58 protein-coding genes, 1 pseudogene, 1 riboswitch and 2 other annotated features (1 of these 62 cut by a window edge) are annotated in these 53,029 nt (G+C 47.0%); of the genes and pseudogenes, 36 read left to right on the forward strand and 23 right to left on the reverse strand.

The features are described from left to right. Positions 1 to 119 precede the first annotated feature (119 nt). From BBR47_RS05390 to BBR47_RS05415, 6 genes are all read left to right on the forward strand, one after another. Positions 120 to 1,487 carry an MFS transporter gene (locus tag BBR47_RS05390; protein WP_012684745.1) on the forward strand — a complete coding sequence of 456 codons (1,368 nt, stop codon included), beginning with the start codon at positions 120 to 122 and terminating at the stop codon, positions 1,485 to 1,487. A gap of 81 nt (positions 1,488 to 1,568) precedes the next feature. After that, positions 1,569 to 1,837: a binding site (T-box leader), on the forward strand. Between the two features lie 42 nt (positions 1,838 to 1,879). Next, positions 1,880 to 2,113, forward strand: a binding site (T-box leader). Positions 2,114 to 2,175: 62 nt separating this feature from the next. After that, positions 2,176 to 3,720, forward strand: coding sequence for a 2-isopropylmalate synthase (locus tag BBR47_RS05395; RefSeq protein ID WP_012684746.1), 1,545 nt, complete (start codon positions 2,176 to 2,178; stop codon positions 3,718 to 3,720). Between the two features lie 234 nt (positions 3,721 to 3,954). Continuing rightward, complete coding sequence (locus tag BBR47_RS05400; RefSeq protein ID WP_012684747.1) at positions 3,955 to 5,484, forward strand: YcdB/YcdC domain-containing protein; 1,530 nt, start codon at positions 3,955 to 3,957, stop codon at positions 5,482 to 5,484. 67 nt (positions 5,485 to 5,551) lie between these two features. Beyond that, entirely contained in the window at positions 5,552 to 6,109 is a 558-nt protein-coding gene (locus BBR47_RS05405; protein ID WP_012684748.1) for an RNA polymerase sigma factor, read from the forward strand. Beyond that, the gene (locus BBR47_RS05410) at positions 6,078 to 7,637 is read left to right on the forward strand and encodes a hypothetical protein (RefSeq protein WP_041749270.1); all 1,560 of its coding nucleotides are present in this window, start codon (positions 6,078 to 6,080) and stop codon (positions 7,635 to 7,637) included. The genes BBR47_RS05405 and BBR47_RS05410 overlap by 32 nt, the downstream gene beginning before the upstream one ends. Continuing rightward, entirely contained in the window at positions 7,630 to 7,932 is a 303-nt protein-coding gene (locus BBR47_RS05415) for a hypothetical protein (RefSeq protein WP_041749271.1), read from the forward strand. The genes BBR47_RS05410 and BBR47_RS05415 overlap by 8 nt, the downstream gene beginning before the upstream one ends. Before the next feature lie 1,062 nt (positions 7,933 to 8,994). Here BBR47_RS05415 and BBR47_RS05425 read toward each other — a convergent pair. Beyond that, positions 8,995 to 9,765 carry a sulfite exporter TauE/SafE family protein gene (locus tag BBR47_RS05425; protein WP_012684749.1) on the reverse strand — a complete coding sequence of 257 codons (771 nt, stop codon included), beginning with the start codon at positions 9,763 to 9,765 and terminating at the stop codon, positions 8,995 to 8,997. Positions 9,766 to 9,956: 191 nt separating this feature from the next. Here BBR47_RS05425 and BBR47_RS05430 point away from each other — a divergent pair, with 191 nt between their 5' ends. The 4 genes from BBR47_RS05430 to BBR47_RS05445 all read left to right on the forward strand — a co-directional run bounded on the left by BBR47_RS05430 (position 9,957) and on the right by BBR47_RS05445 (position 12,938). Further along, positions 9,957 to 10,565, forward strand: a complete 609-nt coding sequence (locus BBR47_RS05430; RefSeq protein WP_012684750.1) for a superoxide dismutase — start codon at positions 9,957 to 9,959, stop codon at positions 10,563 to 10,565. 172 nt (positions 10,566 to 10,737) lie between these two features. Next, on the forward strand, positions 10,738 to 11,532 hold the full coding sequence (locus tag BBR47_RS05435; RefSeq protein WP_012684751.1) for a dioxygenase family protein: 795 nt from the start codon (positions 10,738 to 10,740) through the stop codon (positions 11,530 to 11,532). Continuing rightward, entirely contained in the window at positions 11,532 to 12,419 is an 888-nt protein-coding gene (sigJ, locus tag BBR47_RS05440; RefSeq protein ID WP_012684752.1) for an RNA polymerase sigma factor SigJ, read from the forward strand. Before BBR47_RS05435 ends, sigJ begins: the two co-directional genes overlap by 1 nt. A 72-nt stretch (positions 12,420 to 12,491) precedes the next feature. Next, on the forward strand, positions 12,492 to 12,938 hold the full coding sequence (locus tag BBR47_RS05445; protein ID WP_012684753.1) for a carboxymuconolactone decarboxylase family protein: 447 nt from the start codon (positions 12,492 to 12,494) through the stop codon (positions 12,936 to 12,938). Between the two features lie 57 nt (positions 12,939 to 12,995). Here the strand turns inward: BBR47_RS05445 and BBR47_RS05450 are convergent, their stop codons facing one another. Next, positions 12,996 to 13,541 carry a pyridoxamine 5'-phosphate oxidase family protein gene (locus BBR47_RS05450; protein WP_012684754.1) on the reverse strand — a complete coding sequence of 182 codons (546 nt, stop codon included), beginning with the start codon at positions 13,539 to 13,541 and terminating at the stop codon, positions 12,996 to 12,998. 141 nt (positions 13,542 to 13,682) lie between these two features. After that, positions 13,683 to 14,672: a metal-dependent hydrolase gene (locus tag BBR47_RS05455; protein ID WP_012684755.1), complete on the reverse strand. Its 990-nt coding sequence runs from the start codon at positions 14,670 to 14,672 to the stop codon at positions 13,683 to 13,685. Positions 14,673 to 14,831: 159 nt separating this feature from the next. On the opposite strand from BBR47_RS05455, the gene BBR47_RS05460 reads away from it, so the two are divergent. Both BBR47_RS05460 and mutY read left to right on the forward strand, forming a co-directional pair. Continuing rightward, positions 14,832 to 15,113: an MFS transporter gene (locus BBR47_RS05460; protein WP_012684756.1), complete on the forward strand. Its 282-nt coding sequence runs from the start codon at positions 14,832 to 14,834 to the stop codon at positions 15,111 to 15,113. A gap of 31 nt (positions 15,114 to 15,144) precedes the next feature. Further along, complete coding sequence (gene mutY, locus BBR47_RS05465) at positions 15,145 to 16,251, forward strand: A/G-specific adenine glycosylase (protein WP_012684757.1); 1,107 nt, start codon at positions 15,145 to 15,147, stop codon at positions 16,249 to 16,251. Positions 16,252 to 16,292: 41 nt separating this feature from the next. On the opposite strand, the gene BBR47_RS05470 is transcribed toward mutY, so the two are convergent. From BBR47_RS05470 to BBR47_RS31160, 3 genes are all read right to left on the reverse strand, one after another. Beyond that, positions 16,293 to 17,069: a Cof-type HAD-IIB family hydrolase gene (locus BBR47_RS05470; protein WP_012684758.1), complete on the reverse strand. Its 777-nt coding sequence runs from the start codon at positions 17,067 to 17,069 to the stop codon at positions 16,293 to 16,295. A 119-nt stretch (positions 17,070 to 17,188) separates the two neighbouring features. After that, positions 17,189 to 17,347, reverse strand: a complete 159-nt coding sequence (locus tag BBR47_RS30790; RefSeq protein WP_012684759.1) for a hypothetical protein — start codon at positions 17,345 to 17,347, stop codon at positions 17,189 to 17,191. 137 nt (positions 17,348 to 17,484) lie between these two features. Continuing rightward, complete coding sequence (locus BBR47_RS31160; RefSeq protein WP_012684760.1) at positions 17,485 to 17,637, reverse strand: hypothetical protein; 153 nt, start codon at positions 17,635 to 17,637, stop codon at positions 17,485 to 17,487. 38 nt (positions 17,638 to 17,675) lie between these two features. Between BBR47_RS31160 and BBR47_RS31075 the strand changes: the two genes are divergently transcribed. Together BBR47_RS31075 and BBR47_RS05475 are read left to right on the forward strand one after the other, a co-directional pair. Beyond that, on the forward strand, positions 17,676 to 17,969 hold the full coding sequence (locus BBR47_RS31075) for a hypothetical protein (RefSeq protein ID WP_162023093.1): 294 nt from the start codon (positions 17,676 to 17,678) through the stop codon (positions 17,967 to 17,969). Between the two features lie 184 nt (positions 17,970 to 18,153). Then, positions 18,154 to 20,121: a methyl-accepting chemotaxis protein gene (locus BBR47_RS05475; RefSeq protein WP_012684761.1), complete on the forward strand. Its 1,968-nt coding sequence runs from the start codon at positions 18,154 to 18,156 to the stop codon at positions 20,119 to 20,121. A 49-nt stretch (positions 20,122 to 20,170) separates the two neighbouring features. Here the strand turns inward: BBR47_RS05475 and BBR47_RS05480 are convergent, their stop codons facing one another. Then, entirely contained in the window at positions 20,171 to 20,395 is a 225-nt protein-coding gene (locus BBR47_RS05480; protein ID WP_012684762.1) for a hypothetical protein, read from the reverse strand. 195 nt (positions 20,396 to 20,590) lie between these two features. Between BBR47_RS05480 and fabL the strand changes: the two genes are divergently transcribed. From fabL to BBR47_RS05510, 6 genes are all read left to right on the forward strand, one after another. Further along, positions 20,591 to 21,349: an enoyl-[acyl-carrier-protein] reductase FabL gene (gene fabL / locus BBR47_RS05485; RefSeq protein WP_012684763.1), complete on the forward strand. Its 759-nt coding sequence runs from the start codon at positions 20,591 to 20,593 to the stop codon at positions 21,347 to 21,349. A 111-nt stretch (positions 21,350 to 21,460) separates the two neighbouring features. Beyond that, positions 21,461 to 21,874, forward strand: a complete 414-nt coding sequence (locus BBR47_RS05490; protein WP_007729804.1) for a GNAT family N-acetyltransferase — start codon at positions 21,461 to 21,463, stop codon at positions 21,872 to 21,874. Positions 21,875 to 21,922: 48 nt separating this feature from the next. Next, entirely contained in the window at positions 21,923 to 22,459 is a 537-nt protein-coding gene (locus BBR47_RS05495; protein WP_012684764.1) for a DUF402 domain-containing protein, read from the forward strand. A gap of 57 nt (positions 22,460 to 22,516) precedes the next feature. Continuing rightward, positions 22,517 to 24,298: an ABC transporter ATP-binding protein gene (locus BBR47_RS05500; protein WP_012684765.1), complete on the forward strand. Its 1,782-nt coding sequence runs from the start codon at positions 22,517 to 22,519 to the stop codon at positions 24,296 to 24,298. 24 nt (positions 24,299 to 24,322) lie between these two features. Further along, the gene (locus BBR47_RS05505) at positions 24,323 to 25,543 is read left to right on the forward strand and encodes an MFS transporter (protein ID WP_012684766.1); all 1,221 of its coding nucleotides are present in this window, start codon (positions 24,323 to 24,325) and stop codon (positions 25,541 to 25,543) included. A 116-nt stretch (positions 25,544 to 25,659) separates the two neighbouring features. Further along, on the forward strand, positions 25,660 to 26,889 hold the full coding sequence (locus BBR47_RS05510) for an MFS transporter (RefSeq protein ID WP_012684767.1): 1,230 nt from the start codon (positions 25,660 to 25,662) through the stop codon (positions 26,887 to 26,889). Positions 26,890 to 27,161: 272 nt separating this feature from the next. On the opposite strand, the gene BBR47_RS05515 is transcribed toward BBR47_RS05510, so the two are convergent. From BBR47_RS05515 to BBR47_RS05530, 4 genes are read right to left on the reverse strand one after another with little or no spacing between them, the layout of a single operon-like run. Further along, the gene (locus tag BBR47_RS05515; RefSeq protein WP_012684769.1) at positions 27,162 to 27,785 is read right to left on the reverse strand and encodes a TlpA family protein disulfide reductase; all 624 of its coding nucleotides are present in this window, start codon (positions 27,783 to 27,785) and stop codon (positions 27,162 to 27,164) included. Positions 27,786 to 27,819: 34 nt separating this feature from the next. Next, a complete protein-coding gene (locus BBR47_RS05520; RefSeq protein WP_231850560.1) occupies positions 27,820 to 28,440 on the reverse strand; it encodes a MauE/DoxX family redox-associated membrane protein in 621 nt (206 codons plus the stop codon). Then, positions 28,397 to 30,199, reverse strand: coding sequence for an ABC transporter ATP-binding protein (locus BBR47_RS05525; protein ID WP_041749272.1), 1,803 nt, complete (start codon positions 30,197 to 30,199; stop codon positions 28,397 to 28,399). Before BBR47_RS05525 ends, BBR47_RS05520 begins: the two co-directional genes overlap by 44 nt. 20 nt (positions 30,200 to 30,219) lie before the next feature. Further along, positions 30,220 to 30,747, reverse strand: coding sequence for a TlpA family protein disulfide reductase (locus BBR47_RS05530; protein ID WP_012684772.1), 528 nt, complete (start codon positions 30,745 to 30,747; stop codon positions 30,220 to 30,222). A 122-nt stretch (positions 30,748 to 30,869) separates the two neighbouring features. Here BBR47_RS05530 and BBR47_RS31165 point away from each other — a divergent pair, with 122 nt between their 5' ends. Next, positions 30,870 to 31,025: a hypothetical protein gene (locus tag BBR47_RS31165; RefSeq protein ID WP_173362193.1), complete on the forward strand. Its 156-nt coding sequence runs from the start codon at positions 30,870 to 30,872 to the stop codon at positions 31,023 to 31,025. Positions 31,026 to 31,308: 283 nt separating this feature from the next. Here BBR47_RS31165 and BBR47_RS05535 read toward each other — a convergent pair whose 3' ends face one another. The 3 genes from BBR47_RS05535 to BBR47_RS05545 all read right to left on the reverse strand — a co-directional run bounded on the left by BBR47_RS05535 (position 31,309) and on the right by BBR47_RS05545 (position 32,417). Then, positions 31,309 to 31,662, reverse strand: a complete 354-nt coding sequence (locus BBR47_RS05535) for a MoaF-related domain-containing protein (protein WP_012684773.1) — start codon at positions 31,660 to 31,662, stop codon at positions 31,309 to 31,311. Between the two features lie 148 nt (positions 31,663 to 31,810). Further along, a complete protein-coding gene (locus BBR47_RS05540; protein WP_012684774.1) occupies positions 31,811 to 32,029 on the reverse strand; it encodes an NAD-binding protein in 219 nt (72 codons plus the stop codon). Between the two features lie 40 nt (positions 32,030 to 32,069). Further along, positions 32,070 to 32,417 (reverse strand): cupin domain-containing protein, encoded by a 348-nt coding sequence (locus BBR47_RS05545; protein WP_012684775.1) that lies wholly within the window; start codon positions 32,415 to 32,417, stop codon positions 32,070 to 32,072. Between the two features lie 251 nt (positions 32,418 to 32,668). Between BBR47_RS05545 and BBR47_RS05550 the strand changes: the two are divergent. Then, positions 32,669 to 33,115: pseudogene (locus BBR47_RS05550) on the forward strand (recombinase family protein); the annotation flags it as partial. Between the two features lie 18 nt (positions 33,116 to 33,133). Here BBR47_RS05550 and BBR47_RS05555 read toward each other — a convergent pair. The 4 genes from BBR47_RS05555 to BBR47_RS05565 all read right to left on the reverse strand — a co-directional run bounded on the left by BBR47_RS05555 (position 33,134) and on the right by BBR47_RS05565 (position 36,483). Further along, positions 33,134 to 33,976, reverse strand: a complete 843-nt coding sequence (locus BBR47_RS05555; RefSeq protein WP_012684778.1) for a pyrroline-5-carboxylate reductase family protein — start codon at positions 33,974 to 33,976, stop codon at positions 33,134 to 33,136. A 96-nt stretch (positions 33,977 to 34,072) separates the two neighbouring features. Next, positions 34,073 to 34,753 carry a zinc metallopeptidase gene (locus BBR47_RS05560; protein WP_012684779.1) on the reverse strand — a complete coding sequence of 227 codons (681 nt, stop codon included), beginning with the start codon at positions 34,751 to 34,753 and terminating at the stop codon, positions 34,073 to 34,075. Positions 34,754 to 34,976: 223 nt separating this feature from the next. Beyond that, positions 34,977 to 35,117 (reverse strand): hypothetical protein, encoded by a 141-nt coding sequence (locus BBR47_RS31170; protein WP_012684780.1) that lies wholly within the window; start codon positions 35,115 to 35,117, stop codon positions 34,977 to 34,979. Positions 35,118 to 35,196: 79 nt separating this feature from the next. After that, a complete protein-coding gene (locus BBR47_RS05565) occupies positions 35,197 to 36,483 on the reverse strand; it encodes a glutamate-1-semialdehyde 2,1-aminomutase (protein WP_012684781.1) in 1,287 nt (428 codons plus the stop codon). 150 nt (positions 36,484 to 36,633) lie between these two features. Between BBR47_RS05565 and BBR47_RS05570 the strand changes: the two genes are divergently transcribed. The 4 genes from BBR47_RS05570 to BBR47_RS05585 all read left to right on the forward strand — a co-directional run bounded on the left by BBR47_RS05570 (position 36,634) and on the right by BBR47_RS05585 (position 40,164). Beyond that, entirely contained in the window at positions 36,634 to 37,476 is an 843-nt protein-coding gene (locus BBR47_RS05570; protein WP_041749786.1) for a protein phosphatase 2C domain-containing protein, read from the forward strand. Positions 37,477 to 37,565: 89 nt separating this feature from the next. Next, positions 37,566 to 38,576 carry an ABC transporter ATP-binding protein gene (locus BBR47_RS05575; RefSeq protein WP_012684783.1) on the forward strand — a complete coding sequence of 337 codons (1,011 nt, stop codon included), beginning with the start codon at positions 37,566 to 37,568 and terminating at the stop codon, positions 38,574 to 38,576. After that, a complete protein-coding gene (locus BBR47_RS05580; RefSeq protein ID WP_012684784.1) occupies positions 38,569 to 39,363 on the forward strand; it encodes an ABC transporter permease in 795 nt (264 codons plus the stop codon). Before BBR47_RS05575 ends, BBR47_RS05580 begins: the two co-directional genes overlap by 8 nt. A gap of 3 nt (positions 39,364 to 39,366) precedes the next feature. Next, positions 39,367 to 40,164: an ABC transporter permease gene (locus BBR47_RS05585; RefSeq protein ID WP_041749273.1), complete on the forward strand. Its 798-nt coding sequence runs from the start codon at positions 39,367 to 39,369 to the stop codon at positions 40,162 to 40,164. Between the two features lie 180 nt (positions 40,165 to 40,344). On the opposite strand, the gene BBR47_RS31480 is transcribed toward BBR47_RS05585, so the two are convergent. Continuing rightward, a complete protein-coding gene (locus tag BBR47_RS31480; RefSeq protein ID WP_012684786.1) occupies positions 40,345 to 40,440 on the reverse strand; it encodes a putative holin-like toxin in 96 nt (31 codons plus the stop codon). A gap of 138 nt (positions 40,441 to 40,578) precedes the next feature. Next, positions 40,579 to 40,734: riboswitch (FMN riboswitch) on the forward strand. 233 nt (positions 40,735 to 40,967) lie between these two features. Here BBR47_RS31480 and BBR47_RS05590 point away from each other — a divergent pair. Together BBR47_RS05590 and proS are read left to right on the forward strand one after the other, a co-directional pair. Beyond that, a complete protein-coding gene (locus BBR47_RS05590; RefSeq protein WP_012684787.1) occupies positions 40,968 to 41,579 on the forward strand; it encodes an ECF transporter S component in 612 nt (203 codons plus the stop codon). Between the two features lie 313 nt (positions 41,580 to 41,892). Next, positions 41,893 to 43,359 carry a proline--tRNA ligase gene (gene proS, locus BBR47_RS05595; protein ID WP_012684788.1) on the forward strand — a complete coding sequence of 489 codons (1,467 nt, stop codon included), beginning with the start codon at positions 41,893 to 41,895 and terminating at the stop codon, positions 43,357 to 43,359. 52 nt (positions 43,360 to 43,411) lie between these two features. On the opposite strand, the gene BBR47_RS05600 is transcribed toward proS, so the two are convergent. After that, positions 43,412 to 44,050, reverse strand: coding sequence for an HAD family hydrolase (locus tag BBR47_RS05600; protein WP_012684789.1), 639 nt, complete (start codon positions 44,048 to 44,050; stop codon positions 43,412 to 43,414). A 63-nt stretch (positions 44,051 to 44,113) separates the two neighbouring features. Next, on the reverse strand, positions 44,114 to 44,731 hold the full coding sequence (locus tag BBR47_RS05605) for a winged helix-turn-helix domain-containing protein (protein WP_012684790.1): 618 nt from the start codon (positions 44,729 to 44,731) through the stop codon (positions 44,114 to 44,116). A 156-nt stretch (positions 44,732 to 44,887) separates the two neighbouring features. On the opposite strand from BBR47_RS05605, the gene bcp reads away from it, so the two are divergent. The 4 genes from bcp to BBR47_RS05625 are packed head-to-tail and all read left to right on the forward strand — an operon-like array spanning position 44,888 to position 47,791. Further along, positions 44,888 to 45,358, forward strand: coding sequence for a thioredoxin-dependent thiol peroxidase (bcp, locus tag BBR47_RS05610; RefSeq protein ID WP_012684791.1), 471 nt, complete (start codon positions 44,888 to 44,890; stop codon positions 45,356 to 45,358). Positions 45,359 to 45,393: 35 nt separating this feature from the next. Continuing rightward, on the forward strand, positions 45,394 to 46,446 hold the full coding sequence (locus tag BBR47_RS05615) for a M42 family metallopeptidase (protein WP_012684792.1): 1,053 nt from the start codon (positions 45,394 to 45,396) through the stop codon (positions 46,444 to 46,446). 9 nt (positions 46,447 to 46,455) lie between these two features. After that, positions 46,456 to 47,217 (forward strand): class I SAM-dependent methyltransferase, encoded by a 762-nt coding sequence (locus BBR47_RS05620; RefSeq protein WP_012684793.1) that lies wholly within the window; start codon positions 46,456 to 46,458, stop codon positions 47,215 to 47,217. 25 nt (positions 47,218 to 47,242) lie between these two features. Then, positions 47,243 to 47,791 carry a cob(I)yrinic acid a,c-diamide adenosyltransferase gene (locus BBR47_RS05625; protein WP_007728750.1) on the forward strand — a complete coding sequence of 183 codons (549 nt, stop codon included), beginning with the start codon at positions 47,243 to 47,245 and terminating at the stop codon, positions 47,789 to 47,791. 39 nt (positions 47,792 to 47,830) lie between these two features. On the opposite strand, the gene BBR47_RS05630 is transcribed toward BBR47_RS05625, so the two are convergent. Beyond that, positions 47,831 to 48,742, reverse strand: a complete 912-nt coding sequence (locus BBR47_RS05630; RefSeq protein ID WP_012684794.1) for a complex I NDUFA9 subunit family protein — start codon at positions 48,740 to 48,742, stop codon at positions 47,831 to 47,833. 118 nt (positions 48,743 to 48,860) lie between these two features. Between BBR47_RS05630 and nth the strand changes: the two genes are divergently transcribed. The 3 genes from nth to BBR47_RS05645 all read left to right on the forward strand — a co-directional run bounded on the left by nth (position 48,861) and on the right by BBR47_RS05645 (position 52,139). After that, positions 48,861 to 49,544 carry an endonuclease III gene (gene nth, locus BBR47_RS05635; protein WP_012684795.1) on the forward strand — a complete coding sequence of 228 codons (684 nt, stop codon included), beginning with the start codon at positions 48,861 to 48,863 and terminating at the stop codon, positions 49,542 to 49,544. Positions 49,545 to 49,698: 154 nt separating this feature from the next. Beyond that, on the forward strand, positions 49,699 to 50,133 hold the full coding sequence (perR, locus tag BBR47_RS05640; RefSeq protein ID WP_012684796.1) for a peroxide-responsive transcriptional repressor PerR: 435 nt from the start codon (positions 49,699 to 49,701) through the stop codon (positions 50,131 to 50,133). 272 nt (positions 50,134 to 50,405) lie between these two features. After that, positions 50,406 to 52,139, forward strand: a complete 1,734-nt coding sequence (locus BBR47_RS05645) for a glycosyl hydrolase family 18 protein (protein ID WP_012684797.1) — start codon at positions 50,406 to 50,408, stop codon at positions 52,137 to 52,139. 93 nt (positions 52,140 to 52,232) lie between these two features. On the opposite strand, the gene BBR47_RS05650 is transcribed toward BBR47_RS05645, so the two are convergent. Further along, on the reverse strand, positions 52,233 to 52,607 hold the full coding sequence (locus BBR47_RS05650) for a YgzB family protein (RefSeq protein WP_012684798.1): 375 nt from the start codon (positions 52,605 to 52,607) through the stop codon (positions 52,233 to 52,235). A gap of 117 nt (positions 52,608 to 52,724) precedes the next feature. Here BBR47_RS05650 and BBR47_RS05655 point away from each other — a divergent pair, with 117 nt between their 5' ends. Beyond that, positions 52,725 to 53,029, forward strand: partial view of a hypothetical protein gene (locus tag BBR47_RS05655; RefSeq protein ID WP_012684799.1) — the start only. The gene runs 556 nt beyond the window's last position; 305 of the gene's 861 nt are visible here — the first part of the coding sequence; its start codon is at positions 52,725 to 52,727; its stop codon lies off the right edge, out of view.

A 53,029-nucleotide genomic window follows, 5' to 3' on the forward strand; every position in this document is an offset into this window, starting at 1 on the left:
AACTACATGTCAAAAGATATATTTTTGTTTATTTTAAAATCATTATAAACTACATCTAGCAAGGCCAACAATCACCTTCCCGGGAAGAAATCGGTGATAACGAGAGGTGTCTTTCCAATATGCAAACCGAACCACAACAACAATCTGCTGAAAAAGTTCTTCGCGTACTCGTGTTTACGCTCATGATTACGGTGATGAGTGCTACGATGTTCAATATCGTTTTACCGCAAATCAGGACGGAGTTTCATTTATCCTTTAGCCAAGTAAGCTGGGTGACGTCTGCCTTTTTGTTAATCTATGCGGTTGGAACCGTGATGTACGGAAAGCTAGCTGATTCCTACAAGCTCAAGCATTTGCTTACATTCGGATTGATTCTATTTGCCATCGGCTCCGTTATCGGTTTTTTCGCCGATAATTATGGCATGGTGCTTTTTGGGAGAATTGTGCAGGCAGCAGGAGCTGCTGTTGTTCCGGCGACGTCTTCCATTATTCCGGTGCGTTATTTTCCCCCAGAGAGTAGGGGCCGAGCTCTAGGAATCTCCATGACCGGGATGGCAATCGGTAGCGCATTAGGTCCCGTTCTTTCCTCTTTGCTGGTCAGTCTGCTCGATTGGAGATGGCTGTTCTGCATGCCGTTGTTCACGCTTTTTGCCGTTCCTTTTTTCCGCAAGTATTTGGAGGAGGAGGAGCGAGAGGCTGTCAAAATGGACTGGATCGGCGGTGGGCTTCTCGCCATAACGATTGCATTGCTTCTGCTAGCTATTACAAATCAGAGCTTGTTGCTCGCACTGGGGTGCATCCTCTCATTCCTTCTGTTCCTGGTAAGGATTCGGACGGCTGCAGAACCATTTATTCGCCCTGGTTTATTCCGGAGTAAACGCTATTCGCTCGGGCTGATCATTGCCTTTTTGATGATCGGGAGCGGCTATTCGTTCGCTTTTCTTAGTCCACAGTTGTTGGCCGATGTGAATCATCTCGCACCAGGGCTCATTGGCTTTGTCATGGTACCAGGAGCAATTGTGACCGCGTTCTTGGGGAAAAAGGCTGGGATTCTTGCAGATAAGAAAGGGAATTCGTATTTATTTTACACAGCGTCTGCGCTACTTTTGAGCAGCTTTGTCCTTTTCTCTTCCTTTGCGGGGGTTTCCCCGTTCTTCATTGCCGTTTTTCTGATTTTTGGCAATGTCGGACTATCGTTTATGATGATTTCGATGTCAAACGCAATCTCACAGTCGTTACCAAAGGAACAGATCGGCGTCGGGATGGGACTGTTGGCAATGCTGAATTTTATTGCAGGTGCACTTGCAGCTACCTTGTACGGCAAGTCGATTGACGGAGGAGCTGCTGTAAGCTGGAATCTGCTCAATAGCTATCCAGGAGCGTCGGTCTATAGCAATATTTACTCCGCTTTAGTGCTCGTGATACTGGGTCTCGCTTGCCTTTATTACAGACAATTCAGCCGCAGCTCGGTGAGAGAGGTCAATTAATTTGCTTATTAAAATTATTTTTATTGCTAGCCTCCATTGACAATCAGATATAAACCGAATAAAATTTCAAACAATAACAACAATAACGCGAAGAACGGGAACAGTAAGTGGTCTGATCTGTTTAGAGAGCTGCGGGATGGTGCAACGCAGTCAGAGAAGCCAGTGAAGCTCGCCCGGGAGCGGCAGGACTGAACAAGATGTAGCGCTGCATCGAGCAGTAAGTTCTGACGGTTAACCTCCGTGATCGGGTTGTGCTGATCGACTAGGATCAGTACATGAGGTGGACTTCTGGCGAGTAGCTGGGGTCAACGAGAGTGGTACCGCGATAGACAAGGTCTGTCGTCTCTTCGATAGAGACGGCAGGCCTTTTTTGATTTTCACAACGACATAGAACAAACGCGAAGAACGGGAGCTAGTAAAGCGAATTTCTTGTCCAGAGAGCTGCGGGTAGGTGCGACGCAGTCAGGAAATGCTCGAATCTCACCCGGGAGCGGCAAGGTTGAAAACGTTCAGTAGACCTTGACGGATCGTCCCACGTCATCGGGACAGCGAGGTGGATTCTCTTTTAAAAAAGAGGGGATCAACGAGAGTGGTACCGCGGCAGCGAAAAGCCTGTCGTCTCTTGTATATGGAGACGGTGGGCTTTTTTTATTACGAAAAAACGACTAAAAATTGAGGAGGCAATACCATGACAAAACGAATCCATATTTTTGATACGACACTGCGTGACGGAGAGCAAGCGCCAGGAGCGTCTCTTTCGCCCGAGCAAAAAATCGTGATAGCAAAGCATTTGGCAGACCTCGGTGTGGATGTAATTGAACCGGGCTTTCCCATCTCCAGCCCTGGTGACTTCATGGCGGTGCAACGTATTTCGCAAGAGGTGCACGGCGTGGAAATTTGTGGCTTTGCTCGTGCGGTGAAAGAGGACATCGACGCTGCCGTTCGGGCTACACAAGCGGCAGAGCGTCGCAGACTCCACATGTTCCTGTCATCCTCCAGCATTCATCTGGACTTCCAACTCCGCAAGTCCAGAGAGCAGGTGATTAAGATCGCCCGCGAGATGATTGCGTACGGCAAACAGTTTGTAGACCGGTTCGAATTTTCGCCGATGGATGCGACTCGTACAGGTGATGAGTTCCTGTTTGAGATGATTGAGGCAGCGATTGAAGAAGGGGCTACCATTATCAACATCCCCGATACGGTAGGGTACGCACTGCCAGAAGAGTATGGGGCAATGTTCACTCGTGTCATGAAAAACGTTCGTGGCAGCGACAAGGTAGAGTTCAGTGCACACTGCCACAATGACCTGGGACTCGCGGTTGCAAACAGTTTGGCTGCGATTCGTGCTGGGGTCACTCAAGTCGAAGTAACGGTCAACGGGGTCGGTGAGCGAGCAGGGAACTGCTCCTTGGAAGAGCTGGTGATGGCCATTGAGACGCGCAAAGAAGCACTGGATGCCGAGACTCGCATCAGACCGGAGCACATTTACACCACTTCACAAAAGGTGAGCCGTGCCATGAGCTTCCCGATTGCTTTCAACAAACCAATTGTCGGTCGTAATGCCTTTCAACACGAAGCGGGAATTCATCAGGATGGTCTCTTAAAAGAGCGCAGCACCTACGAAATCATGGACCCGGAGAGCTTGGGCGTGCCTCGCAACATGATCATTCTCGGAAAACATTCTGGTCGCCATGCCATTAAGCACCGTGTAAACGAATTCGGGATACAGTTGACCGATGAACAGATGGAGGCTCTGTACGTCCAATTTAAAGAGCTGGCTGACAAGCAAAAAGTTGTTCAGGATCATCAATTGCTTGAACTCGTGGGACATACCGTTAACGCAGTACTGGAGCCATTCACACTCGTAAATGCGCAAGTACTCACCGGAACATCCGGACATCGCATGGCTTCTTGCACCATTATGAACAATGTAACAGGAGAAGAACAAGCATACTCTGGCACGGGAGAAGGACCTGTTGAGGCATTGGTGGCAGGCATCAAGCAGGCACTGCCGTTCGACGTGGAGTTTACGGACATGGAGCTGTATTCATTGTCGTCGGGAGAGCATGCGACAGGCGAAGCGATCGTGACGGTCAGTGCCAACGGAAGTCATTTTAAAGGAGTTGCCGAGCATCGAGATGTACTGATGGCGGTCGCGCAGGCGTTTATGGCAGCGAGCAATCAGGCGGTGCGTGATCATCAAGCAAAGGCTGTAACAGCCGGGGCTAGCTAAAAGCCAAAACATAAAAAGTCAGCCTGAAAACCTTGCTGTTTTATCACCATAGCAAGGTTTTTTTGTATGTTTGTAACCATAGTTTGACCGGGGATACCGATTGTTTGACGGATAGTCGCTGTTCAGATGATTGTCTTTTTGTGGAGAAAACTGGGAATAAAATGTAACCTTTTGTAAGCTCGTGCGAATAATGCAAATGAGAAGCAGGAAACAAATCTGAGGAGGAAAGAATAGATGAAAAAATGGAATCGGGCAGTTATGTCAGTCATGGCGGCAACTCTTCTGACAGCCACGCCAGCATGGGCGGCTCAAGCTGAGAAGACTTCAGCCAGCCATACGGGAGTGGCGGTGGATGCAACAGCGCAGGCCATGGCCCAAAAAACAATCGACAAGCTGTCAGCGCTACTGCCATATATGAAAGAGCTCACTGTTCAGAAAATGGACATAGGAGAAACAAGCGATGTTGTCATGGTAGAACGAAAAAAGGGAGACGGTAAAAAAACTCCCCGGATGGTCATTTTTCTGGACAAGAAGACAGGGGACATCAACAGCTTTGGTTATAGGACAGATGAACCGGATGACAAGGAGCTTCCGTTGGACGTCCAGAAGGAAAAAGCGGATGCATTTTTGAAAGCTTTACTGGGAGACGCGGCGAAGATGTACCAATATAATCCGCAAAAGTCAGAGCAATTGGGCGGTCCCGCATATCGGTTAGTCATAAACGGGGTTCCGCATCATGATGAAAAAATGTCTTTGGCTCTGAATGGGAATGGGGAGGTCGTCTCTCTGATCAGCAACGTTGGGCAGATCTCCAAGCAGATTGATCCTGCTTCCCTTCCGAAACCAGAAGAAGCGATGTCTTTAGAAGAGGCAGAAAAAGCAGTCGTAGGACTGATGACACCTGTTTATCGTTCGAATAAAGACGGCAGTGGTTTGATGTTGACCTATCAAGTCTCCTGGTCCGGATTCTTGGATGCCAAGTCAGGCAAATCAGTCGAGACCGAACAGGCGAGATTTTACCGAGAACCCAATCTTTCAGCTCCTGCTATTCCAGTTTCGCCGCAGGGCCAAAAGTTGATTGCAAAGGATAAGGATGAAGCTGCGAGCCATTTGAAAAATCTTGTTGGCTTTGACACAACGGGAGCTACTTTTACTGAAAAGGTCCCCGAATATGAGCCAAATGGGGATAGGAAGGAGTTTCAATGGAAAAAAGGGGATCAAGTCGCCACCGTACAGGTAAAAAACACGAATGGTCAAGTCGTTGCTCTGTATTTGGAAGACGATTCTAAAGAGCCTAGCAAGAAGGTATCCATCGAAGAAGCTCAAAAGACAGCCCTGCAAGTGCTACAAACTTATTTGCATACCGATACAAAAGCTGTGACAATGGACAAGGATTTCCGACTGAAGCAATCCGATCATTACATCTTCAATTTTTTCAACACAATAAATGGCATTCCGGTTGAGGATCAATCGTATACAGTTGAGATTAACAGTGAGACAGGCAAACTGATGGGCCTGTTTGGAAAATTTGACCCCAGCGCAGTCACTTATCCCGATCCAGCCAAGGCAGTCTCACCAGAGAAAGCAGCGAAAGAGTATCTGAAGCATCACCCATTGGAACTGATGTACTATGCTCCGGTCATAGACCGTGAAAGTTCGGAGTCCACGATACTGGTTTACAAGCCACAAGAGAATGACTACATGTTAGAGTACGTAGACGCCCTGACTGGGGAGTCTATCCAAAACCCAAGAAAGAAGAAATAAGGGAGTGCTGTGCTTGCTTTCAGTTAATGGAGCAAGCACACTTGTTTTGTGTAAAGGAGGGAAGCAGATGTATGGGAGCTATGAAGAGCGGATTCATGATCTTGTCGAAACCTATTATCAGGACATCTATTATTTCCTCTATCATTTTATTGGGAACAAAAACGACGCAGAAGATATCACCCAAGAAGTATTCACGCGGGTGTTGCAGGCATTGCCTCGGTATGACGGAAGAGTGCAGATAAAAACATGGATATTTTCCATTGCCAAGCATGCTGCCATTGATCTTTATCGACGCAAAAAATTTCAGAGAATATTCGCGGATATTTGGTTTAAGGAGCTTCCAGCCAAGGATGGCTTGCCAGAAGAGGTTTATATGGAAAAGGAGAGAGACCGCCAGCTTAGAGATACGATTCTCTCGCTTCCTCCCAAGTATCGCATGGTTGTGATTTTACGTTCTATTGAGGGGCACAGCGTGAAAGAGACAGCAGATCTCCTGGGTATCTCTGAGTCCAAAGCCAAGGTAGACTATCATCGGGCCATCAAACTCATTCAACAAAAGATGGAGGAAAGGGAACGGAAGGAGGGGGGAGCACATGTATTGGAAAGACGGAGATACCCTACATGAGAGAATGAAAGAATTGAATCAATATGCTCCAAAACCGCAAATGGAAGCCAAGGAACGGCTAAGAGTAGCTTTGGCGGCAAAAGCAAGGAAAATGGATCAGCAGTCAATCGCCAGCAATCGAATGATCAAGAGTGTTCAGGCTGTTGCCTTTTTTCTGTTGGTTGCCTGGGGAGCTTCACTCGCTCTTCCTTCAACTGACGTAGAAGAACCAAGGCACTCGTCACCAGAACAGTTGTCTCCTCCGAGTTTTGAACCGATGACTGTTGCAAAAAGAGATCCTGAAAATACCAAGGAAAGTGTACCGGTACCTCCTGCGGTTGGGGTAAAAAAAGAACAGATAGCGGGGCCAGAAAAACGAGTCACTGCAAAAGAGTCGAGAATAGGAGAGAAATCTCCTAAGGAGAGCACTGCTATGACAACAACGGCTCCCTACAGCAAAACGACCTCGACTACCCTGCATGACCAAGCAGCTGCCTATCTGGAGCAAATGGTTGGAGAGGATAGTCGCTCCTACCAGTTTGTAGATTCCTTGTCGGATACAAAGCAAAAGCAATTTGTCTTTGCGCGTACCGTAAACGGGATTCCGTTCATCAATGATCACTACATCGTGATGCTGGATGAAGCCAGCAACGGAAAATCTGTACTTGCTAGCCAGATTCAGATAAGAGAACGAAATGAACAAACCTTTCCTGATCCATCCCGTACGATTTCTAAAGTAGAGGCGGAGTCCATTCTAGCCGACGTCATGTCGCTTTTCTATTCAGACACGCAGAACATCAGCTACAATCCTGACCTGATGGGTTTTGTAGATGCCAAAGATGGTCAATTGATTGGAGTCGAGAGGGAATATAACCAATTGCGTGGCAAGAATTACAAGGTGAGTGGCGTTGGAATGAGAATGATTGCTATGAATAAAGAAGAGGCCATGAGAATATTGGAAACGAATTTTGCTTTCACGGTAGAAGGAGAAAGCTTGTGGAAAGTGGAGGGCGACAAGGGTACGACTACCTATCATTGGAAGGTGGGCAAGAACAGTTCTGTTTCTCTTCAGGCGAACAATTTGACAGGTGAGGTCACTGGATTCGAGTATGTGAATCCGCCAACATCTCCTTCTGCTGAAGCGAAGGATGCTACTGTTGTGACCGATACAGCCGTTTCATTCCTTCAAAAATATCTGGATTCGGAAACTACGGGGCTACAAGTGATCAAAGTTGAACTCCATTCACCTACATACCGCATCTATTTCAAAGCTCTGTCTGGAAAAAAGCGTCCGGAGAATCATGTACAAGGGTACACGGTTGACATCGACTCCAAAACCGGAAAGGTGATCGGTTTTCAGAAGGATTTATCCAGCAAAATTTCAATGGCTCAGACTGACGAGCAAGAGCTGCAGCCAGAAAAAGCAGCGAGAGCCTACTTGAAAAACCATCCTGTAGATCTGGCTTATATATGGGTGAAAGGCCAAGAGACCCCTTCGCTAGTCTATGTGCCTTTGGAACCAAAGGCAATGGAGAGCTATCTTGATTAAACAAACGGTGCAGGATAAGAACGCGCCATTATCTCCATTGCGGGACGAATCACACATGCTAGCCGAAAAAGGTCCCCTTTGTGCAGGTGACCTTTTTCGCTATGCGTGTATCACTTTTCATGAGCCAGGGTCGATCCTGGATGCCTACGGGTACATCCGTAGAGATGAAAGTAAGATAAGCGACCATTGCCCGTATTTCATCACTGTTGTATGGCAATGGTGCGGATCGACGGCGGTAACTCCTGTCAATGACGAGGTCGAATCCAGCCCGGTATTGCCATGGCAGCTTGAGTAGGAGAGTTTGTTATCACTTGCTTATGGCTGTAGTGGGGAGAAGAATATTTCCAGTCTAGGCTCCAGGCTCCGTCCTGCTGAGGGTTGGGACTGTCCGCTCCGAAGGGATTCACGGGGAAACGCAAAAGTGGTAGCCGCTACGTCGCATGGGCACGGTTGCGTTTCTTTTGCCCGCTCATCCCTTCTCCGCTCGGTAGGACTCCACAAGTCGCTACGTCTGGAAATATTCTTCTCTGGCGTAGCTGATTACATTCTTCAATCTTTAGGGCATTTAAAAATCGGATTACACGGAAGGTTCGTAGAGGAAACAGGAGAAATAAGCGAAGATCTTAGGGACACCGACCGAGACGGAATGCAAAAAGCGAAACACGCTCTTAAGCGTCCACCTCTGAAATAACTTCGAGGAAGGGACTACTTTGGACGCGGTTTCGCTTTTTGCATGGAGTCGTGCAGTTAATCCCCCAGGGGGTGGCCCTAGAAGCTGAGCGTTTTCTCCTGTTTCCTCCCCACCACTACAGCAACAACTTAAGATTAGTATTATGTGGCTGTAGTGAATAGAAGAATATTTCCAGACTAAGCTACAGGCTCCGTCCTACTGAGGGCTAAGACTGCCCGCTCCGAAGGGATTCACGGGGAAACGCAAAAGTGGTAGCCGCTACGTCGCATGGGCACGGTTGCGTTTCTTTTGCCCGCTCATCCCTTCTCCGCTCGGTAGGACTCCACAAGTCGCTACGTCTGGAAATATTCTTCTCTGGCGTAGCTGATTACATTCTTCAATCTTTAGGGAATTTAGAAATCGAATTACACGGAAGGTTCGTAGAGGAAACAGGAGAAATAAGCGAAGATCTTAGGGACGCCGACCGAGACGGAATGCAAAAAGCGAAACACGCTCTTAAGCGTCCACCTCTGAAAAACCTCCTGAATGGACTACTTTGGACGCGGTTTCGCTTTTTACATGGAGTCGTGCAGTCAATCCCCCAGGGGGTGGCCCTAGAAGCTGAGCGTTTTCTCCTGTTTCCTCCCCACCACTACAGCAACGTACAAATGTTTTTTTCCAAGCTGATCAAGCTGTAAAAATCAACTCATACACCATCTTCACAATCAAGGTAATGGATACGACCAAGAACAACGGACGGACATAACGTACCCCCGTTTTGATGGCCATTTTGGCGCCAAGGTTCGCACCCAACAGCATCGCAATCCCCATGATGAGCCCAGTCATGAAGACGACCTTGCCCTCCATTGTGAAGACAAAAAGCGCAGAAATGTTACTGGCCAGATTCAAAATTCGGCCATTGCCAGCTGCAATCACAAAATCATAGCCAAACAAAAGCACCATCAGAAAAACAAAGAACGAACCGGTTCCCGGCCCGAAAAATCCATCGTAAAATCCGATTAAAAAGGTAAAAGGAATCCCGATGCCAAGCGTAAATTTGGTCAGCCCTTTGTAGTTGGAATCTTGACCGAATCGTTTGTTGAAAAGGGTGTAAACAAAAATGAGTGCCATCATAATAACGACAAGGACTTTCAAAAACTCCTGAGGAACGAACAGAACTGTTTTCGCTCCGAAATAGGCGCCGATCAAGGAGACGGGAAATAAGATCAGCATGAGTTTCTTGTCAAATTTACCGTTCTTGATAAAGGTGTAGGAGCTGGTGGCAGATGAAATCGTGCCAGCCAACTTATTCGTGCCAAGAGCAAGGTACGGTGGCATTCCTAGACCGAGCAGAGCGGGGAGAGAGATGAGTCCACCTCCACCAACAGTACTGTCGATGAATGCTGCAACGAATCCAAAGACGGCGAGAAGTACGATCGTTGATAAGTCCATTTCCACTAGTAATCACCTGATTCTCTTCGTTTGTAATAATCCAAGTCTAGCACGCTCCTTTTCGTTTGCAAGATAGAAATCTTTGAAATAATAAATAGATTAATATACTTTGCATACCGATTTGTTGAAAAACTGTTTGGCATACAGTATAATGAAGTCGTAAGCTTGACCTACATAATTTGAGGAGGAATGTTACAATGGCACATCAACTTCCTGCATTGCCTTATGCACACAACGCTTTGGAACCACATATCGACGCGCAAACCATGGAAATCCATCACGGACGCCACCATGCTACTTATGTTAACAACCTGAATGCAGCTCTGGAAGCACACGCTGACCTGCAAGGTAAAAGCATTGAAGAGCTGATCAGCAATCTGGATGCTCTGCCTGAGTCTATCCGCACTGCTGTTCGCAACAACGGTGGAGGCCATGCTAACCACACACTGTTCTGGGAAATCATGAGCCCGAATGGCGGCGGCGCACCAACTGGTGAACTGGCTGACGCAATCAACGCGGCTTTCGGAAGCTTTGACAACTTCAAAGCAGAATTCGCAAAAGCAGCTACTACTCGTTTCGGTTCCGGATGGGCTTGGCTGACTGCAGAAGGCGGAAAAGTAGCAATCAGTTCTACTCCTAACCAAGACAGCCCAATCATGGAAGGTAAAACACCTATCCTTGGGCTGGATGTTTGGGAGCATGCATACTACCTGAACTACCAAAACAAACGCCCTGACTACATCGGTGCGTTCTGGAACGTAGTAAACTGGGATGAAGTTAGCAAGCGTTTCGCAGCAGCGAAGTAATTGTAACTTTACTAGCTATAAGGCTTGTCGTTCTTTAGGAACGGCAAGTTTTTTTTGTTCAGAGAAAAGAAACGGCATCAATTCTGGATACACTTGTAACCGTGATGATTATGCGATATAATACTTACAAAAAGTAACTAAGTTTAAAAAATATAGAGGAGAGTGTACGCATATGATGCCGTCTTTTTTCATTGCACATGGTGCCCCGTTACTTGCTATAGAAAACAATGCCTATACAGAAGCACTGAACCAATTGCCTGGCCTGCTCCCACGCAAGCCGCGTGCTATTGTCATTTTTTCCGCTCACTGGGAAGCCTATGATCAAATGGTGGGAACCATGGACACCTTCCCGACCATTCACGATTTTGGCGGTTTTCCGCAAGCGTTATACGAAATCGAGTACCCAGCAAAAGGAGAGCGTGAAGTAGCGGATGAAACCATCAGACTTCTTCAGGAAGCGGGTATTCCTGTCGCTTTGAACACGACAAGAGGCTTGGACCATGGACACTGGGTTGTTTTGCGCCATATTTATCCGGATGCAGATATTCCTGTTGTTGCCTTATCAGTTAATCCAAATCTGACTGTAAAGGAGCAATATCAGATCGGTAAAGCACTCAGTCCGCTCCGCGCAAAAGACGTTCTGATCCTCGGCAGTGGCGGAACAGTCCATAATTTTTCCTATATGGACCTGAGAGAGTCTGATAGTAATACCTTTGAGTGGGCGGAGCAATTCGAAGACTGGCTGCAAACAACATTGACTGACTGGAATGTCGAGGATCTCGCCAACTATCGCGAACTTGCTCCACATGCCGAAAAAGCTGTTCCCGCGTATGGAACCGAGCATTTTGTCTCACTCGTGTACGTCATGGGTGCTGCCGACGATGAGCGTACAGCGAAGCGCCTGCATATGAGCATCCGCTATGGAAGTCTCAGCCACACCCTTTGGCAGTTTGGTGATGCAAAATAATGACCGTGCACATGGAGGATGTTTATCGGGAGTATAAATCATTACTGTTTTCCCTTGCGTACCGGATGACTGGCTCCGTAACGGAAGCGGAGGACATTGTTCAGGATACTTTTCTTGCGCTGGCAGGTACCGAGATCCAAGACATTCACCATGTAAAAAGCTATCTGTGCAAAGCGGTGACCAATCGCTGCCTGGACGTATTAAAATCAGCCCGTTGGAAGCGGGAGCAGTATGTAGGGGAATGGCTGCCAGAGCCGATGCTGGACGCTTCGGAAACCAATGATCCCTTGCAAACGGTGATTGCCGAAGAAGCAGTCTCGTATGGCTTACTTGTTCTCTTGGAGAAACTACCGTCGACGCTACGGGCCGTTTTTGTGCTCCGAACAGCACTCGACTACGAATACAGCGAAATTGCTGCGATGCTCGGAATGACCGAAGTAAATTGCCGTAAGAAGTTTAGCCTTGCGAGAAAAAAGCTGGCTGAAGCAGGTTATCAGGCGATCGTCCCTCAGCCAAGTCGGACTTCGAGTTTGGTAGAACAGCTCATGCAGGCCATCTCCAAGTCAGATGCGAAGTCGTTGATCGGACTTTTGACAAAAGATGCCGTGTTTGTCAGCGATGGTGGCGGGAAAGTCCGTGCGGCTATTCATCCCATTTTCTCAGACGAGCGGATTACTGCCTTCTGGATGGGGGTATGGCCAAGGTGGGCTTCTCATGCTACCATGCAAATTCGCTCGATCAATGGCCAGGATGGAATCGCTGTCTACTCCGAAGGTCAGCTGAAAACGATCATGCAGATCACAATGAATGAAGAAGATCGCATTGCACGCTTGTACATGATGGTCAATCCAGATAAGCTTGCCCATCTACAAAAAGAAAATGGATGATTCGTCACAAGAACGACGCTTCACTCGTCTTTGAGGGTGAAAGCAAATTCGAGTGGAGAGGACAGATGAATCATGCAAGCTAGAATCAATCATCGTGCAGTGAATCCCGAAGCGTATCAAACTATGCTCAAGCTGGAAAAATTCGTGAATGAGAGCGGCTTGGACAAAAAACTGATTGAGTTGATCAAAATTCGTGCCTCCCAAATCAATGGCTGCGCTTTTTGCATGGATATGCATACGCAAGATGCGCGCAAGCTAGGTGAGACAGAGCAACGCATTTACTTGCTCAGTGTATGGAGAGAATCCGCGGTTTACACAGAGGCAGAGCGCGCCGTCCTTGCTCTGACAGAAGCAGTCACTGTCATTACAGCTAACGGTGTTTCAGAAGAGCTTTATCAGCAGGTTCGCGAGCATTTTGACGAGAACCAGTACGTTTCCCTGATTATGGCAATCAATACGATCAACTGCTGGAACCGAATCGCGATTTCGACAGGAATGAGTGCTCCGTATAACAAGTAAAGATCAGTCAAGCAAAAGACACGCCTCTTATAAAAAGGAGCGTGTCTTTTTTCGTTGCTATACATCCATCTCGACTTTTCTGCCGGGATAGAACTGATTCTCTTCGGAAAGTGGGTTACCTTTGGCGGTCAGTGCAGTAGGCGTAATCCGGAAGATGGCGGTTGTACTGCCCATCGAAGAACGATACTTGATGACATGCTGCAAAGGCAACGGTTCTGAATAGTAGCCGGGTACGTACTTGTCGATCATGGATTGCATCGCATCGCGCATCTCCTCAGGCTCAGAAACACGCTCAATTGTTCCGGCGATAAACACACTCATGTAAGCTGTATCGACATGGGCAGGCACAGGTGAGGCGATTGTGCCGTACTCCTCGCAAACACTGAAACAAACGCGGTTGTTGCCATTGATCATTTCGATTTTTCTGCCAGAATCCGCGCCGTGAAAATAAATACAGCCATTCCACCAAGCAAAATTCAAAGGCAGAATGTACGGCTCGATTTCATTGGACAAGCCGAGATGGCCGACCTTTGCCACTTGCAAAAATTGGTCAATTTGCTCCTGATCAGTAATGGTACGCTTGGAATAACGAATTGGTATCATGTCGAGTCCCCCAGTCTGTCGTTGTTATTTTGATCGTAATGGGTATTTGACTAGGAGAACAGGTGCAATTTTGGTAAAAATGAACGGGTCAGATGACCAAAAAATAACCGCCCTCTTCTAGCAGGGGCGGGTCTCGTCTTATTACGAGCGTTTGGAGTCCAATTTTTTAGTGAGCTGTTCTTCTCCGCGGTGGATCCAGCCGACGAAGGAATCGCGGATGGTCAGATCAAAATCGAGGTAGACCACGGCGACGAACATGTAGTGACTTTTCCCTTGAAAACGCGAGCGGTAGCGCAGATCAATCCATTTGACCTCATAGCCAAAGGAACGCTCCTTTGTTTCTACATGCACATGATGAGTAAAAGCGAGGAAGGACTGGACTTTGTAACTTTTCTTGGCTGCCGCAATCCGCTCATTTTCCGGTTTGATGGAGAAGGTGTCCAAGATGACGACGTCCCCGGAAATGACTTCACCTACATACCAATGCTGCTCTGTCTTTGCGACGAAGGTCCAATACGTCCAGGAAAGAGTAGGGATGATGGTGAAGGTACCAGCTTTCCCGATTCGTTGGCGAACTAGCTCCGTCGTACGTCTTTGCACCTGACAACGCCAGTAGTAGTATCCGGCAATGATCACGTATATCCATAAAAAGACGTGTCCAGGATGCGCGCCTGCCGCCCATAGCATAAAACCGACGAGATGAGCAGCGAAAATGAACGGATCGAAAATGAAAATGGCGTTGAGCGCCACCCATTTGTCGCGAAACGGGTACAGGCCCTTTGTGCCATAGGAATTGAACAAATCAACGAATACGTGTAAACAGACGGCCAGGAATATCCAGCCGAGCAAATGCAGCCAATGGGGCTGTGGCATCATGGCCTGGATGAGAACAAAAATGGCTCCAGTCCAGAGAAATAAAGCGGGAACCGAGTGAGAAACGCCTCGGTGGTTGCGAATGTAGGCAGCGGTACCACGAAGGCGGACTAGGCCATCCAAATCAGGTGCCTGCGAGCCAATGACCGTACCAATCATGACGGCCATTCCAAGTGACGGAGTAGAAGCTACGACAGGATCAAGATAGGCGAGCCCGGCCAATCCAAAGCCCATGGCAAAATGTGTGGCTGTATCCATGGAATCGTTGTCTTCCTCCCTTCCTTCCACTGTTATTGTTTATTATAGCGTTTGCCTAAGGTTAATTCCCGCCCGTTCTGAAAATATTTGTGTGCTTGTTCGTACGGGGTGGGAAAGGTATGATGAAAGCGTTGAATCGGTAAAGGAGGAACACGTCGCATGCTAACGGTTTTCATTGAATACAAGCTGGATACTGAAAAACGAAGTCACGCTCTGCGATTGCTCACCTCGATGGCTGGGCGAATGGAAGCGATGGGTGCACATCAGTATCGCTTAATGGAGGGCCTGGATCAGCCCGGTCTGTTTGTCGAAACATTTGAGGTCGAGACTGTTCAAATATACGAAGAAATCAAGGCAAACCGATTGGCAGATCAAGACTTTTGCGACTGTATTTCTGGCGGAGCTGCAAAACTGCATGTGTGGGCGTTTCGTCCCGCTTAAACTGGGTTGAAAAGGAGTAGAGTAAACGGAAATGGCGAGAAAAAAAGAAAGCTTGAAATATGCACTTCCTGAACAATTTCATGTGTTCGGCTTTGCTCAGGATTTGCTAGCCTGGTACGACTCACAAAAGCGGGATTTGCCTTGGCGGATCAACAAAGACCCATATCGTATCTGGGTATCGGAGATTATGCTTCAGCAAACACGCGTAGAGACCGTTAAACCTTATTATGCGAATTTCATGGAGAAATTTCCGACAGTGAGTGAGTTAGCGAAAGCACCCGAGGAAGATGTCTTAAAAGCGTGGGAAGGACTCGGTTACTACTCCCGCGCGCGCAATCTTCAAGCTGCAGCCCGCGAGGTAACGGTTCGCTATGGAGGCGTTGTGCCGGATACACCAGAAGAGATTGCTACACTAAAAGGTGTCGGGCCGTATACAGCAGGTGCCATTCTTAGCATTGCCTATGAAAAGGCGGAGCCGGCTGTGGATGGAAATGTTATGCGTGTTTTTTCACGTCTGCTGTATTTAACCGATGACATTGCCAAGCCTGCCACAAGAATCAAAATTGAACATCTCGTACGCCAAGTCATTCCAGAGGGAAGAGCGGGAGATTTCAATCAGGCTTTAATGGAGCTGGGAGCGATGGTCTGTGTTCCACGCACTCCGCAATGCTTGACCTGTCCGGTGTTTGACTACTGTATGGCGCGCCAAGAAGGAGTGGCAGAAGAGCTGCCGGTCAAAGGCAAAGCCAAACCTCCACGTCCTGTTGATCTGCAAGTAGGCATTATCATTCGCGACGGCAAAGTATTGATGAACAAGCGTCCCGATCAGGGGCTACTCGCCGGCATGTGGGAATTCCCTACTGTTGAAACCGAACAGGAAAGTGATGCTGCCAAGCAGGAGGCACTTGCAGCTGGTTTGCGTGAACGATTCGGAATCGATGTAGAAGTCATGCAGCCGTTAGGTACGGTTCAGCACGTCTTCTCCCATTTGCAGTGGAACATGCAAGTATGGTCCTGTGACTGGATCGAAGGGGAAGAGCTCCCCGCTCATGCAAGATACGCTGCTTGGGAGGAATTAGATGCTTACACCATTCCGATGGCGCATCAAAAAATTCGTGAGCTGTTGGGACAAAAATAACAGGTAGGCAAAGCTGTCGAGCATTTTTCGGCAGCTTTTATTTATTTCATCAGACCGATGTGACGCAAGCCGTGAGATATACCGCCATCATCGACGTGGCGCGTGACGTAATTGGCATGCGGCAACAAAGCTTCATGCGCATTACCCATGGCGATTCCCATCCCGACATAAGAGAGCATCTCTTTGTCATTCAGACCGTCTCCAAAAGCAACTGCCTTGCTTGGAGCAAGCCCGATATGGGAGAGAAGCGCTTCAATACCAAGCGCTTTTGAACCGCCTTTCGCAAAAACATCCATACAATACTCATGCCAGCGTATAAACGAGAGAGCGGGAAGCTCTTCTCTATATTGCTGCTCATGCGCATCTGGTGTAAACAACAGCGCTTGATAAATATTTTCAGAATGGGCGAAATCCGCATTGTGATCGGGGGAATCAAGCTTCAATTGCTGAAAGGTCCAATCCAAATACGGATGCTCCTTATGGGTAGAAAAGCCCGCCGTACTGCCTTGAAACAGGATAGGATGGTCGTGCTGGGCCGCAATCTGTTGCAATTGATCGAGTGTTTTGGTCGGGATGGGGCGATCATAAATGGTTGTTCCTTGATAGACGACATATGCGCCATTGCAACTGACATACGAGTCGATGCCGCACTGTTTGGCAAGCTCGTCAAAATAATAATGAGCTCTACCTGTTGCTAAGACGACCTCGATCTTGTTTCTTTGCAGCTCTTGAATGGCTTCGAGTGTATCCGGTGGTATGACTTTCTCTTCGTTGATGAGTGTCCCATCAATGTCTAAAAAGACGATTTGATACTCCATGATTTCACTCCCCACTTTTCTCTTTTGAATCCATTATAAAGCTTCGAGAGAGGGGAAGAGCAGTGGAAAATAAAAAGATCATGCCCCCGCAGACATGATCTTTGTGAAACTGTTACTTTTTATCGAATCAAAAACTCTGGAAATTGTGTCACGATCTGATGCTTTTGTTCTTCGATGCGTTTCAGCGCTTGTTGTTGCATGTATTTTGCTTCAAGCTGCTTCGGTGTCAATTTCCGTTTCTCAATAATGATTGTGAAGAAAATCATTGGAATGTACATGAGTGTATCCCTCCCATCCCGTTAGTTTGGTGCAGTCAGCTACCGTCTATCGCTTTGACTCCTGTAAACCTCATCATCTGACGCCGTTGTTTGTTTTTCATACTAAAATCCCTCCTGTAGTCAAGTAGTGGTGTCCATTAAATGCGGCTCACAAATTGTGCAGCTTCAAAAGCGTGTTCTTCGGCGCGTTCTTCGAGATAGCGACAGCGAGCAGATTCTGCGAAAAGTTTCTCTGCTTGTTCCTTATTGCGTTCAATCTTGACAGTGAAAAGCAAAAAGTTCAGTACCATTACCAATCACCCCCTTTCAAGGTGGAAAATGTTAATTCATGAGAAAGAAAAAGACCACGGGCGAAAGCCTGCGGTCTTCTGGCAACAAAAACGGACATGCCGTTTTGAAGAGCATAGAAAGACCACAAGCAACAACGCCTGTGGTCGGTAATAGACGAAAAGGAAATGTTGAAGAGTACGAATACTACTGGAATTCGTCGACCCAGGAGGCGCTGCTATATTCAGTTGTAACATCCACAAGACGATCAATAAGAGCTGGTGCTAGATTCAATGCCATCATCATCATGGTGCTGCCTCCTTCCGAAGTAGTAGTGTGTGGAACGTACTTTTAGAATATGGCATTTTTTTCTTGTTGTAAAGCGATTTTTTACCTATTTCTAGAAGAAAGTATATTCTGAATATAATAAAAGATAATAAAAAATAAACAAATGTGTAGTCTGGTGAGCAATGGAAAGTTTACAATGAGACATATAGCGGATAAACATATCATGACACACAGAAAGGTGATATTAGCGAATGAAAACCCCCAGACTCACTGTGAAATCGAAGCTAATCGCTACATTTTCCACAATATTAGTGATCCCCATGCTTTTGCTTGGGCTGCTCTCTTATCAGAGTGCCAAGACAGAGCTGTCAAATGAATTGCTTACGACTGCCTCTGAAAATGTTCGGTTGGTAGACGCGCTTTTGAATCGGACACTGATGGAGCAATCAAGGAATGTGGGGTGGATCGCTGCTGATATTGTACGCAAAGACATTCAGGAAGAGAACAGGGTGATCACCAAAAAGAAATTGCAGCGTTTTCTCGCTTTAAACTCGGAAGTGAGTGAAGCGTATATCGGGGACGAGAATGGCGGCATGATGACTGCAACCGACTCCAAGCTCCCGGACGGTTTCGACCCGCGAAAGAGAGATTGGTACATAGCAGCCATGAAGCAGCCAGGAAAGACCATCATTGTGGACCCGTACATAGATGCCATTACCGGCAAAGTCGTGGTAGGAATGGCGATGGCATTGCCTGATCAGTCCGGTGTTTATGGAATTGATATTCAACTGTCAGCGCTGGGCGCGACGGTCAAGCAAGCGAAAATCGGTACCCAAGGATTTATGACGATTTTGGATAAAAACCGAAAAATGCTAGTCAATCCAAATGGAGAGTCTGGCGTTGAGGTTGCAGAGTCTTGGGTGGATACTGTATATGCAAAAGAGTCAGGTCGATTACAGTTTCAGCACGAAGGAAATCCCGTCCAAGCCGTGTTTACTACGAATGAAAATACGGGTTGGAAGCTGGTTGGCGTGATGTATGAAAGCGAAGCAGGAGAAGCAGCAAATCCGATTTTTTACACGATGCTCGTGATTATAATTGCTGCGCTGGTGGTAGCTGGCGGAGTCATTTACGTGATTTTGCGATCCTTACTCCGTCCTTTGCGCATGTTGACAGAAGCAGCGGAAAAAATGAGCCAAGGCGATGTGACACAACAAGTACATATACGTAGTGACGATGAGTTGGGTACGTTGGGCAAAGCCTTCAATCATATGGCGGAATCTCTTCGTTCCTTGCTCCATTCTGTGAATGATTCTGTTCAGCAGCTGGCTTCTTCGGCAGAGCAGCTCGCTGCAAGCGCGGACCAGACAAGCAAAGCGACAGAACAGATTGCAGAGACCATGCAAGAAATGGCGGAAGGAACCGAGCAGCAAGTCTCCCATACGCAGGAGGGTAACGCAGCAGTCGAACAAATGTCGGCAAGACTTGGTCAGATCGCAGAGCATACACAAAACGTTTTCATCGCAGCTCGGGAATCGTCAGACTTGGCAGTGACCGGAAACAAAGCCATTCAATCGGCTGTGCTACAAATGAACGCATCCAGCGAATCGATTCACAGTCTGGCGAAAGTCGTGGATAATTTGGGTACGCGTTCACAGGAAATCGGAAAAATCGTGGATGTGATCACTGCCATCGCAAACCAAACCAATCTGCTCGCACTAAATGCTGCAATCGAAGCGGCTAGAGCAGGGGAGTATGGACGAGGCTTTGCTGTGGTGGCTGATGAGGTACGCAAGCTGGCAGAGCAATCCGCAAGCTCGGCACAACAAATCAATCAGCTGATCACCACGATTCAAGCGGAGACAAACCATGCTGTGCTTGTGATGGATCAGAGCAAGCGTGAAGTCACGCAAGGTATTGAAAAAGTGAACGAAGCTGGCCAGTCCTTCGAACAAATTCAATCAGCCGTCAATGAAGTGGCAGAGAAAATCGGTCAGGTATCTGAAGCGACACGTGATTTCTCCACAAGGGCACAGAAAGTGGTTGAGATTATTGGTCATATTTCCGAAGTGACACTGCAAGCGTCTGATGGAACACAAAGTGTATCCGCAGCTGCCCAGGAGCAGCTAGCCTCTATGGAAGAGATCGCTTCCTCAGCTGTTTCTCTCGAACATCTCGCGGAGGAATTGCAAGACCAGATCGGCAAATTCCGTATTTAAAAATAAGCCCGGCGCCGTGTTTACATACACGAGCAGCCGGGCTTTTTACTTAATCGTAAATAGGTGACGAGGAATGATCCCATCCCCCGCTGTCTCCATTCACAGGCCCTCTGGATTCAAGCTCATGGATGACTTTGACGTGAAGAGAGGCTCCTTCTGCACTGAGGTAAGCTGCCAATTGCGAAAAATTGTGATGGTAATAAAGCAGCTCATTCATTTCCCAATCAGCTAGTGGCACCATGGTTAATTCGGATAATTCCCGACCTATGTACACCCTGCCATTCCTCCTTATGTGGTAGTGGTTGCCTAATACCGCGAGCTTAGTATGGCTATAGTTGAGAGGATCAAGTCATGCCGGGATTTTTTCCGTAGGTAGAAAAAGCGCAGGTGGAGTTGTATAATGAAAAGGTGATTTTTACATATTAGTACCTGCTATTAATAGTTGGTCAGGTTGGGAGGTAATCTTTTTATGAATACAACGAAAAAAGTTGCACTGGTTACTGGCGGGACCCGAGGGATCGGAAAAGCGATTGCTCTTCAATTGGCGGAACAGGGTTATGACCTGGTGCTGAACTATTTGCGTAACCGCACTGCGGCAAGAGAAGCAGCAGCAGAGCTGGAAGCAAAGGGCGCTCGTGTCCATCTGATCAAAGCCAATGTAGGGGATGTAGCGAAAATCAAAGAATTGTTCGCAGAAATTGACCAGGAATTCGGTCGCTTGGATGTCTTTGTGAACAATGCGGCATCGGGTGTACTGCGTCCGCTGATGGAGCTGGAAGAAAGCCATTGGGACTGGACCATGGAAATTAACAGCAAGGCGCTGTTGTTCTGTGCGCAAGAAGCGGCAAAACTAATGATCAAGGGTGGCAACGGCGGAAAAATCGTGAGCTTGTCCAGCCTTGGGTCCATTCGCGTACTCGACAACTATACAGCGGTCGGCGTATCGAAGGCAGCTGTAGAAGCGATTACTCGTTATTTGGCAGTCGAGCTCGCACCGCATAATATTGTAGTAAACGCTGTATCTGGCGGAGCGGTGGATACGGATGCACTCAAACATTTCCCGAATCGTGAAGAATTGCTCGGAAGCTCAGCAGAGCGTACGCCAGCAGGACGCATTGTGGAGCCGGAAGATTTGGCTAATGCTGTGATGTTCTTGCTCTCCGACAAAGCGTGGATGGTTCGCGGACAGACATTGATTGTAGACGGCGGTATTTCTCTTTTGACATAATTATTTATGGAAGATGGAGTATGGAGTTGGAGACTTTGTGGTGTTGCGACACAAGACAAAGTTGTCCATGTGTTGTACAATAGAGGAAGAAGGTTACGAAGGAGGCAACACATGCTGATTCGTCCGTTTCGACTCGGTGACTATTCGGCTATCACACGTATTTGGCAGGAGACGGGGTTGGACCAATCGGACAAAGAGTCATTGAACGATTTGGCCCAGCATTTGGCTTGGGACAGCGATCTGGTAATGGTTGCAGAAATTGAAGGCAAAGTGGTGGGGGTCGTGGTTGGCACGATTGACGGCGCTCGTGCCTATTTCTACCGATTGGCTGTACTTCCAGAGATGCAAGGCTCAGGTATTGGTCGCGAACTCGTTGAAGCAATTGAAAAGCGTTTCAAGCAACGAGGTGTCAATAACGTCTTGATCATGGTCAATCAATCAAATCCGGAAGTCCTTCCGTTTTACCTTTCACTTGGCTATGAAGTACAAAAATATGTTACACTTTCCAAAAAGCTCTCTTCTTAAAGGAGGCTTGTCCCCATTCAAATAGAGAAGAGAAGAAAGGGGAGAGTCATGTCACCAGCTCCGGGCTCCAATATCCGCATAGAAAGTTATAAACACGACCATTCGCTGCACCGCATATGGGACAAATCTACGTTGATTCATACCAGTGATGCGGTGGTGATTGGGGGAAATGATCGGGTCAAGGTGACAGAAGCAGACGGGCGGGAATGGCGTACGCGTGAACCGGCCATTTGTACATTTGGTAGAGGCCAGTGGTTCAATACCATTGCCATGATTCGTGATGACGGTATTTATTATTATTGCAACATTGGTTCGCCCTTCAGCATGAAGGGACAATTGCTAAGCTACATAGACTATGATCTCGACGTAAAAGTGTTTCCCGATATGACGTACTCGATTCTCGACGAAGAGGAGTTTCTTTTACATAGCAAACAGATGAACTATCCTCCATTTGTTGTGGAAAGAGTGCAGACAGCATTGCGAGAGGTGCTGGATTGGGTAAGCGCACGACGTGGCCCTTTTCAAAACGGCTTCGTCCAACGCTGGTACGAGCGTTATCTTTTAGTACGAGATGATGAGGAATAATCCCTTTCCCGAATGACCGGGGGAGGGATTTCCTTGTTTGCAAAGGAGGTATGATGCTTGAGCATACGCCGCTACTTGGCTTATGTCCTGCCCTATTGGAAACAAATATTGGGCACTATATTTATTGGAATTATTAAGTTCGCGATCCCACTTGCTCTGCCACTTCTTATCAAATACGTCATTGATGACCTATTGCCAAGTCCGCTTCCTCAAGAGGAAAAGCTGAAACAGCTATTTTGGCTGATGCTCGGGGCCTTTTTGTTATTCACCGTCGTTCGCGCCCCTGTTGAGTACATCCGGCAATACTATGCACAGTGGGTATCCAGTCGTATCTTGTTCGACATTCGCAATCAATTGTTTTCTCATTTACAACGACTGTCGATGCGCTATTACAACAATACCAAAACGGGTGAGGTCATCTCTCGGGTCATTAACGACGTGGAATCAACCAAAAGCTTCGTGGAATCGGGATTGATGAATCTTTGGCTGGACCTGATTACGATTACATTGACGATGGGGATCATGCTCTATATGGACGTGGAGCTGACGATTGTCGCCATTATCGTTTTCCCTTTGTACAGTATCTCCGTCAAGTTTTTCTACAAGCGCTTGCGTCAATTGACAAAGGATCGTTCAGCTGCACTGGCGCATCTACAAGGGTATTTGTACGAACGTGTAAACGGCATGTCGCTCATCCGCAGCTTTGCATTGGAAAAGCAGGAGAGCAAGGAATTTGCCAAGGAGAACAATCAGTTTCTGGATAAGGCACTGGCACATACGCGGTGGAATGCTCGAACCTTCGCTGTAGTTAATACGGTGACGGATATCGCACCGCTTCTGGTTATTGCCTATGCTGGTTACCAAGTCATCGGCGGGAGCATGAGCGTAGGGACGCTCGTTGCGTTTTATGCTTATTTGGAGCGCTTATACACACCACTGCGACGTTTGGTCAATTCCAGTACGGTACTGACGCAGGCAATTGCATCGATGGACCGGATGTTCGAGTTTATCGATGAATCGTACGATATCGTTGATAAGCCAAACGCAGGAGAGTTGCCTGTAGACCCTGCAACCAAACGCATTCGCGGCGAAATTCGCTTTGAGAACGTGTCCTTCCGCTATCGGGAGGAAGGCCCTCTTGTCTTGAACAACGTGAATTTGAACATCTCTTCTGGTGAAACGGTTGCGATTGTCGGGATGTCAGGCGGCGGTAAATCTTCGTTGATTAGCTTGCTGCCGCGTTTTTGGGACGTGACAGAAGGGAAAATTACCATTGATGGCCTTGATATCCGCGATGTGAAGCAGCAAAATTTGCGTCACCACATCGGGATGGTGCAGCAAGATAATATTTTGTTTAGTGAATCAGCAAAAGTGAATATTTTAATGGGCAATCCTGATGCAGATGACAGTGCTGTGCAAGAAGCTGCGAAGGCGGCAAATGCCCATGACTTTATTAGCGAATTACCGAATGGCTACCATACGGAGCTGGGGGAGCGAGGCGTAAAGCTCTCTGGCGGGCAAAAGCAGAGAATTGCGATTGCGCGAGTTTTCCTGCGTGACCCAGGTATTCTGATTCTGGATGAGGCGACGTCTGCCCTCGACTTGGAATCAGAGCACACGATTCAGGAGTCTTTGTCCAGATTGGCAAAAGGAAGAACAACGCTCATCGTGGCCCATCGACTCTCGACGATTACCCATGCGGACAAAATCATTGTCATGAAAGAGGGACAAATCGTTGAGGAAGGCACCCACGAGCAATTGCTGGAGAGAAAGGGAGTATACTATGGCCTGTGGAGTGTGCAAGATTTAGGAAGTACATCCGACCTGCAACAGGGATAAGCAGATGGGATTGGAGGAAATCCGATGGAGATATGGCGCCGTAATTTATATGTGCTCTGTGGATCGTTGTTTTTCGTCATGGTGGCGATGAGCATGATCATGCCTTTTTTACCGCTTTACATTCAGCAGGATTTCGGAATTGAAGACCCTCATCAAGTCACGGCTTGGGCGGGGATTATTTTTGGAGCCAACTTTTTGACGGCGGGCCTCGTCTCGCCTATTTGGGGAAATTTGGCCGATAAGCACGGGCGCAAGATTATGATTCTGCGTTCGGGATTTTTTATGTCCATTACCATGGCAATGACTGGTTTTGCGGGGAGTCTGTGGCAGCTTTTGGCCCTTCGTTTGCTCAATGGACTCGTAGGCGGAATCATCCCTGCCAGTACCGCATTAGTAGCATCCTCTGTCCCAAAAGAACGAATTGGCTATGCAACAGGGTTGCTTCAGTCTTTTATTACGGCCGGAACCATTATGGGACCGCTGTTTGGCGGTGTTCTCGCGGAGAAGATCGGCTTTCGGATGATTTTTGTAATTACTGGTTGCGTATTATTACTGGCGACCTTGGTCATTACGTTTACGGTGAAAGAGAACTTTGTTCCACCTGAAAAAAAGGAACAATCGAGTCTACGCGAAGACTTTCAGATGATCTTTTCTTCCAAAGAACTCCCGGCGCTCTTTTTTGTAACCGTAATGATCCAGTTTGCGTTGTTTAGCATTATCCCTGTGCTGCCGATTTACATTTCGCAGTTGCTCGGTTCAGAAGGGGCAAAGGTAGCGTTGTGGGCCGGAATTGTCCAGGCATGCATGGGGGTAGCAAATGTTTTTGCCTCCCCACAGCTAGGGCGTTTAGGAGATCGGTTCGGCTCGCAAAAGGTGCTCTTGTTCTCGCTTTTGGCTGCCGCAATCATCTTCATTCCACAAGGTCTCGTACATACGGTATGGCAATTGGTCGCGCTCCGATTTTTATTAGGCTTGTCCCTGGGAGGATTACTCCCATCCGTCAATGCTTTGCTACGGCGAGCAACACCTGTACATATGGTCAGTCGCGTCTACGGCTATAACAATAGCTTCGTCAGTATTGGCAGCATGCTCGGACCGATGATTGGCGGCTTTTTGGCAGGTTATGTGAGCATTAGCGGAGTTTTTTACATGACGAGTGCTTTCCTGTTTATTAACGCAGGCTGGGTGTACTACAGCTTTTTCCGAAACAAATCTGTACAGCATCCTGATTCTGGAATAGAATAAAAGGTAATTTTCGCGAAAAGAGGTGCACCTCCATTGTGACGGCGAGTCGGTGTGAATAACTTCATATTCCATCAGGACGTATAGGCTGGTCCTGAACCGACAGGAGGGTGTGCTTTATGTGGCATCGACGCTTTATTTGCCTCTGGGCGGGTCAGACATTGGCCAACCTTGGGGATGTATTTTATATTGTCGCGTTTATTTCGGTCATGTACGCTGCAACTGGTTCTGTCATGTACACGGCGTTCATACCGGTTGTCATCGTAGCTTCGCAATCTGTGAGCAGCTTGTTGGCTCCGCTAGTGTTTCAGCGTTTGTCGTTGACGGGCATGCTCGTGCTGTCGCAAGGCTTGAAGACGATGCTTTTGGCTATAGCCTCATTAGCTGTCAGTAGCGGTGTGGGAGAGCAGGGAGAGTGGATCTGGCTGTTGTTCGGATTGGGGTCAACCATCGCCTTTATGGATGGATGGGCAAACCCTGCACGAAACGCCATGGTGCCGCAGTTGGTAGGACGAGAAGATCTCATGCGAGCGAATGGTTTGCTTGCCACCTTAGATCAAACGGTTCATTTTGCTGGCTGGGCCGCAGGAGGATTACTCGTTTCCTGGCTGGGAGCGGGTGTTGTTCTGTGGGGAACGGTTGGTGCCTATGTAGTGGCAACGATCGCGATGACAGGCATTGCACCGGCAAGCGAAAAGCTGCGAGAAGAACACGCAGCTGGGGCGAAAACAAACTGGCTCACTGGATGGAAAGCCATTCGCGATGTACCTGTCCTGCGACTGCTGGTCGCGATGGATGTCGTGATCGGCTTGTCCGGGGGTGTGTGGATCGCTGCGATTATGTTGCCATTTGTCCTCGATGTGCTTGGACAAGGGGAAGAATGGTGGGGCTATATCAATGCTGGTTACATGCTTGGAGCCATTGCGGGTGGGACGCTGCTATTGATGTATGCGGAGCGGATGCGGCGTCATTTATTTCGTTGGATCATTTGCGGTACAATTGGCGTCGGATTTTTTACCTTTTGTTTTGGCAGTAGTACGAACGCTCTGGTGGCACTGTTGTTTTCGTTTGCGTTGGGACCGTTTTTGGAAATGGTGCATGTAAGCAAGCAGACGCTTTTGCAGCAAGAGACGGAGGAATCAGTACTACCCTATGTCCTGTCAGCAAAGGGGACGATTGATTTACTCGTTTTTGGCACTTCTGCCCTAGTGATGGGTGCTATCGCTGAATGGCTGGGAGTCCGGGTTGTTTATTATGTATCTGCTGGATTGCTACTCATCGCTTTCCTTTTGGCGTTGCGCTTGCAAAAAAAGCAGACGGTGCATTCTAGTGGGGTTTCCGTAAATTAAACATGAAACAGGCTGTCTTATCTGTAGATTTTTCTACTGGTAAGGCAGCCTTTTTTGAAGATATGCTTCTTGATCATATTCAGTATGTGTTTTCTTTTGTAAGCATACGATCTGCGGGCTATGTCATCGGGGAAGGCAACAAACCCGGTGATGTATATTGACAGATCAACGGGTAGTAGAGGAAGCGAAGGTTTTTATGAGTAGCTGAAATGAAGTCACCTGCGTTAATTTACTGTAATATTCTTAAAATATGAATGGTAGGTTTTCTACAGTCATGAATATGGCTGAGGGGCAATTTTATTTGCTTTATTTTCTCCTGGATTTGTTGAGAGCGACGTAGGAGTGAACTCCGAGGTGTCCGCTTCGATAGGCACATGTTTTTCAAGCAATGCCAGTAGATAATGAATGGTAGGAACCGTTTCTTTGGCAAGGATAATTCCTTTTTTGTCGATCAGGACAGCAGATGGCATCGCATCGATTTGGTACATTGAAAACGAAATGGTAGAGTCGATATACTGAATATCGTCCTGGTTTTGGGTCTCGTGAGTGAGCTTTCCTGAATAAACAACTAGTAATTTAAGCTGAGGAAATCGTAGTTTTACCTTCTCTAAATGCGGAATGATTTGCTGGCATATGGGGCAACCTTCTGCCGTGAAAAGTACAAGTGTAGAGTGGCTTTTCATCTCTGTAAATTCAATGCTTGTTCCAGATGGACTGTTATCGATCAGAACCGGGGCTCTGGAGCCTATCCAGTTGTCTACACTCGGTTCTTTTTCTTTTGCTTGTAATTTATTGATAAAATCTGCTACTAGTTTGGTTAGCAGGTAGATAACAACGAATTGCACAATGACAAATACCCATAACGCAATCACAGACCATTGTATAAACGTTTCCACAGAGGATCTCTCCTTTTTCGTGAGGGAATGATATTTATTTTTGTGCGACTAGCTCGTGTACTTTCTTCCGAATGCTCCCTAAATGTTGACCAATCAGAATCACAAGTGTGGACAACAATGCGATGATCATTAACGTCCAGTACTCTTCTCCATATACGGTTCTGAAATTTCCTGTTTCTAACGCCCATGAGAGATTCCCATAGGTGGTCGGTATTTGATAGACCCAGAGACACATCGCAATGAGCAAGACGTTTCGGCTGACCAGTATCCATGATAGATTGTGATTGCCGACGATGCCACCGCAACCACATGTTATTTCTCTTCTTCCGCGCAATAAATTGACCACAATAGCCACGCTATACAGGAGTAGTAAACCACTACCAGCCAGAACTGCCCATGAATCGTACAGCCCGAAAATGAGTAGCAATCCAATCAGCAATTCAGAATAAGTGTCGAGGACGGAAAAAAATCTAATAGATCGTTCAGGCAGTATTTTGTAGTCTTTTACAATTGAAGCATGAGTCGTGCTGTTTTTGATTTTTGATACAGACGAACTTATAAACAACAGTGCTAGAATCATGCGAAAGATAAAGGTCGCGATTTCCAATTTTTCACCTGCTTTCCACTGGTGTTGCATACCATTGTGCTTGAGCATGATACATCTGCGCGTATTCTTTATTAAGTGAAATCAGTTCATCATGCGTTCCAGACTCGACTAACTGACCATCCTTCATCACGATAATCCGATCTGCCATTTTAGCAGCAGCCATACGGTGTGAGACAAATAGGGTTGTTTTATTTTCGGTCAAATTTCGTACGAGTTGGTATACAGAAAGCTCAGTCATAGGATCAAGAGCTGCTGTTGGCTCATCTAAAATCACAATATCACTATTTCGAAACAGAGCACGAGCCAAGGCAATTTTTTGCCATTGTCCCCCAGAAAGATCGGTTCCCTCTTGCAAATAGCGACTTAAATAAGTTTGGTAGCCATCTGGAAGTTTGGAAACGATTTGATCCACGCCAGATGTAGCGGCAATTTCTTGCATCCATTTTAGATCGTTTATTCGTTCGGTATCACCAAAACCAATATTTTCCTGTAATGTATAGGCATATTTGATGAAATCCTGGAAGATCACAGTCATATTTTTGCGTAAATCATCAGGTTTGATCTGGCTAATACTGAGGCCATCGAAGGAAATGTCACCTTGTGATATGGGATACAACCCCATCACACATTTGACCAAGGTTGATTTACCCGAGCCATTTTCACCGACGATTGCGATTTTTTCACCAGGCCGTATGTGCAAATGAATATCCCTTAGAACAGGATTTGTCGTATTGACGTAGGTAAATGACAATCCTTTTATAAAAATGCCCTGTTGTAGCGGTGCTGGAAAGAGAGCTGAGCCTTCGTCGCTTGCATCCTTTTCAGGGTGTTCATATTCGATGAAATTAAAAAAATCGTTTATATAGAGAATCTCTCCAAATATTTTTGCTGACTGGTTAGATAGCTGATTGGTCAATCCTTGTGTTCCCTGCACAGCTTGTCCGATTGCTACAAACTCACCGATTTGCATAGAGGTGGTACGGATTAACCAGATGATAATTCCAGCTGTCCCAAAGTACAAAAGTGCGGTAAACCCATCTAGGCCGACCTCAGTTGCTTGTTGCTTTCGCAGCACCTTTAATGTCTCAGTGAACTGGTGGGTCATGGAGGTTGACCATCTTTTCAGTAGCATTTGACCTAAGCCAAATAGTCGAATTTCCTTGGCTGACTGCCGGTCTTTCAATAAAAAACTGGTATATTGTATGTCGCGAATTAAGGGGGTTAAGCCGTATCTGAGCCAATAATTGATACTGCCAAATCGAATTTGAACAAAGAAGACGGGAATTGCCGCGATCAGACTTAAAATGACGAGGCTCCAGTGAACGGTAAGCAAAAAGAGCAAGAAACTGAAAATAGTAATGCTGGCTCTAACGATCTCTAGTAGGATCGTGAATGGTGATAAAAAGCGTGCGCCCACATTCAAGTGAACTCTCTCTAAATGATTGTAAAAATCGGGAATATCAAAATAGAAAAGCGGTACCGATTCTACCTTTTGAAGTACAAGTGATTGCGCCGCGAGTTCCAAAACATTTTCAAGCTTTCCATTCAGGTATTGTTGGATATTGAGAAGCACAGATGTAGCCATCGCTATTAAAAATTGAAGTGAAAGTAAGAAAAAAGCATAACGATAATCACCCACTTGGAGTTGAATGATTTTCGCGACCTCATTAATCATTTCTTTGGATAGCCAAAGGGTGGCTACTGGTAGTAAACCAATCATGATTGTTAAGCAAACTAAAAGCGTGAGAAGTAGCCGGGCATGTGCCCATAAGAAAACAAACAGCTTGATAAATGATTGAACAATCATGAGGAACACCTTTTCTAGTTTTATTGGATGTTGTGAAGCTCTTGCTTCTTCTTGTGCTTCAAGATGTCTACTAGCTCACCAACTGAGCGTCCTACATATCGAATGATCCCCTGTGAGTCAACAATAAACAGGCTTGGGAAGTTGATGATGTGTAATTCGCTCATGGTTTTTTTGTCGACGGGAACCATCGTAATTTTTCCGCTAAATGTGTCGATAAAGTGCTGATAGTCAGAATCATCCTGCTTAACCGCACATAAGAAAGGAAGGTTGGTTGTTTTTTTCTTGATATGGGTTAAGTATCTTTCTACTTCATGATGGCATGTATCACATGAGGGGGCAGCGAACATGACAATGGTTGGTGTTTGTGATAAATGCGTGGGGAATATAAGTGACTCTTTGAGATTTACACCGATAAAATATTGATTTAGAAGTGAAAAAATAGAATCTTCTACAGAAAAGAGAGTAACGATATTCCTGAACTTTCGGTATGAATAGAGTTGCATGCCTAATAAAGCAATTGCTACCGTTAGTGGAATGAGAACGTACACAGAAGCCTCCCTCAAACTATTTTTGGTAACTATTTGTAAATAATGTATCATTTGACAGCGAGTGTTGCAATTCTTATAATTGAATTGAAAGTAAAAATTGTAAAAATATGGAGGTTATAACTATGTTAGATCAATTTTCAAAGTTAATTGGTGTCAAGAAAGATTCAACAATCGGTTACTTACCTGATCCTCCCTGCACCGTTAATGTGTTTTGTATTTTAGAAAAGGGGACAGCAAAACATAACTGGCAGAACCCTCTCAACTTTACCTGCTGCTAGGGAAAAGAATAATTTAGGGGATGAGTGTACCAGCATTACACGAAAAATTTGCTAGGATGCTAAATCATCCTCTACAAACAAACCTTCAAAACCACTAGAAATGTGGAGCTGAAGGTTTGTTTTGCATTCACAAATATTTGCCAACTCTTTACGTTAATCGTTATTATTCCCACGGATAATCATAATGAAAGAAACCACGAAAAAATGGAGTTTCTCTACAGTCTTAGACCGGCAATTCCGGTCTTTCGCTTTGTCATCTTTCACGGATTATGAGGTGAAGCTATCAAAGTTCGGTTATGATACCAGAATGGAACAGACTTCTTCGAACACCCTGTGCATCATAGGTATAATGGGTATAGACCAGCATTCGATTAAAATCAGCAACTTGGCTGACCGTGTAGACTTCTTCCAGCCAATACATAAAGTAAACGCGAGGAGCTATTTCTACGTAATTGAATGTATAGTAACCATGGAAGCCTTTATGAGGTCCAGCAATCCCTTCATCATGCCGATGAGTAGCGTCAAAGAAATGAATAATAAATACATTGCCATCATCATAATCATAGCGAAAGGTCTTACCAGCGTATAAAGGGAGTCGATGACTGTATTGTACATTTTGAAAATTTGGATGATGCATAGCATACTCCTCCTTTTGTATGCAATATATGTCAAATGTAGGCGTATGCTCTGCGTGGAATGCAAAAAACAGCGGCTAGTCTAAGACGTTATTTTCAGGTCTTAGGTAGCCGCTGTTATTTTATGTAGGGTCAGTCTAACCACGAAAACTATTTTCCACCGAGATGACGCAGGATCGCCATCAAATCCAGCTCGCCCAAGCCTTCTTCCAATGCATGCCGATAGGTGGCATTGACGGATTCCGCCAATGGTGTAGAAACGCCTGCTTCATGCGCAAGGCGAAGGTCCTTGGCCATATGCTTCAGGGCAAAGGCAGCTGGATAGGCGTAGCGGCCTGATTTCCCATTCCTTGCTTCAAATGTTTGCAAGTTTCATATAATGCTCATAACCGGCATCTACACAAGCTGTTCATTTTTGCTTTTTCAGCTTTGTATTGTACCTATCCTTTTGATTAAAAAAAGTAATATCAGCATAGCCCGCAAATATTTTTCCGGAGTGTTTTACATCTTTTTCAATAAAGTACCTATCGCCTTTAGTATAAATATTTTTTACACCATTTATGGTTAATTCAATCTTGCCTTCAAGCACGATGCCCCATTGACTTTCGTGCGAGTGTTCTGGCAAATCAATATCCTCATTAAATTGCATAAAAATTATTTGGTGATTCTCTCCTTGAGAAAGGTATGCTTGATAATTGGAAAAAGGCATATCTGCTTCTGGAAGGTTGCTAATCGGCTCTGGAAATAAATTTGACATATGTTACCCTCCTTGCAATTCGCATTATATAAATAATTCTTAGTTCAACCCAGTTCTACAATTTTCTGTTCCCTCTTAATACTCATTCTACCACATAAATCCAACCCTGTCATTTCCGTTTCATCCTTCGCTTGCCTTTAGGAATATTCAGATGCTTGGATTTTTTCAATATGTTAATCAATGTCTGAAATTCCTCCGGCGTCAGTTTTGTATAGTCTATTCCCAACTGGCGGCACATCACAACGACTTGCTGTATCGGCTGCGGGAAGATTTACACCGCCGAACTGGAAGCCCTTGCCTATCAGCAGATGGTAAAAAAGCTGGCAAGTTACAAGACACTGACGGGACGGAAAAAGGCGGCAAAGGGTAACCCGAAAATCACCGCCTTGCAAGTGGAGCTTGTCCGTGTGGACAGCGAAATTGAAAAGCTGGTGGACAGCCTTACCGGGGCAAACAATGTCCTGCTCTCCTATGTGAATGTGAAGATAGCGGAACTGGACAGCCACAAGCAATCTCTTGTCAAAGAGATTGCGGAATTGACGGTGGAAACCATCAGCCCGGAACAGGTACAGCAAATTTCCGGGTACTTGGACACATGGGAAACCGTCAGCTTTGACGATAAGCGGCGAGTGCTGGATTTGCTGGTTACTACTGTGGAAGCCACCAGCGACAAGATGAACATTACATGGAAAATCTGACGGGCAGTATACCTCCCGTCACACCGTTACCCTGTGTAGTCCCTTGTAAACTGTACTTTGTTGTTGGACTAGTATCTTCAAAGCAGCGTGCTTGGATTCTGTCATCGCAAACAACTCGTCAAATCCAGAAGGAAGCGTCTTGTCCAGAACACGCAAACCTTCCTCGGTAATACCACCTTTGGTAGCAACACGTTCGATCAGCTGGTCGAAGCTAAGCTGTTCGTTTTTGAGCAAAAGAGCGGTTCCCAGCATCGTTTCCACTAGCATGCTTCTCGCAGTATCCAAGTCAAGCTCTGGTGTTTTGCGAACGGCAGCCTGCGCGAACGAATCAAGAATCCCTGCGATCAGTCCTGGGGCGCTGCTGGTGAGGATCGTCGCTGTTTCGATCTCGACCTCGGATACGTCCTGTGATTGACTAATGGAAGACAGGAGAGTGAGAAGCTCATTGCGATCCTCTGTACTTGTTCGACTGCTGCATGTAAATAGAGATACACCATGCAGCTCTTGCGAAGTGACGGTAGGAATTACCTTGCTCACAGCACCTGCATGGACGGTTTCCAAATCATCGATGCTAACACCTGCTGCTACAGAAACGATATGTACACTTTCAGGGATAGACAACTCACGCAATACAGGCAGGATATCCAGTGGCTTTGTGCAGAGAAAGACCAGCTTTGCCTGGTCGCACACCTCTTGCGCACTTTCGGCTATGAGAATGCCATGTGATGCTTGCAGATTTTCAGCCTTTTCTCTTGTTCGATTGAAGACGGTGATATGCTCGGGCTGGATCACACCGCTTTTACAGAGTGATTTCACCAGCATTTGACCCATACTGCCTAGTCCAATGATTCCAATTCGCATGTGCAAAACCCCCCGTTTTATTGTAACGTAGGCTCATGAAAAAAGGTACAGCCTCCCATGTGAGAGAGCTGTACCTTTGATGTTTCATTTGACAGATTAGTCGTCAGAGCTTCGGAAAATCATGATGTACTTCGCCAACTCCAGAACAGAGATTAGAGCGGCAGCTACGTACGTCAGAGCGGCTGCACCCAGTACTTTGCTTGCGCCACGTTCTTCTTCATTGCGGATGAAGCCCATTCTGATCATCAGGTCTTTTGCACGGCTACTTGCGTTAAACTCGACAGGCAGTGTGACGAGCTGGAAGGCAACTGCTCCGGAGAAGAAGATAATCCCGATCAACAAGAGGCCAGCCATTTTAAAGAAGAAACCAGCCAACAGCAGCAATGGCGCCACACCGGACACCAGGTTGACTACTGGGAAAATGCGATGGCGAGCTACCAGCATCGGGTACGAGACCTTGTGCTGAATCGCATGGCCGACCTCGTGACAAGCAACGGACAGAGAGGCAATCGAGTTGCCGAAGTATACAGGATCAGACAGGCGTACGACACGGTCAGTCGGGTCGTAGTGGTCGGTCAATGTACCTGGGATGTGTTGAACAGGAACGTTCGTCAAGCCGTTGGCATCGAGCATGCGGCGGGCGGCCTCTGCACCGGTTAGACCGGAGGAGGTAGGAACTTCGGCGAATTTGTTAAAAGTTCCTTTCACACGGAACTGTGCCCAGAGCGACAGTCCGAATGCAATCAGAATCAGGAAATCCATAGGATGGAAAAACATTCCACACTCACTCCTCGTTGTAATCTATGAAAACGAATGTTGCTAAGCCATACATGTAACCTTACTACTACATTCTGTCCCATATTCATGTATACGAATAAGTCCTATGGCAGTTTCACTAATTTATTGTACATTCTCTGACCATTATTGACAATGTTGCCGCATGCCAAAAAAACAGACACATTCCTCGTCAGTATGATTGGGAATGTGTCTGTTTTGATACTTATCTGTCGTGATTTTGGGTTTTATGATGCTCGGTTTTTCGCGGGGTTTGAAAGCCCTTCACTTCGAGCATTTTACTGCTCATTTTAGAATCCAACGTCTTTTCAGGAGCCTGCGGATATGATTTTTCACCTTTGGACACCGAAATATCCTCCTCGAAAACATAATCGCGAACAGGCTTATTATTTCCACGGATGGATGCGAAAGGACGTGGGAATGGTTTACAGCTGAGAAAAGGCGCGGTCTACAGCGGCGATGGTGAATTGAATGTCTTCTTCTGTATGAGCTGTCGTCACGAACCAAGCTTCATATTTGGATGGTGCCAGGCATACACCTTCGTTCAGCATCAGCTGGAAGAAGCGAGCAAATACTTCCCCATTCGCTTTCTGAGCTGCATCGTAATCATGAACAGGCTCGTCCGTAAAGTAAACAGCCAATGCCCCTTTTACACGATTGAGCTGGATGGTTACGCCGTGTTTGTTTGCCGCTTCGATGATTCCGTTCGCAAGCCTGGCGCCCAGTCTTTCGAATTCATCGTACACGCTCGGCTGTTTCAATACCTCCAGGCAGGCAATTCCCGCACGGATGGAAGCAGGGTTACCAGCCATTGTTCCTGCTTGATACGCAGGTCCGAGTGGGGCGACCTGCTCCATGATTTCCCGACGACCGCCGTAAGCACCGATTGGCAGACCACCGCCGATAATTTTGCCCAATGCAGTCAGATCAGGCTCAACTCCCAGGAGGTTTTGTGCGCCGCCATAGCAGAAGCGGAAGGCTGTAATCACTTCATCGTAGACGACAAGTGCGCCCGCTTCATGCGTGATGCGGTTAACCTCTTCCAAGAAGCCAGGCTCAGGTGCCACGATACCGAAGTTGCCGACAATCGGCTCAACGAGGACGCAAGCCGTTTCGCTTCCCCATTTGCTCATAGCTTCTGCGAAAGCCTCGATATTATTAAAAGGTACCGTAATGACTTCGCTGGCAATGCTTTGTGGTATACCTGCACTGTCCGGAATCCCCAAGGTAGATGGCCCGGAGCCGGCAGCAACGAGCACCAAGTCAGAGTGGCCGTGGTAGCAGCCTGCGAATTTGATGATTTTGACACGTCCGGTATAAGCACGTGCTACACGAATGCAGGTCATGACTGCTTCTGTACCGGAGTTGTTGAAGCGAATGCGCTCCATCGAAGGAATTGCTTCGCGGATCATGTTTGCAAAGGTAATTTCCCATGGAGTAGGCGTACCGTAAAGGGTCCCGTTGGTAGCCGCCTCGCAAATCGCGTTGGTCACATGTGGATGTGCATGGCCAGTAATGATGGGGCCATATGCTGCTAAATAGTCAATATATCGATTGCCGTCCACGTCCCAGAAATACGCGCCCTGGGCACGTTCCATCGTTACGGGTGCTCCCCCGCCTACAGCCTTGAAAGAGCGGGAAGGGCTGTTTACCCCGCCTAGAATGACGTCGAGTGCTTGCTCGTGCAGTTGCGCGGATCGTTCACGTTTCATGCATGTTCCCTCTTTTCTTTTGGAAAAAGTCCTTCATTATCTTACCACAGCAGTTCAACAACTGGATATGAACGGAGAGCTATAGATGAAGGAAAGGAAAAATGATACAATTTTCAAGCAAATCACTCCATGGGTAAAGGCGGGAGCATCATGAAACTTGAGTGCATCTCCATGAAAGGAAGCGGCAAAAGCAATGAGGACGCCTATGTGATTCAGCAGGTCAAGCATGTGTATGCGGTCATCGATGGCATTACGTCGCTGATCCCGTATGAGAACGCAGCAGGACAGACAGGCGGAGCTATCGCGGCTGAGCTTGTAAAAAAGCAGCTGGAAGCAATCCCTGAGGATGCAGTTTTGCACGATTATATGGAGATGATAAACGAAGCACTCCGGGAGCAGATGAGGCAAAGCGGCATCGATCTTGAGAAAAAGGAAGCATTGTGGGGAGCGGCCTGTGCAGTCGTCCGTGTAAAAGATGCCCAAATCGAGTACGCGCAGTTGGGAGATTGCATGATATTTGCCGTTTATGATGATGACATGGTAAGACCCCTGACGCATACGCAAGTCAGCCATTTGGAACAGGTGGCCTTGGCGAAGTGGGAAGAAGGGATTAACGAAGGATTTTGTACCCGAACAGAGCTGTACGAACGATGTATGGGCATCCTGATCCATAACCGCTATCAGGCGAATGGACCAGGGGGCTACGGTGTGTTGAATGGCGATGTTGCCTGTCGGGATTTTATCGAGTATGGACGCATAAATCGGGTTGGCGTGAAGGCGTTGGTGCTGGCAACGGACGGTCTGTTCATGCCGAGAGCTTTAGGGGGAGCACAGCCGGAGTGGGAAGAAACTGTGCTGCCGATCGTACATAAAGGGCTGCAACGTTATACAGACGAGCTCATTTCTCTAGAAAACTACGATCCCGAATGCATCCACTATATTCGCTTCAAAAAGTCTGACGACAAAACGGGCATGATCCTTTATCTTCATTAACAGTTTGGTGCAGTTTGCCTTTTGCACAATTCGATTAGCTCATATACACTACAAATGGTATTTAAGCGAAGAAAAAAGGACGGTTTTCCATGATTCAAGTAAATCATTTACAAAAGGATTTCCGCATCCATCAGTCCAGACCGGGCCTTGGTGGTGCTTTTCGTGATTTGTTCAGTCGGGAGTACAAGACGGTAAAAGCAGTGGATGACCTTTCCTTTACAGTAGAGGAAGGGGAAATGTTCGCGCTGATTGGGGAAAATGGTGCTGGGAAATCGACCACGATCAAGATGCTGACCGGTATCTTAACTCCGAGCGATGGCGAAATCGTCATTAACGGCTTCGTGCCTTTCAAGCAGCGGGAAGAGTATGTTCGTTCTATCGGAGTTGTTTTCGGGCAGCGCTCTCAGCTTTGGTGGGACCTATCTCCACTAGAGTCCTTCCGTCTATTGAAAAGCGTTTATAAGGTTGACGAAGCAGAAGGAGAAAAGTGGCTGGAGCGTTTGATTGAGGAGCTGGAAATTACTCCGTTCGTCAGTCAGCCAGTGCGCAAGCTGAGTCTCGGACAGCGGATGCGCTGTGAAGTGGCTGCTTCGCTGATTCATAAGCCACGTCTGCTGTTTCTCGATGAACCGACAGTTGGACTCGATGTGCTCGTTAAGCAAAAAATCCGTGAGTTTCTCCGCAATCTGAACGAGACGGAAAATATGACGATTTTGTTGACGACTCACGATATGTCAGACATCGAAGCTCTCTGTAAACGTGTGCTTGTCATGGACAAAGGGAAGCTGATCTTCGATGGCTTGCTGAATGACCTCAAGGAAAAATGGGGCAATGGCACTGAGGTGTCCTTCCAAATGAAAAAGCGCACTTCCACAGCCGCACTCCGTCAGGCATTGGGAGAGATGCCTTGTGAGATCGAGCAAATCAATGATTTTACCCTCAATGTAAAAGTAGCGCGAAGTCAGGAAATGCTGCCCTTTGTTTTGTCGACGGTCATGTCATCGTTTGAAGTCAGTGACGTGAAAATCGAGGAGACGAGCACAGAGGATATCGTTCGCAACATTTATTCCTCTGACCAAGAGGTAGCCAGCCATGCGTAAGCTTTATATGGAACTTATCCGCATGAGGTTTTTGACGATGCTTGCCTATCGTGTGAACTATTACAGCGGGATCATTATCTACGCGATCAACATCGGTGCGTACTACTTTTTATGGGGAGCGATCTACGGAGGCCAGCAGCAGTTGGGCGGGCTTACGGTGGAACAGATGACTTCCTACGTTGCGATTGCTTGGATGTCGCGGGCGTTCTATTTTAACAACATCGATACAGAAATAGCCCAGGACGTCCGAGAAGGCAAGGTCGCGATCGAAATGATACGCCCTTATAATTACTTGTCCGTGAAAACGGCGCAGGCGTTTGGGGAAGGGATCTTTCGCTTTCTCTTTTTCGCGGGTCCAGGAATCTTTCTTATCAGCCTGATCATTCCGTTCAGTTTCCCGGCTACAGCGACCGGATGGGGGCTTTATTTGCTGAGCTTGATGTGTGCGTTTTTGATCAATACACAAATCAATTTGGTGACAGGCTTGTTGACTTTCTTCCTGTTCCGAAACGATGGCATGATGCGCGCCAAGCGGGTCGTGGTGGATCTGATGTCTGGTCTCGTGCTGCCGATCAGCTTTTTCCCCGGTTGGGCGCAAACGGTAATGGGCTATCTTCCATTCCAGGCGGTCAACTACTATCCGAGCCTGATCTTCACAGGTGCGATTTCAACGGAACGCTCTTGGGAATTGATCGGTTTTCAGTTCATCTGGATGTTTGTCATACTGGTCCCCATCTTGGTGATGTGGCGTCTTGCCCGCAACAAGCTGGTTGTGCAGGGAGGGTAGAGCATGCAAAACATGAGACATATTTTTAGTATTTTTGCCGACTACCTAAGCCAGTATTTCAAGACGAGACTTGCCTATCGAACGGATTTTCTCGGAGATTTTGTGTCCAATCTGGTTTCTGAGTTGATCAATCTCGTCTTTATTGTTGTTGTGTTCACCCATGTTCCGCTGATGGGGGATTGGACGCGTGACGAGATTATCTTTATCTATGGTTTCTTTTTGGTTCCATACGCATTGTTCTCGATGTTCTTCGGTTTTTGGGACTTCAATGAACGGTATATCATCCGTGGCGAGATGGATCGCATCCTGACGAGACCGATTCACAATCTGGCGCAGGTGTGCCTCGAGTCGATTGCGCCTGACCGCATTTTTGGCGTCATAACCGGAATCATCATCATGGGGTACGCTGCCATTCAACTGGATTTGTCGTTTTACTGGTACGACGTGTTCATCTTTATCGGGCTCTCGATCAGTGGGGCACTGATTTACGGTGGCGTGTATACTGCGATTGCTGCGGTTAGCTTCTTTTCCGACTCGCGAACAGGGATTGCCCCGATGATTTACAACATCCAGCAATATGGGCGCTATCCGGTAGATGTGTACAACAAGGCTATTCGCTTTGTGCTCACCTACGTGCTGCCGTTTGCCTTCGTGGGTGTTTATCCAGCGGCTTACTTTTTACGCAAGGAAGTCTGGTATACGTATGCGGCAATGACGCCGGTAGTTGCTGTTATTTTCTTCGGGATTGGGATTCTTGTTTGGAACTGGGGTGTTACGAAATATCGGGGAGCTGGTTCTTGATGATTTATAATCCGAAATCGATGTTGTAATATTAGATGTAACGAGATATAGAAGCATAAAGTAAAAAACGACCGTCCCGGCTGCAATCGGAACGATCGATACAATAGGCGCTTCCCGCATAGGGGGGCGGCTCAATTCTTGGTGTGAAATAGACCGCAGAGCTGTCAACTCAAGGGCGGTCTATTTCTTTTTGGTCAAGGTAACAACCAAGCCGATTAAAGCGACCAGGAACAACCCAAACTGGAAAAGCAGTCCGAGTGTTTCGTTCGTTACCACAGGCCTCACCCCCTTTCAAATGGGGATGAGCCTTATTCACATTAAACTCATCGGAAAAATAAACAAGAAGTGTCGAGCTGGCAGTTTCCTCTATTGTCAAATCAAAAAACAGCAGTATAATATGCTGTATACAACTACACATTCCTTCGGGGCAGGGTGAAATTCCCGACCGGCGGTGATCATGCTTTATGCATGTTAAGCCCGCGAGCCTCCCGAGCTGATAGGTAGCGACGGAGTGCAGGATCTGGTGTGATTCCAGAGCCGACAGTACAGTCTGGATGGGAGAAGGATGACGACAGTACGTTTATCACACGTGCTTGTTTGCCTGTGCAAACGGGATGAGAACGTAGAGGCCAGCCCTCTGGTTTCTTGTACCTTTTATTTGCACATGGTTTGTCATACGCTTGCAAATGCCCTGTGGAACTTTTAGCCACAGGGTTTATTCTGTTTGTGTAACAAGACGTGTGAGCTTACAACGACTGTTGCCATTCCTCAAGAAGGAGTAGAACAATGAGGAGATGGTAAACATGAAAGAAACAGCGCTGCATTCTTCGCGCACACGTGCAACCCAAAAGCTGGTGACGATTCCCATGCTGGCGGCGGTTGCATTTATTCTGCAGTATCTCGAGGTTCCTGTTCCGCTGATGCCAAGCTTTTTGAAGCTCGACTTCAGTACACTCCCGGCATTGATCGGGGGGCTCATGTACGGACCTGTAGCTGGCGTTATTATCGAGGTACTGAAAAATACACTGCATATGCTCTTCAAAAATACAGACGGTCTGTTGATCGGTGAGCTCGCAAATGTGGTAGCAGGATCAAGCTTTATTTTTGCGGCTGTCTACATGCAGCGTCTCGGCCAAGGCAAAAAGGGCTTCCTGACTGGTCTGGCTCTAGGGACGATTTTGATGACGATAGTCATGGCTGTAGCGAATGCTTATGTGCTGTTGCCTGCGTACGCTGTGCTATATCAAATGCCGATTGAACAGCTCTTGTCCATGTTCAATGCGACAAGTATCTGGTCATTGGTTCTGTACGGAATCGTACCATTCAATCTTTTCAAAGGTGTTATGATTTCAGTGGTTGCATATCCGATCTACGTGAAGCTCGGCTCCAGAATCGCTGCGCGAACCAACAATTGACAACCACGACATGACTCGCTAATATGTTTACTTAATAGAAAGTCATAAAAGGCTATGAAAGGACCCGCAGCTATACCCACGTGACAGAGAGTCGGCCCTAGTCTGGAAGGCTGATACGTAAAGGATAACTGCACCCCATCCTGAAGCCGCTGGTGAAGAACTGAGCCGGATGCCCACCGTTATCGGGTTATTGAGAGGGCTATGGCGTCTGCTGTAGTCAATCAGGGTGGTACCGCGGAAGTTAATCCTCCGTCCCTTTTTGGGATGGGGGATTTTTTGCATTTTACGTAAGAACAAAAAGGAGCGTAGACGGATGAAAGAGGACAAAGCGTTTGTAAAAGAAATTACACCGCAATCGGAGGATTTTTCGCGTTGGTACATTGATGCCATCAAAAAGGCGGATTTGATGGACTACACACCGGTACGCGGCTGCATCGTGTTCAAGCCAGATGGCTTCGAGCTATGGGAGCGAATTCAAGAGGCGATGAATAAGCGCTTCAAGGAGACAGGGCATCGCAATGCCTATTTCCCGATGCTGATCCCCGAGTCTTTCTTTCAAAAAGAAAAAGAGCATATCGAGGGCTTCAATCCCGAGCTGCCTTGGGTAACAGAGGCTGGGGGCGAGCCGCTAGAGGAAAAGCTCGCGCTACGTCCAACCTCCGAGACGATCATCGGACATATGTATAGCCAATGGATTCAGAGCTACCGTGACCTGCCTGTATTAATCAACCAGTGGGCAAACGTGTTTCGCTGGGAGAAGCGGACGATGCCGTTCTTGCGGACATCAGAATTTCTTTGGCAGGAAGGCCACACGGCACATGCGACAGAGGAGGAAGCTCGTCAGGAAACGATGCAAATGCTAGAGATTTACCGAGAGGTCGTCGAGCAGGAGCTGGCCATTCCGGTTTGGAAGGGACAAAAAACACCAAGTGAACGCTTTGCTGGTGCTGTCGACACGTATTCCATTGAAGCGATGATGAAGGATGGCAAAGCAGTGCAAGCAGGCACTTCGCACTATTTGGGCGATAAATTCGCGCGCGGCTTTGAAATTAAGTTCTTGGATCGTGACAATCAGTTCAAGTACGTTCACACCACTTCATGGGGCACCTCTACGCGACTGATTGGTTCGATGATCATGGTGCATGGCGATGACCGCGGTCTCGTGTTGCCACCTCGCATGGCTCCGACACAAGTGATTATGATCCCAGTCGGTCCGATGAAGCTGCGCGAGAAAGTCATGGAGGCGTTTGATCCACTCTTTGACGAGATCAAGGCCGCAGGTGTGCGTGTCCGTGCTGATCTTCGCGAAGAAACGCCAGGCTGGAAGTTCAATGAATGGGAAATGCGCGGGGTTCCTCTGCGTCTGGAGCTCGGTCCGCGTGACGTGGAAAATGGTCAAGTAATTTTGGCTCGACGAGATACAGGGGAGAAGGTGACGGTTTCTCTTGAAGGTATCGCGCAAACAGTTGTTCAACTGTTGGAAGAGATTCAGCAAAATATGTTCCAAAAAGCACTAGCCTTCCGGGATGAGAACTCCCATTTGGGGATCGATACACTGGAGCAGCTATCCGCTCATATTGCCAAAAACGAGAGCGAAAACAAAACGAGTGGATGGGTGTTAGCTGGCTGGTGTGGGGATGATGCTTGTGAATCGAAGATCAAGGAAGAAACGAAGTTCACCTCCCGCAACATCCCGTTTGAGCCTCCTGTACAAAAGAAAGCCTGCATTTGCTGCGGCAAAGAGTCACAGCATAGTGTCTGGTTCGGCAGGGCGTATTAATCAAACAAAGGGTGTGTCCACGCTTTGGCGGCAGGGCACACCCTTTTTTCATCTAGCGTCCGAGTATCCAATCAGTAAAAGCTCGAACATCCGTAAAGTGGTAGTCAGGCTCGGGAGCGAATTTTCCCGACTTTTGTGTAACCAAAAGCCAATCCACACCGACTGTTTGCAAACCAGCGGCACGACCAGCCAACACATCGGCATCACTGTCACCTACAAAAATGGTGTCCTCCGGTGTAGCGCCTAGTTGTTTCATAGCGGTAAAAATCCCCTCTGGGTGTGGCTTCGGATCAGTGACCTCATCGCCTGTGATTACGACGGAAAAATACTTGTCTAATCCCCATTCTCGGAGGGAGATATCAGCGCTTTTGCGGCCTTTACCTGTCACGATCCCCATTTGGATACCGGCTGTGTGTAGTTCATCGAGCATGTTTCGGATATTTTCCGGGTTTTGTATACGAGAGTGTTCATCTGTGTATACACGATAAAAATGAGCGAGGGCGTTGTCATGCACATGGGAGGGCAGCTTGTTTTGCAAAATGCCTGTCTCTGTGGGGCCAAAGAGAGCTACAATCTGCTCGTCGGTATAATGCTCTTGTAAAAACTGCTGAAAGGTAGAGCGAAAAGCGGTGAAGATCAAGGGGAGAGTATCGGCGACTGTGCCGTCGAAATCAAACAAGATTGTCCGCATGGGAGTCCTCCTTTGATTAGAAAATAAAAGAAAACCATCGTATCTGATGGTTTTCCTGGTGACTTACTCATCCGAATCATCAAAAGGATCATCTGAATCATCTGTTGGGTCAGCTGGAGTCAATGGGAACAGGGTGTCAAAAAACTTGAATTTTCGACGACCAGATTCCTTTTTGAACCCTTTGTACTTTTGCAACAGCTCAGAGATGTCTTCGACAAATTGATTACGTTCATCTTGACTCAAATAAAATTCAGTCAAATTATAAGCGAACGTATTTTTATACTCTTTCCTAACATCTTGGTCGCTTGCGACGAAGCGATTGAGAGTTCGCATGAGGTCTTTTTCCGTAGTACGAAACGGAGTGAACATGACATCACTTAATTGTTGAGCGTTTTCTTCGATCATCAATTGGAGCTTGACCTGAATGACCTTGGCAACAGGCTCATAATATTTCTCCACAATGGAGCCTTTTACCCGGGTATCCACTTGCTCGAGCAGCCCAACACGCACGAGCTCCTTCACATGGTAATGTAGCCGTGCAGCATTTTCGCCTAGTTCTGTAGCGATTTGTTTGGCCGTTCTGGGCTCCAAATCTTCAAAGAGTTCCAAAATTTTAACCCGTTCCGCTATAGCAAGCGATTTTAGCGCTTCTGGATCTGTTACTTCATAAAACTCTTTCATGCGAATTCACCATCCAACTGACTAGGCCAAATTTTATTTTTTTTTATTCTATCCTTTTCTGAATCAAAGCGCAACTTGTATGCGGATGAAGTCACTACTAGATTGTGGTAAAATGGGACCAGCAAAAACAGGATATTATCGAGAGGAGGGAAAAGTTTGACGGCAGTAGGACAAGCTGCACCTGCATTTACTTTGCAGGCGAGCGACAATCAGACCCTCTCACTTTCCCAATTTTATGGTCAAAATGTAGTACTCTATTTTTATCCGAAGGACCAAACGCCGACATGTACCACAGAAGCATGTGATTTCCGTGACTTCCATTCGGGCTTTGCTGAGCTGAATACAGTTGTTCTCGGAATCAGTCCGGATTCTGTGAAATCGCATGATAAATTTATCGCGAAGCACGAATTACCTTTTCCACTTTTGGCCGATCCGGATCATCAAGTGGCTGAGGCTTATGGTGTGTGGGTGTTGAAGAAAATGTACGGACGAGAGTACATGGGTATAGAACGCACCACGTTCGTCATCGACAAAGAAGGCAACATCGCAAAGGTATGGCCAAAAGTAAAGGTCAAAGGACATGTGCAGGAAGTGCTTCAATTTATAAAGGAAGAGCTTCAATCCTAACGTTTATTTCGCAATGAGCGAATGGAGGAATACAAATGAGTGTATCCACGGAATATGTTGTACAAAGCTTTTGCCAATTGGCGAACATCCCAAGTCCATCCGGCAATACGGAAAAAGTAATGGCTTGGGTTGCACAAGAGTTAGAAAAGCTTGGCGTTTCTTATAAACGGACAAACAAAGGGGCAATTGTTGCAACAGTAACGGGGGCCAATAACGAAAAGGCAAGACTCTTGACCGCTCACGTCGATACGCTGGGCGCGATGGTAAAGGAAATAAAGAGCAACGGGTGCTTGAAGCTGACCTTGATCGGCGGCTTTGCATTCAATGCGATTGAAGGAGAGCACTGCGTTGTAGAGACTAGCAGCGGCCGTCTTGTAACCGGTACCATTTTGTCCACCAAAGCTTCCGTGCATGTATACAGCTCAGAAGCGGGGAAAGCAGAGCGCAATGAGGCGAACATGGAAGTTCGACTGGATGAAAAGGTTACAAACAAAGAGCAAGTCCTTGCGCTTGGAATTTCCGTCGGAGATTTCGTCTCCTTTGATCCGCGAGTGACGGTAACGGATAGCGGCTTTATCAAGTCCCGCCATATTGACGACAAAGCAAGCGTAGCTGTGCTGCTGGGGGTTCTGAAAGAACTGAGTGAATCCGGCTTGAAGCTGCCTTACACCACGCACTTTTTTATCAGCAATAACGAAGAGATCGGCTACGGTGGCAACTCCAGCATCCCTGACAACGTGGTGGAGTACCTGGCTGTTGACATGGGAGCAATTGGGGACGGTCAGACGACAGATGAGTATTGCGTGTCCATATGTGCGAAGGATTCCACAGGACCTTACCACTACGGATTGCGCAGTCATCTGACCAAGCTCGCACAAGAGAACGGTCTGAACTACCAAGTGGACATTTATCCTTACTATGGTTCTGACGCAAGTGCTGCGCTGAGAGCCGGATATGACGTTGTCCATGGCTTGATTGGACCGGGAGTAGATGCTTCTCACTCCCATGAACGTACACATAAAGAAGCGCTCGACAACACGGCAAAGCTCGTGATGGCCTACCTTCAATCGAAAGAAATGCAAGCATAGGAGGACCAGATGAGCAATATGTATCAATGGGCTGACTACTATGACCTCACGCAACGCGGTGTTACGGGTGATGTTGAGTTCTATCTGGAGCAAGCCAAGCTGGCAGGCGGCAAAGTGCTGGATCTCGCTTGCGGCACCGGAAGAATCAGCATTCCGATGGCGCAGGCTGGCATCGACGTTACCGGAATTGACCTATCCCAGGATATGCTGGCAAGGGCTCAGGTAAAGGCTGAGGAACAAGGTGTGACATCCGGCTTAAAGCTATTGCAAGGGGATATGCGCGCCTTTGATCTGCAGGAGTCATTTTCACTGATTATGATTCCTTTTCGGTCGTTTTTGCACCTTTTGCATGTTCAAGAGCAAATGAAGGCATTAACGTGCATTCGCAAGCATCTGGCTCCAGGCGGGAAATTCATCATGAACGTGTTTGTACCCAAGATCCATCATTTTTACGAGGAAAATGAAAAAATGTCCTTGCGTGGCACCTATCCACTCCCGTCAGGAGAAGAGGTTGCGATGTGGGATTACACCCGCTATGACCACTTTCAGCAACTGTCCGAAGTGACACGCATATACGAGCGTACGGATGCACAGGGAGTTGTGACGGAAAGGGTGAGGGGCCGATTTACCCTCCGCTACATTTTCCCCGCGGAGCTCCATCATCTGCTTCGTTTAAACGGCTTGAAGGTCACACAACGATACGGTTCTTTTGCAAAGACGCCTTTTGATGCAAATAGCTCAGAATTGATTCTGGTCGCAGAAGCTTTGTAAACGGAACCTGTGGAGGGGATATGGAATGAAGATTTATACAAAGTCAGGGGATAAAGGTGAGACGTCACTGGTTGCAGGTGTCCGCGTGCCTAAGTTTGCGGACCGTGTAGAGGCATACGGTACTTGCGATGAAGCCAACTCGCAGATTGGATTGGCACTGGCTCTGTTGCCTGCGACAGAAGAATGGAAGGAATTGCAGGATGTGTTCCATGTCATTCAGACAAAGCTGTTCCATGTAGGAGCTGAGCTTGCGACGCCAGAAGGCAAGAAGGTCGGTTGGCCGATTGCAGAAGAGGACGTTACTTTTCTGGAAGAGCAAATTGACATGCTAGATGCAAAGTTGCCGCCGCTCACCAATTTTATTTTGCCTGGCGGACATCCAGCTGCGGCTGCCTTCCATGTTTCGCGTACGGTCGTCCGACGTGCAGAGCGCAAAGCTGTTCATGTGGCACAGCAGGAGCAGGTAAACCCGTCCGTGGTCAAATACCTCAACCGTCTGTCCGATTATCTGTTCGTTGTGGCTCGTCATATTAATAAAGAGACAAGTGCAGTAGAAAAAACACTGCATGAATAGGCAAGAGCCCCCTGGGATCAAGCAGGGGGCTTCCGCTTTTTATTTGGTACGCAGGTAAGTGGTGATTCCCGGCAGAAAATCGATTTTCTCTGTATGAAAAGTGTCGTAGAGAAGCTTTCCATCCTTACATGCGTTTCCTTCTAGCAGCATAGTGAGCTGCGTGTTGGTAATCGGGAAAAATGGAAATCTCTCCATCATATTTACCACTGGCTTCATGAGAGCGAGGGGGATGTGGATTTTATTGACCTTTCGTTTTCCAATGGCCTCGCCAATCGTATCGAGAATTTGTCCGTAGGAGAGCCGTTCGGGTCCACCTGTTTCGTAGGTTTGATTGGTTGATTCCGGTCTGCTCAAGGCTTGGACGAATACATCCGCCACCGTCTTGCGAGCAACTGGCTGCAAAGGATAGGAGCCATCACCAATGACTGGTGTGACAGGTAACCGGACCAGATCGGCGAGCATGTTCACGAATTCATCCCCAGGGCCAAAAATAACAGATGGACGGAAAATGACGTATGGAATACCGCTTGTTTGCACAAGCTGCTCTGCTTCGTATTTGGTTCGATGATAGGCGCTCGTGGCGTTTTTGCGTGCACCAAGAGCACTCATATGGACAATGCGCTTGATTCCAGCTTGCTTGGCGGCGTCCAGTACATTTTTTGTACCTTCTACATGGATACGAGAAAAGCTAATGCCTTTCCCCGGTTGTTCGCGAATAATTCCAACGAGGTGGATGACAGCATCGCAGCCTTGCATCGCTCTCATCAATGATTCTTTATCAAATAGATCGCCAGTTGCTTCCGTAACATGTGGATTGGCGGTTTCGGTGAAGGGAAGCTTACCTGTTGAACCAGCTCTGGTGAGGCAAACCGTCTCATATCCTTCTGCCTGCAAGCGCTCGAGTATACCCCGTCCAACAAAACCTGTGGCACCAGTCAGGAATACTTTCATGGAAAACCTCCTCCCGTTAAATACTTCCAGATTCATTGTACAACAGTTGCAGTCTGCGGTGCTATCGATCGCTGTGTTGACCAAGGCGGTATAATGTAGGGAAAAGGGGGATATATTTATGGCACAACGCAAAGTACCTGTGGCCGACATTTTGGATAATTTACAGCAGCTTTATCCGGATGCGCACTGTGAATTGAATTATACAACCCCGTTTGAACTTCTCATTGCGACCATTCTTTCGGCCCAATGTACAGATAAACGGGTGAATGAGATTACCGCACCCATGTTCCAGCAACTAAACCAGCCGGAGCATTACCTTCATTTGACACAGGAAGAAATGGAAGAGCATATAAAAGGGCTCGGGTTGTATAAGAATAAGAGTAAAAACATTTTAGAGACCTGTAGAATCTTGTACGAAAAATACAATAGCGAAGTTCCACAAACGCATGCCGAGCTCGAAGCATTGCCGGGAGTAGGGAGAAAGACCGCAAATGTCGTTTTGTCCAATGCATTCGGGATTCCTGCGATCGCGGTGGATACGCATGTATTCCGCGTAGGAAACCGGTTAGGCCTTGCGAATAGCGACAATGTGGACGAAGTGGAGCGGCAGCTTATGAAGCGCATTCCGAAAGAGAAGTGGACGGATGCCCATCATTGGCTAATCTGGCACGGCAGACGCGTATGTTCGTCGCGCAATCCACAGTGCGGTAGCTGTACACTTCAATCCATGTGTAAGTTTGCACAGGCTGAAGCCAAAAAAGCCAAAAAACCTGCAACCAAAAAGCCTGCAAAAGCAAAGTAAAAAACTTGATTTTCCACTTCTTTCTGTTCAAATCGAATGAATGGATATTGACAGTTTTCGCCGACTAGACGTACACTTATTTATAGTAATTCTAATCAATGACATTAGAGAAGCTTGTTCTTTTGTCTTGCGAAAGACTGTGGGGTGTAACAAGATGGTACAACGTGTGGAGAAAGCTGTTGAAATCCTGAAGAATACCGGGGTTCGCATGACACCACAGCGCCATGCAATTTTGACCTATTTGCTGGAAACGATGACTCACCCGACGGCTGACGAAATATATAAAGCCCTTGAAGGCAAATTCCCGAATATGAGCGTTGCAACGATTTACAACAATCTACGAGTCTTTAAAGATGCTGGATTGGTTACAGAGCTCACTTACGGGGATGCGTCCAGCCGATTCGATGCCAATGTGGAAGAAGATCATTATCACGCGATCTGTACCACCTGTGGGGCAATCAGTGACTTCCACTTTCCGTATTTGCGGGATGCAGAAGTAGCTGCTTCCAAGGACATCGGCTTCAAAGTAACCGGACATCGTATGGAAGTTTATGGCGTTTGTGATTCCTGTCAAAAGAATCCCCACTAAGAATGTATTTGATGGATGAGCACCTCCTGCTTGAATCGGATAATCCCGGTGATGCAGGGGGTGTTTGTTTTTGGAGGACATAACCCTTTCTGTCGATATCTGTAACCTTTTGGCTTCTCGTACGTCTTCTTTTTGGTAGAAGCTTGTCCGTGAATTACCAGAATACAAAAGGTTGTGAATGTATTGAACCAACGCTATGATCGAAATAATGAGTCAAATCATACAGCCCAAGTCAGAAGACAGGCTTATGTACCGGGAAGCAGGTGGAGATTATGAGCAGGGAGTCAGGTAGAGCTCTGCGACCAAGACGAAGAAAAAGAAGGGCTTTTGGCAGGCTGTTTTTGTTAAGCTTTTTCTTGTTGGCTATTTTTGGCAGCATTTACTGGTTTTTTGTACTCCGTGCCTCAACTGAGCATGTGCAGCCGTATGATGGTGATAAAAATGTGATTGTATACGAAGGCTCGCGGAAAGAGTCTACGTATATATTAGAATCAGAGCAAATATTGTTGCCCTTTGATTTCATTAAAGAAAACATTGATCCAGCGATTTTTTGGGATGAACCTACACGTTCCGTTATCGTCACGACGAAGGATAAGGTGCTTCGGATGGAGAGCGGAGAAGTTGTCGCTTATCTGAACAAAAAACCTGTGGATTTACTCGTTCCGGTGAAAGAGGTCGACGGCACACGCTATGTCCCTTTAGATCCTTTGGAAAAGCTGTATCCATATTCTTTTGAGCGAAAAGCAGACACGGGTGTTCTGGTCGTCGAAAAAGAGGGCTATGAAATTCAGCAAGCGAAAGTAATCGCTGCGGAGGAAAAACAAGCAGTCCGTACTGGTGCTTCTCACCGAACTCCGATTGTAGCAGAGCTGTCTGCGGGAGAGGTTGTCGACGTTCTTGGCAAAAAGGAAAACTGGTATCACGTTTTGACGGCTTCTGGAGTAGGTGGGTTCATTTCAGAGAAAAGTATTGGAATGACAGATGTGCGCAAAGTCCAGCTGGAGCACACGACTGCTACCGGACAACAACACGCTGCTTGGAAGCCTGAGGGAAAGATCAACCTCGTATGGGAGCACGTCGTCAGTAAAAATCCGGATGTTTCAAAAATTGGTGCATTACCAGGGGTAAATGTAGTTTCACCTACTTGGTTTGAAATGAAGGATGCAGAAGGAAAACTATTGAATAGGGCCGACCCTGCATACGTCAAATGGGCCCATAAGAGAGGCTACAAGGTTTGGGGGCTTGTTACAAACGGGTTTAATCCAGATTGGACCAAGTCCGTTCTCAGTAGCTATGACAAGCGAGATCAATTAATTGCCCAACTTCTGTACTACGCTCATCTATACGATCTCGATGGCATCAACATCGATTTTGAAAACGTGTATTTAGAAGAGAAAGAGGAGCTCGTACAGTTTGTTCGCGAGCTGACGCCGTATCTCCATCAGCAAGGACTGACTCTAACCATAGATGTGACGATCAAGTCAAACGCGAAGCAATGGTCCATGTTCCTGGATCGGAAGGCTTTGGCCGAAGTCGTCGATTATGTTGCGGTGATGACGTATGATGAGCATTGGGCAGCGAGTCCGAAAGCTGGTTCCGTCGCATCATTGCCATGGGTGGAGCGGGGCTTGCAAGGAGTGCTGGAAGAAGTCCCTAACGAAAAACTGTTGCTGGGTGTGCCGTTTTACACACGCTTATGGACGGAAGCGAAGCAGGCCGATGGAACCGTGAAGGTGAGTTCCAAAGCTTATTCCATGACGAAAGCGCAGGAATGGATCAACGAACGCAAGCTGACGCCAGTTATGGATGAAGCTTCAGGTCAACATTACGTGGAGTATAAAGACCCGAATGATGGCAATGTCTATAAAATGTGGATAGAAGATGTGACGTCAATGAAGAAGCGTATGGAGATCGTTAATAAGTATGACTTGGCGGGTGTGGCTTCTTGGCGGAGAGGTTTTGAGGTGCCGGAGATCTGGCAAGCAATTGACGAGACTCTGAAATAAAAGACAGACAGCTTTCACGAAAGAAAGCCACCTGCACCCCGAATGCTGGGGAATTGGCAGGTGGCTTTTTACGTATAGTTGAAAGGAATCATATTATGTCTGGTTTTGCTGAGGATGTCCGTCTTCTAGGCGTAAAGGTTGTCCACAGAACATACAGGCGTCTTCTTTTCCCAACATCTTCGTGACTTTTTGGCATGAAGGGCATTGCACCTGTGGAGCTGAAGTGGAGACCATCCCGGAAATCATAAACAAGACTGTACTGCCCATTGTCAGAATGAACCCGATGATCAAAAGCAGCGTCATAAAAATGTAAGAGCCTTTTAAGAGGTTTCCAAGTAAAGGAATAAAGTCCAAATAACCTGCAAAAAATGCGTACCCTGTATACATCAGCAAAATGCCGATTACCATGCTCCAGTTGCCCCATGTGCGCATGCGTTTGATCTTGCTCAGGCGTTCTGTATTTTTCATGATCATTCCTCCTACCCTATAGTATAGCATACAAAGGATTTGTCTGTTGACAAGCAGGAAACCGACAAGACTTGTAGAATCCATAAGTTCAACCCAGGGGGCAGGGAGGAACAGGGCATGACTTTAAGGCAGACGTATCTGGAAAATCTCCAGCAGCGCTTGGATGTGCAAGCGGTGCTTGTTTTAAATGATTCGGATATGCTAGTCCCATTTCGCGAGGGAATCTTTTATTTCGTCGTAGTAAATGAGCCCCAAGCAGATGGTAAAATCCGTCGCATGCTATTTCAGGAACAAGTGATCATCGAGCAGCAAATCAGCACGTGGCAACTGGAGAAGGGAGCCATTTGCGGTTTGGATGAACGACTTGCCGAGATGCTTCGAAGGGCAGAAATTGTTTGGGACAATGAGCATTATATGAAACA

The sequence above is a fragment of the Brevibacillus brevis NBRC 100599 genome (genome assembly GCF_000010165.1).
GTDB lineage: Bacteria > Bacillota > Bacilli > Brevibacillales > Brevibacillaceae > Brevibacillus > Brevibacillus brevis_D.

What these genes read in the sequence shown, in the direction of transcription:
- BBR47_RS05390 (WP_012684745.1), top strand. Translation starts at nt 120, where the DNA reads ATGCAAACCGAACCACAACAACAATCTGCTGAAAAAGTTCTTCGCGTA.
- BBR47_RS05395 (WP_012684746.1), top strand. Translation starts at nt 2,176, where the DNA reads ATGACAAAACGAATCCATATTTTTGATACGACACTGCGTGACGGAGAG.
- BBR47_RS05400 (WP_012684747.1), top strand. Translation starts at nt 3,955, where the DNA reads ATGAAAAAATGGAATCGGGCAGTTATGTCAGTCATGGCGGCAACTCTT.
- BBR47_RS05405 (WP_012684748.1), top strand. Translation starts at nt 5,552, where the DNA reads ATGTATGGGAGCTATGAAGAGCGGATTCATGATCTTGTCGAAACCTAT.
- BBR47_RS05410 (WP_041749270.1), top strand. Translation starts at nt 6,078, where the DNA reads ATGTATTGGAAAGACGGAGATACCCTACATGAGAGAATGAAAGAATTG.
- BBR47_RS05430 (WP_012684750.1), top strand. Translation starts at nt 9,957, where the DNA reads ATGGCACATCAACTTCCTGCATTGCCTTATGCACACAACGCTTTGGAA.
- BBR47_RS05435 (WP_012684751.1), top strand. Translation starts at nt 10,738, where the DNA reads ATGATGCCGTCTTTTTTCATTGCACATGGTGCCCCGTTACTTGCTATA.
- sigJ (WP_012684752.1), top strand. Translation starts at nt 11,532, where the DNA reads ATGACCGTGCACATGGAGGATGTTTATCGGGAGTATAAATCATTACTG.
- BBR47_RS05445 (WP_012684753.1), top strand. Translation starts at nt 12,492, where the DNA reads ATGCAAGCTAGAATCAATCATCGTGCAGTGAATCCCGAAGCGTATCAA.
- BBR47_RS05450 (WP_012684754.1), bottom strand. Translation starts at nt 13,541, where the DNA reads ATGATACCAATTCGTTATTCCAAGCGTACCATTACTGATCAGGAGCAA.
- BBR47_RS05455 (WP_012684755.1), bottom strand. Translation starts at nt 14,672, where the DNA reads ATGGATACAGCCACACATTTTGCCATGGGCTTTGGATTGGCCGGGCTC.
- BBR47_RS05460 (WP_012684756.1), top strand. Translation starts at nt 14,832, where the DNA reads ATGCTAACGGTTTTCATTGAATACAAGCTGGATACTGAAAAACGAAGT.
- mutY (WP_012684757.1), top strand. Translation starts at nt 15,145, where the DNA reads ATGGCGAGAAAAAAAGAAAGCTTGAAATATGCACTTCCTGAACAATTT.
- BBR47_RS05470 (WP_012684758.1), bottom strand. Translation starts at nt 17,069, where the DNA reads ATGGAGTATCAAATCGTCTTTTTAGACATTGATGGGACACTCATCAAC.
- BBR47_RS30790 (WP_012684759.1), bottom strand. Translation starts at nt 17,347, where the DNA reads ATGTACATTCCAATGATTTTCTTCACAATCATTATTGAGAAACGGAAA.
- BBR47_RS31160 (WP_012684760.1), bottom strand. Translation starts at nt 17,637, where the DNA reads ATGGTACTGAACTTTTTGCTTTTCACTGTCAAGATTGAACGCAATAAG.
- BBR47_RS31075 (WP_162023093.1), top strand. Translation starts at nt 17,676, where the DNA reads ATGAGAAAGAAAAAGACCACGGGCGAAAGCCTGCGGTCTTCTGGCAAC.
- BBR47_RS05475 (WP_012684761.1), top strand. Translation starts at nt 18,154, where the DNA reads ATGAAAACCCCCAGACTCACTGTGAAATCGAAGCTAATCGCTACATTT.
- fabL (WP_012684763.1), top strand. Translation starts at nt 20,591, where the DNA reads ATGAATACAACGAAAAAAGTTGCACTGGTTACTGGCGGGACCCGAGGG.
- BBR47_RS05490 (WP_007729804.1), top strand. Translation starts at nt 21,461, where the DNA reads ATGCTGATTCGTCCGTTTCGACTCGGTGACTATTCGGCTATCACACGT.
- BBR47_RS05495 (WP_012684764.1), top strand. Translation starts at nt 21,923, where the DNA reads ATGTCACCAGCTCCGGGCTCCAATATCCGCATAGAAAGTTATAAACAC.
- BBR47_RS05505 (WP_012684766.1), top strand. Translation starts at nt 24,323, where the DNA reads ATGGAGATATGGCGCCGTAATTTATATGTGCTCTGTGGATCGTTGTTT.
- BBR47_RS05510 (WP_012684767.1), top strand. Translation starts at nt 25,660, where the DNA reads ATGTGGCATCGACGCTTTATTTGCCTCTGGGCGGGTCAGACATTGGCC.
- BBR47_RS05520 (WP_231850560.1), bottom strand. Translation starts at nt 28,440, where the DNA reads ATGCTCAAGCACAATGGTATGCAACACCAGTGGAAAGCAGGTGAAAAA.
- BBR47_RS05525 (WP_041749272.1), bottom strand. Translation starts at nt 30,199, where the DNA reads ATGATTGTTCAATCATTTATCAAGCTGTTTGTTTTCTTATGGGCACAT.
- BBR47_RS31165 (WP_173362193.1), top strand. Translation starts at nt 30,870, where the DNA reads ATGTTAGATCAATTTTCAAAGTTAATTGGTGTCAAGAAAGATTCAACA.
- BBR47_RS05535 (WP_012684773.1), bottom strand. Translation starts at nt 31,662, where the DNA reads ATGCATCATCCAAATTTTCAAAATGTACAATACAGTCATCGACTCCCT.
- BBR47_RS05545 (WP_012684775.1), bottom strand. Translation starts at nt 32,417, where the DNA reads ATGTCAAATTTATTTCCAGAGCCGATTAGCAACCTTCCAGAAGCAGAT.
- BBR47_RS05555 (WP_012684778.1), bottom strand. Translation starts at nt 33,976, where the DNA reads ATGCGAATTGGAATCATTGGACTAGGCAGTATGGGTCAAATGCTGGTG.
- BBR47_RS05560 (WP_012684779.1), bottom strand. Translation starts at nt 34,753, where the DNA reads ATGTTTTTCCATCCTATGGATTTCCTGATTCTGATTGCATTCGGACTG.
- BBR47_RS05565 (WP_012684781.1), bottom strand. Translation starts at nt 36,483, where the DNA reads ATGAAACGTGAACGATCCGCGCAACTGCACGAGCAAGCACTCGACGTC.
- BBR47_RS05570 (WP_041749786.1), top strand. Translation starts at nt 36,634, where the DNA reads ATGAAACTTGAGTGCATCTCCATGAAAGGAAGCGGCAAAAGCAATGAG.
- BBR47_RS05575 (WP_012684783.1), top strand. Translation starts at nt 37,566, where the DNA reads ATGATTCAAGTAAATCATTTACAAAAGGATTTCCGCATCCATCAGTCC.
- BBR47_RS05580 (WP_012684784.1), top strand. Translation starts at nt 38,569, where the DNA reads ATGCGTAAGCTTTATATGGAACTTATCCGCATGAGGTTTTTGACGATG.
- BBR47_RS05585 (WP_041749273.1), top strand. Translation starts at nt 39,367, where the DNA reads ATGCAAAACATGAGACATATTTTTAGTATTTTTGCCGACTACCTAAGC.
- BBR47_RS05590 (WP_012684787.1), top strand. Translation starts at nt 40,968, where the DNA reads ATGAAAGAAACAGCGCTGCATTCTTCGCGCACACGTGCAACCCAAAAG.
- proS (WP_012684788.1), top strand. Translation starts at nt 41,893, where the DNA reads ATGAAAGAGGACAAAGCGTTTGTAAAAGAAATTACACCGCAATCGGAG.
- BBR47_RS05600 (WP_012684789.1), bottom strand. Translation starts at nt 44,050, where the DNA reads ATGCGGACAATCTTGTTTGATTTCGACGGCACAGTCGCCGATACTCTC.
- BBR47_RS05605 (WP_012684790.1), bottom strand. Translation starts at nt 44,731, where the DNA reads ATGAAAGAGTTTTATGAAGTAACAGATCCAGAAGCGCTAAAATCGCTT.
- BBR47_RS05615 (WP_012684792.1), top strand. Translation starts at nt 45,394, where the DNA reads ATGAGTGTATCCACGGAATATGTTGTACAAAGCTTTTGCCAATTGGCG.
- BBR47_RS05620 (WP_012684793.1), top strand. Translation starts at nt 46,456, where the DNA reads ATGAGCAATATGTATCAATGGGCTGACTACTATGACCTCACGCAACGC.
- BBR47_RS05625 (WP_007728750.1), top strand. Translation starts at nt 47,243, where the DNA reads ATGAAGATTTATACAAAGTCAGGGGATAAAGGTGAGACGTCACTGGTT.
- BBR47_RS05630 (WP_012684794.1), bottom strand. Translation starts at nt 48,742, where the DNA reads ATGAAAGTATTCCTGACTGGTGCCACAGGTTTTGTTGGACGGGGTATA.
- nth (WP_012684795.1), top strand. Translation starts at nt 48,861, where the DNA reads ATGGCACAACGCAAAGTACCTGTGGCCGACATTTTGGATAATTTACAG.
- perR (WP_012684796.1), top strand. Translation starts at nt 49,699, where the DNA reads ATGGTACAACGTGTGGAGAAAGCTGTTGAAATCCTGAAGAATACCGGG.
- BBR47_RS05645 (WP_012684797.1), top strand. Translation starts at nt 50,406, where the DNA reads ATGAGCAGGGAGTCAGGTAGAGCTCTGCGACCAAGACGAAGAAAAAGA.
- BBR47_RS05650 (WP_012684798.1), bottom strand. Translation starts at nt 52,607, where the DNA reads ATGAAAAATACAGAACGCCTGAGCAAGATCAAACGCATGCGCACATGG.